Here is a 57671-nt window from a genome sequence, read left to right as displayed (position 1 = left end):
GGGGCCGTCATCAGCTTCGCGAACGACGCCATGCACGCCGTACAGTGACCCGCCTGCTGGGCGCCGGCCGCGTCCACCGCCTCGACAAGCCGCTGTCCGCACAGGGTCGTTGTGGTCTGCTTGACCATGACGTGCCACACCAGCACGCCGCCGGGCTTCTCGGGGCCCGCACACATCTCATACATGATCGGCTCCTTTGACGGATGCCTCTCCCCTTCCAGGAGACCCCGTCCGAGCCGTCCGCGCGGGACAGAGGGGGCCATTCGGGGGACATGGCCGCACATCCCCCCAGCTCCGAACGGCAGTTGGCGCGACGTCCGGTGCGGCGACGCGTCCCGCCGTCCACGGCCGTGCCCGGCGACGGCACCGGCACGGCCCCGGGGCACGCCGACGGACCGCTCCCGTCGCGGTGAGGCGCGCCGGGCGGGTGCGGTCCGCCGTGATGTGCGTGAGGTCTGGCGGCGGGACGCTCAGTACGTGTGCCGGGAGCCGGTGCGGACTCCCACCATCCGCCAGATCCTGACCTCACGGACCAGTCCGGGCAGTTCCCTGGCGAGCAGCGTCAGCGCAACGGCGCCCACCAGCACACCCTGGGCGATCAGCACGCGTTTGGCCGTCATCCCCAACTCCTCTCGTCTGGGCGGCCGCGCCCCTCCGGGCGCGGCCGTGGAGGCCGAGTCATCCCGGAGGGAGGTTCGGCATGGTCTTCGCGATCGCGTTGTGCGCCCTCCAGTGCACCCCGGTCGAACGCCGCGCGTCGGCGGTCCCGTCCTCGTGGTGACCGGTCTGCCGCTTGTTCGGGCCCTTGTTGCCCTGGTGCAGTCCGGAGACGTGCTGGGGCGTATCAGGATTCACCTGCGCCTTGCCTACTCGGATCCTTCCCATCGTCTGCTCCCTTGCCGGTTACTGCGGTTGTTCGGTCAGCTCCGCGAAGAACTGCCCGACGGCGGGCCACACCCGGCTGCCGCCGGACAGACCCCGCCACTCCCGTCGGACGACGGCCACCATCCGGAAGCAGTCGTCGACCGGAGCGATCCAGTGCTCTCGCGCCCCGTGGGCGGTGTTCACCAGCAGTGCCTCCACGTCCGTCGCCAGGCCGGCGAGCTGCGGGCAGCCGGAGACGACATCGCGCCAGGCCGCCCGGTCCGCCTCCCAGCGGGTGGCGCCCGCCGGGCTCGGCAGATGTGCGGTCACCGTGTCGTCCGCGTGGTGCACGAAGAAGGCCAGCCCCACCGGAACGCCCAGCCCCTGTGTGTCCACCGGGGGGAGACGCACCCTGCGCCGTGGCACCAGCCGGTAGCGCCCTTCGCTCGCCCCCTCCTGGACGAAGAGCACGGAACAGGGCCGGCACGCGCACAGCACCGCCTCCCGGCCCGTCTCGAACAGATGCCGGTGCCCGGAGAACACCTCGGCGCCGCACAGGTCGCACCGCTCCGCGTCCGGCCGCCGGTCGGCGGCGGAGCGGATGACCCGGGCCAGTGCGCCGGAGGTCATGGCCGGCCTCCGGCGGACGCCGGACGCAGGGTGAGCGACTCGACCGGGACGAAGGCGGTCCGCCGCCCGTCGTCCCCCGGTGCCCGTTCGACGGCGGTGAGTTCGGGTGCCAGGGCGAGCACGGCCTCGCGGACCGCGTCCTCCAGGGCGGCGGACGACGTCCCGCACCCCTTGGCCGACACACGCACCTGGGCGACCCCCTCCTCCACGGAGGCCAGTTCGATGTCACCGCCCCGCTCGCGCACCGCGGGCCGCAGCCCGGCGACGGCCCGCTCGGCCCGGCGCTCCGGCGGCTCCGGATGGATGCCGTGGAGCACCAGGAGATGCCCGATCAGCTCGTCCTCGGCCATGCGTTCCACCACCGGCCCGTCGGCACCGTCCAGCACCCGGGCCAGCGCCTCGCCGTAGATCTCGGTGAGGACCTGTACGGCCTCGACCGCCGCGCCGGTCATCGGACCGGGCGCGTCCTGGATCTGCTCCAGCAGCCGGTCGACGCGCGACAGCCGCTCCGCGACCGCCGCCTCGTCGAGCCGTACCGTCTCAGGCATGAGCCGCCCCGTAGGTGGGTGAGTGCAGCTTGGACAGGGTGTTGCCCTTGCCGAGGTACATGTGCACCCCGCAGGGCAGACACGGGTCGAAGCTGCGCACGGTGCGCATGATGTCGACGCCCTTGAAGTCGTCCGGGCCGTTCTCCTCGAAGATCGGCTGGCCCTGGACGGCGTCCTCGTAGGGGCCGGGGGTGCCGTAGACGTCCCGGGGGCTGCCGTTCCACGGGGTCGGCGGGTACGGGTGGTAGTTCGCGATCTTCTTGTCCTTGATCACCACGTGGTGGGAGAGCACACCGCGTACCGCTTCGTGGAAGCCGCACCCGATCGCCTCGTCGGGCACCTCGTAGTTCTCGAAGACCTTGGTCTCACCGGCGCGGACGGCGGCCATCGCCTGCTCCAGGAACTGGAAGGCCATGGCGGCGGCGTAGGCGACGAAGTACGGCCGGGCCCGGTCGCGTTCCAGGGTGTTGCTCCACTTGGGGATCTTCCACTCCAGCGTCGTCTCCGGCAGCTTCTCACTCTTCGGCAGCGAGATCCGCACGCTGTGCCCCGTGGCCTTCACGTACGGCGTGTCCACCAGCCCGTTGAGCGCGGTCGACCACAGCCGCGCCAGCGGGCCGCCGCCGGTGTCCAGGGCGAGGTGGTCGCCGGTGTTGCCGTCGTACCAGCGCGGGCTCATCACCCAGCTGTAGTTGCCGTCGAAGTCGCGCTTCTGCGGCATCGGCACCGTGGTCTGGTTCCACGGGTGGCGCATGTCGACGGGGTTGCCCAGCGGATCGCGGGTGACGTACGGCTCCTCGTTCACCCAGTCGTCGTAGTACGAACTGCCCAGCAGGATCCTGATGCCGAGGTTGATGTCGACGAGGTCGTTGGTGACGAGCTTGCCGTCCACGATGACACCGGGGGTGACATACATCGCCCGGCCCCACTCGCTCATCGTCTCGTAGCGGTAGTCGCACACGTCCGGGTTCTGCCAGGCGCCCCAGCAGCCGAGCATGATCCGGCGGCGGCCCACCTCCTCGTAGCCGGGCAGCGCCTCGTAGAAGAAGTCGAAGACGTCGTCGTTCATCACGACGGCCTTCTTCACGAAGTCGAGGACGCGCAGCAGCCGGGAGAGGTAGTCGGTGAACGTGGTCGGCGTCGGCATCGTGCCGACCCCGCCCGGGTACAGCGTGGAGGGGTGGACGTGGCGTCCCTCCATCAGGCAGAACATCTCGCGGGTGATCCGGCTGACCTTGAGCGCCTCCTTGTACACCTCGCCCTCGAAGGGATTGAAGGCGCGCATGATGTCGGCGATGGTCCGGTAGCCGTGGATGTGGCCGTTGCGTGCCTCGGTGCGCTCCGCCCGGGCCAGGACGCTCGGGTTCGTGGACTTGACCATGGCCTCGCAGAAGTCCACGAACACCAGGTTGTCCTGGAAAATGGTGTGGTCGAAGATGTACTCGGCCGCCTCGCCCAGGTTGACGATGGTGTCGGCGAGCGGCGGCGGCTTGACGCCGTAGGCCATCTGCTGGGCGTAGTTGGAACAGGTGGTGTGGTTGTCGCCGCAGATCCCGCAGATGCGTGAGGTGATGAAGCCCGCGTCGCGCGGGTCCTTGCCCCTCATGAAGACGGAGTAGCCCCGGAACAGCGACGAAGTGCTGTGGCACTCCACCACCTCCCGGTTGGCGAAGTCGATCTTCGTGTAGATGCCGAGATTGCCGACGATCCGGGTGATCGGATCCCACGACATGTCCACGATCTGCGCAGGTTTGCGTGCGGTGCCCCGCGCCTCGGTTGCCGTCATGTCCGAGTCTTCCTCGCTCTCTCGCTCATGCCCTCCGTGGGGCGCCAGTAGGGGTCGTAACCGCTGGTCAACTCGCCCTTGTCATGACGCCACCTGGGCTCGCGGTTGACGGCCATGTTGGTGATGCCGCGCAGCCTGCGGATCACGGCCCCGTAGGGCCGGATGAGGGCCGACGAGATGGTGGCGCCCGTCGGCTCGTCCATGAACGGCATGAACGCGTCCGGGAATCCGGGCATGGTGCAGCCGATGCACACACCCCCGACGTTCGGGCAGCCGCCCACGCCCGACATCCAGCCGCGCTTGGGTACGTTGCAGTTGACGACCGGGCCCCAACAGCCCACCTTCACCTGGCACTTCGGCGAGTTGTAGTCCCTGGCGAAGTCGGCCTGCTCGTAGTACGCGGCGCGGTCGCAGCCCTCGTGCACCGTTCTGCCGAACAGCCACTGCGGGCGCAGCATATGGTCCAGCGGGGGCGGCGGCGCCGAGCCGGCCGCGTGGTACAGCAGCCAGGTCAGCGTCTCCATGAAGTTCTCCGGCTGGATGGGGCAGCCCGGCACATTGATGATCGGCAGCGCACCCCGCGACCTGAACTCCCAGCCCAGATAGTCGGCAAGGCCCATGGAGCCCGTGGGATTGCCCGCCATCGCGTGGATCCCGCCGTAGGTGGCGCAGGTACCCGCGGCGACGACCGCCCAGGCCTTGGGGGCGAGATGGTCGAGCCACCAGTTCAGGGTGAGCGGCTTGCCGGTCTCCGGATCGTTGCCGAACGAGGTCCAGTAGCCGTCGCCCTCGATGATGTTCTGGTTGGGGATGGAACCCTCGATGACCAGCACGAACGGCTCCAGTTCGCCGCGTGCCGCCGCCCGGAAGGGCGCGAGGAAGTCCTCGCCGCCCAGGCTGGGGGAGAGCACCTTGTTGTGCAGGTTCACCTTCGGCAGCCCCGGGACGAGTCCGAGGACGACGTCCTCGATCCCCGGCTGGCCGGCCGCGGTCATCGACACGGTGTCGCCGTCGCAGCTCATGCCCTCGGAGATCCACAGAATGTGAACCTCGTCGAAGCCCTGCCTGTCCTCGGCCCTGGCGGGCTGGTGGCTGACCTTCGTCGTCCCGCTTTCGCTGGTCATGTCCTCGGCCTCCCTTGCAGTCGGTCCCGGAGTCGGTCGTAGGCCGCGGCCACCGGTCCGGCGAGCGACAGCGCGGGGGGCTCGTCCGGTGCGTGTGGATGCGGTCGGGTCGGCGCGGTCTGCCTCGCCTGGGTGAGGAGCTCTCCGAGCCGGTCCAGATCCTGCTCGGACACGGCATCGCGGAGCCGGGGCAGCAACTCGCCCTCCTCCTCGTGCACGTGGTCCTCGATCTCCTGGCGCAACTGCTCGACGAGCTCTTCCTCGCGGTCGTCGTCCACGGACAACTTGTCGAGGGCCAGAAGCGTCTTCTTGGCCGCCATGTGTTCGGAGAGAAGCTCCTCGATCTCCTGCACTCCGTCCGGCAGAACCCTCTTGGCCAGCGGATAGACCATCAGTTCCTCGAGCGCGGTGTGCCGGGACAGCTCCTGGACCAGCGTCTCGACCACGGCCCGGCGCTGCCGGCCGGAGGCGGCGGAGCGGTAGTCGCGGAACAACTGCTCGACCATCCGGTGGTCATGCTTCAGCAACTCGATGGCGTCCATGACACCCTTCCTGGTCCAGGACGGCGGTTGTCCGCCCGCCCGGTCCGAGGACGTGCGGGCACGCTTCGCCGCCGCCTTCGGCCGGAACGCCGGCGGCCGGGGAGCCGTCCGTAGGGGAGAGAGCCGGGGCCGGGCCGGACGCGGTGGCGGGGGCCAGTGAGCGGATGGCTCCGTGCAGCCGGGCCCAGACCTCCGGCGGCATGGTCTCCACCCGGTCGAGGATCCCGGCGGCTCTCGGATCGGTGGCGCGTGCCTCCCGCTTCTCGTCGTCCGTGAGCAACAGCGTCCGCAGGGTGAGGATCTCGTCGATCTCCGCCGCGTCATGCAGATCGCCGGGGCTCTCCGGTGCCACCTGCGGATGGTCGGGCAGGATGATCGGCGACGACAGCACGAGGCCGTCGGATCCTTCCGCGCCCGCGAGCACCGGGAAGGTGTGCACATTGCGGCAGTCGCGTGCGAGCTCCGCGACCTCGTCGGGCGGATCGATGGAGGAGAAGAAGCTCAGCCCGGTGCCGCCGACGAACGTGTGCGCCGCGACCAGGGCATGACCGAGGGCCTCGTCCCGCGGCGCCCCGGCGGGTGTCGACCGGCCGGTGTTCTCCGTGCGCACCCGCAGCCGGTACAGGGGGCCGGGGCCCGGCAGCCGCGCGGCGCTCAGCGTCGTCCGCGCCTCGACGGGACGGCGCCGGCGCACCAGGCGTCCCGCACCCTCGGGCAACTGCTCGGTCTCCTCGCCACCGGGAGCGCCGATGTCGAACTCCCGGGACGCGGCCAGCAGATCCCCGAGCGGAACCATCAGATCCGTCTCCTGCGGCACCGCCTCCTCGAAGGAGAGATGAACCGTGCCTGCGGCCTCCAGGCCGTCGACGGGCACATGGCGGCCGTCCTCGGTCCGGCGCTCGACGCTCCGGTCCTGCGTCTGCAGATAGCGCACCCGTACCCTTACGACGGCATCGGGTTCGGCCCGCAGCAGGCACTCGGTCTGTTGCCACCAGGACTCCACAGACCCCGAGAGGCCGGGGGCCACCGGGCCGTACGCCTCGGCCCAGGCGCGCGGCGCGAGGATGCCGAACTGCCAGCGCACCCGGTTCTTGGGGGAGGACCTGCGGTACGGATAGAGCAGATATCCCTCGTAGAGCACCGCGTCGGCCACCGCGCACGCCTCCTCGAACGCGGGATCCGCATCGCGTGCGCTACCGCGCTTCAGGTCAGGCTCGCTCACCGTCGCTCCTCGCTGACTGAATATCTGCAGGGCATTCGTTTACAACGATCACACCTTTTATTGCGTGAGGCGCGTATTGGATGCATTTGGGTGAGTGACGGGGTGGCCTGGCGGGGTACTGCGGGAGTGGGACCCCGGCCGCGGGCCTCGGCGCCGACGGACCCGGCACCCGGTGCGCAGCGAGACGGAGGCGGAGGCGGCAGCATGCATGTGCAAGGCGGCGAATCGTCGGAGGGCAGGCCCACCGTGGGTGACGCGGCGGCCCGACTGGCCCAGGACACCGCGCAGCTGGTCCGTCACGAGATCCTCGCGGTGCAGAGTGAACTCAGAGCCGCCCTGCGGCGGATCGGCGCGGGCGGCGCGATGCTCGGCGCCGCCGGGGGATTCGGTGTCCTGGCGCTGTGGTCCGCGCATGAGACCGCGCTGCGGGCACTGGAGTCGAAACTGCCCGGTCCACGGGCACCGGCCCTGCTGGGCTGCGCCTATGCCGCGGGGGCCGTGGCCCTCGGGGCGGCCGCGCGGGACCGTGTGCGCACCGGGGTCGAGGTGTCGGCGGAGGCGTTCGACGAGGAGGACCGGTCCGTCGCGGAGGGGCCCGGGATCAGCGGCCGGGACGGCGGGCCCGGGTAGCGGGACGGGGCGGCGCGAACCGTACGTCGTGCACTCCCGGTGAGTAGTGGAACACCGGGGGGCCGGACGGCGCGGGCAGGCCGGCCGCCGCCGTCAGTGTCTGGCGGAGGTCCACCGCATCGGCCCGGCACAACCTCCAGGGCTCGTGGTCGACGGCCGTCTGCCACAGCACACGGCCGGTGCGGGTGAAGGCACGCCACCGGGAGGTCAGCCAGAGGTCCAGGGCGTCGACGGCGACCGGTGCGCCGGGGCGGACCGTCACGCCGTAGGACGGGTAGCCGCCGCGGCGCACCCCGGCGTAACGCACGGCGCCGTCCTCCTTGTGCAAGGTCAGTGCGCCGAGGTGATACGGCGCGCCGATGGCCCAGCCCGCGAGCATGACGGCCGTGCCGACCTCCAGGGACAGGAACCACAGACCGTCCAGGCCGTCGGCGCGGCGTACGAAGGTGCGCAGGTTGGTCTCCGGGAAGGACCACCCCGGGGGCGGCAGACCGCCGGGGCGCAGATCCGACATCACGAAGGGCGTGAACCCGACCCACGCGGTGTCCTCGAACGTGTCGACGGTGAGCCCCGGCGGCAGCAGGGCCTGTACGACCCGGGGCTCATAGGGCCAGTGGACGAAGGTCTGGCTCAGCCATCGTGCCTCGACCAGGGGCAGAGCGACATGGCGCTCGGCGGTCCTCGACACCATGCCTCAAAGCTACGCGCTGGACCCGCATCCGCGGTGGACGGACGAGCGGGCCGTCATCCGGCCTAGCGAGCGCTCGTATGCTGATGCCTGAATCGCTCAAACGAACAGGGATGGGCGGGGAGGCCTCATGCGGGAGCCGGTCGATCTCAGGCGTCGGCGGATCCTGGCCGCGGTGCAGGCGCGCGGCTCGGCTCGGGTACGCGACCTCGCCGCCGAACTCCAGGTCTCGGTGGTGACGGTCCGCAGGGACGTGGAGGAGCTGACCCGCGAGGGCAGGCTGCGCCGCGGCCACGGGGTGGTGCGGTCCACGCTGCCCGCCCAGGAGCTGCCGGAGAGCGGGGCCGCCGACGGGGACACGGTCGCCGTGGTCGTGCCCGAGCGGCACTCCTGTCTCTACGAGACCCTGCACGGCGCCCGCACCGCGCTCGAAGCGGCCGGCCTGCGGATCGCCCTGCACATCGCTCCGCAGGTGCCCGGCGCCGAACGCCCCCAGGTCGAGCGGGCGTTGGCGGACGGGGCGCGCGGTGTGCTGCTGGCGCCCCGTTGGCGCAGCACGGCCGACGAGGAGGCCGACCACGGCTGGCTGGCCGCGCTCGGCGTCCCGCTGGTGCTGATGGAGCGGCGGCCCCCCAGGGGCAGCGCGCTCCATGCGGTGGACTCCGTGTGCTCGGACCACTGGTACGGCGCGCATCTCGCCGTGGACCACCTGGTGCGGCTCGGGCACCGGCGGATCCTGTTCGCCACCCGCGACGACAGTCCCACCGCGCGGACCCTGCGGGCCGCCCTGTGCGAGATCGCCGCCGCGCACCCGCTGGTGGAGGACTGGGCGTGGACGCTGAGTTCACCGTCGGCGGGTGTCGGCACGCCGGATGCCGAGGACGCGTCGCCCGATCCGACAGATCTGTTGCGCAGGCTGGGCGCGACCGCGGCCGTGCTGCACGGGGACGTGGACGCCCTGATGCTCGTGCAACAGCTCGCGGGGGAGGGGGTGCGTGTCCCCGAGGACTGCTCCGTCATCGCGTACGACGACGTGGTGGCCGGACTGGGCACCCCACCGCTCACGGCGGTGTCCCCGCCCAAGGACGAAGTGGGCCGGGTGGCCGCGGAGTTGCTGCTCGGACGACTCGATGGCGGCCGCGCGGGCGCGGCCCGCCCGGCCCAGCGCGTCGAACTGCTGCCCGCGCTCACGGTCCGTGGCTCGACCCGGAAGCGCGTTTCCGAGGCGTGATGAGCGTTTGACCGCTTTATCTTCTTCTGATCGCTCCCTTGACCGTTTGCTTCGGCGCCATGAGGATTCCCGTGCCCGGAACGTTCTGCTGCGGCGCTTCCGGCGCAGTGGACCGACCGCCGTTGCTCTCAAGTAGCCCGGTTCGCCGCACCCGTGAGGAGTTCCCGACCCGAGATGACCGACTCCCCGTCGACCGCCGCCGTGCCGGGCCCCGGCTTTCGCCCCCGTGCCGCCCTCGCCATGTCCCGGGAGGCCGCCGCGGCCGTCCTCGACACCGAGACCCTCGACGCCCTCGCCGCGATCTGCGACCTCGCCCCGCCGCCCGTCCTCGACGACCTCACCACACCACGGGCCGGGGCCGTCCTCGCCGATGTCGACCTGCTGGTCACCGGCTGGGGCTGCCCTCCGCTCGATCGGGACGTGCTCGGGGCGGCGCCCCGGCTGCGCGCGGTCGTGCACACCGCGGGCAGCGTCCGCGGGCACATCACCGAGGCCTGCTGGGAACGCGGCATCGAGGTGTCCTCCGCGGCCTCCGCCAACGCCGTCCCGGTCGCCGAGTACACCCTCGCGATGATCCTGCTCACCGGCAAGGACATCCTGGAACGCGCCCGCGACTACCGCGCCGATCGCAGCCGCGACGACTGGCTGCGCACCCCCCGTACCGTCGGCAACCACCGCCGCACCGTGGGCATCCTGTCCGCGTCGCGCATCGGCCGCCGGGTCGTCGAACTGCTGCGCCCGCACGACATCGACGTGCTGCTGTACGACCCGTACGTCACCGGCCCGGAGGCGGCCGAACTGGGTGTCGAGCAGGTCGAGTTGGGCGAGCTGTTCGCACGCGTCGACACCGTCAGCGTACACACGCCGTTGCTGCCCGCGACCCGCGGTCTGGTCGGCCGGCGCCAGATCGACGCACTGCGTCCGGGGGCCGTACTGATCAACACCTCGCGCGGAGCGGTCGTCGACCAGCACGCGCTGACGGAAGCAGCCCTGGCCGGGCGCCTCCGGGCCGTGCTCGACGTGACCGACCCCGAAGTGCTGCCCCCCGGGCACCCGTTGTGGGACTGCGACAACGTGCTCATCACCCCGCACCTGGCCGGCTCCCAGGGCAACGAGTGGCGCCGGCTGGCCGACCTCGCCCTCGCCGAGACCGCGCGCTGGGCGTCCGGTGCCGGGTTCCTGCACCCCGTACGACGCGAGAGGCTGGCGTTCCAGGCATGAGCATCCCCTTCGAACTGCCCCCGGAGGACCGGGAGTCGAGCCCGTACACGGGATACACCAGGGCCCACTGGGAGGTCGTGGCGGACGGACTGCTGGCGGCCGCCTGGCGCTGGAGCACACCTGGCCGTGCCCTGCTCGGCCTGCCCGGACGGCCCTCACGCTCGGGGGTGCGGTCCGACGGTCTGGAGGGCTACGCCCGCACGTTCCTCGCCGCCGCCTTCCGGGTGGCGGGCGCCGGCGGGAGCGACCCGCACGGCTGGCTGGAGCGGTACGCGGCGGGGCTCGCCGCCGGTACCCGTACTCCCGGCCGGGGCGACGCGGAGTCCTGGCCGCTGGTCCTGGACCACGATGTGCAGGGCCAGCCGATGGTGGAGTCCGCGTCGGTCGCCCTCGGGCTGCGGCTCACCGCTCCCTGGCTGTGGAAGAACCTCGACGCGGGCGTCCAGGACCGGGCGGAGGAGTGGCTGCGCGGGGCGCTGCGCCACACGCCCGCGCCGAACAACTGGTATCTCTTCCCCTTCACGGTCGCCGGGTTCCTGGAGTCGGTGGGCCGCGGGGACGCGGAGACGGCCGCGGCCCGGCGGCGCGCGCTGGACCTGCTGGAGAGCTGGTACCGCGGCGACGGCTGGTACGCGGACGGCGACGGGCGTGCCTTCGACCACTACAACGGCTGGGCCCTGCATCTGTATCCGGTGCTGGACGCCCACCTCGCCGGGGACGGTAAAACCGCCGCCGACCACGGAGCCCGGCTTCGGGAGTATCTGGCGGGCTTCTCGCTGATGTTCGGCGCGGACGGCGCGCCGCTGCACTTCGGCCGCTCGCTGACCTACCGGTTCGCGGCCACGGCGGCCGTCGGCCTGGGCGCCCTGACCGGCCACACCCCGCTGCCCCCCGGCACCTCCCGGCGCCTGGTCAACGGCGGTCTGCGCCACTTCCTGGACCGCGGCGCACTGACCGACGACGGGCTGCTCGCCCTCGGCTGGTACGGCCCCCACGACGCCACCCTCCAGAGCTACTCGGGTCCGGCGTCCCCGTACTGGGCCTCGAAGGCGTTCGTGTCCCTGCTGGCGCCCGAGGACCATCCGCTGTGGACGGCCCGGGAGGAGCCCGCGCCCGCCGAGGGGCCCGACCGGGTGCTCGCCCTGCCGGCGCCGGGGCTGCTCGTGCAGTCGACGGGGGCCGACGGGATCGTACGGCTGCACAACCACGGCAGTGACCATGTACGTCCCCACGAGGGCGAGTCGGCGGCCGAGGACGATCCCCATTACGGTCGCCAGGCCTACTCGACCCGCACCGGCCCCACGGCCCCGGGGAACATCGCGGACAACCATCTGTCGGTCGAGGTGGACGGCCGGGGCAGCGTACGGCGCCGTATCCACCCCCTGGGTGCTGGGCACGGGGACGGCTGGGGGTGGGCGGCGTCCTGGCACCGGCCCGTCTTCGCCGCCGGACCGCCGATGGTGCCGGGCCTGCGGGTGGAGAGCGTGACGGTGGTCCGGGGGCGCTACGAACTGCGGCTCCACCGTGTGGTCGGCGCCCCGGACGGGGCCCGCGTCACCCATACGGGCTGGGCCACCGGGCCGGAGGAGCCCGTGGTGTCGGTGCTGCACGGGCTCCACGGCTGGGACGAGGGTTCCGAACCGGTGCCCGCGCCGCAGGGCACGGCCTACACCCGCTGGGCCCGGGTGCCCCGGCTGCGCGGGCGGGCCGGGGGCACCTCGGTGCATGTGTGCCTGGCTGTGCTCACGGCCGAGCCCCGGCCCGCGCCCCCGGCGGACGCCGTCGCCGCCGTGGTGGCCGACGGCGACGGCGTCGAGGTGACCTGGGCCGGGGACGGCGCACGGTCGCGGGTGGAGTTCCGGCCGCTGACCGTGTCCCTGCTGCGGTAGCGGTTCGAGGTCAGCCGATGTGGTAGCTGTCCCCGTAGACCTTCCAGTCGAGCGGCGGGTCGAGGTTCAGATTGCCCTTGCGCAGGAAGACCCGCTGCTCGGTGTCGACCCGGCTGGTGTCGCTGTGGGCCTCCTCCTGCTTCATGGCCCACACGCGCGCGTCGAGGAAGGCGTTGAGGTACGTCACCTCGCCGCCGCCCTGCGCCGGCGGCTTCGCCGAGCGCAGCGCGCGCTTGCGGATGTTACGGAAGCTCGTCGGGTCGTCCCCGTCGCCGTGCATGACGATGGCGTCGTAGTACGTGAACTGCCCGAGCACCCCGAGCCCGTCGGTCTTGCCCTGCTGCACGGCGGGGTTGAAGTACACCCGGTCGCGCTCGTCGTTCTGCGCCTGCTGGAACGCCGTGTCCTGCGCGGCCTTGCGCCAGTCCTTTGGGAAGTTCGGGTCCAGCCCCTGGTGCGAGTCGCTGCCGTTCACCGCACGCAGGGCGGGCAGGTACTTGGCGAGGACGTTGCCGGGCTTGCGGTCCGTGTAGAGCTGGACCAGGTCGAGCATGTCGCCGGTGCCGGAGCAGAAGCCGATGATGCCGGCGGTGTAGCCGCGGCCGTCGCCGATGTCCTCGATGTACTTGTACTGGGCCTTCCAGTCGAGGGAGGAGTTCTCCGCGCTGGAGACCAGCTTCATGGCGATCTCCTTCTTCGCCGGGTCGTCGAGCCCCACGGCCTTGGCGGCCGTGGGTGCCGCCGAGGCGTAGGGGGAGTTCAGGAGCGGCGCGGCGGCCAGGGAGGCGCCGATGAGGGCGAGCACGGTACGCCGGGACGTGTGCGTCGGGCCTGACGCGTCGGGGGAGCGATGCACCACGGGGACTCCAAGGGTGGGGGGTTGGGGGTGGCTGTACTGATAGGAAGGTTTACTATCAGAAACGGGGGATGATGGGTACCCGTCATGTGAGAGGTTCGTAGAGTCGAACAAGTCCCCCGGGGCCGGGCCCGCCTCAGGGCAGCGGCTGCTCGGCCCAGATGACCTTGCCCGTCGGCGTGTAGCGGGTCCCCCAGCGCTCGGCCAACTGCGCCACGAGGAACAGGCCGCGTCCGCCCTCGTCCGTCATGCCCGCATAGCGCAGATGGGGCGAGGTGCTGCTGCCGTCGAAGACCTCGCAGATCAGGCTGTGTTCGCGCACCACCCGCACATGGAGCGGCGGGCTGCCGTAGCGGATCGCGTTGGTGACCAGCTCGCTCAGGATCAGCTCCGTCGTGAAGTTCAGCTCGTCGAGCCCCCACTCCGCCAGCCGCCGTGTCACCGAGGCCCGCACCTCCCCGACGGCCGCCGGATCCATCGGCACGTCCCATTCGGCGATCTGGTCGGGCACGAGGGCGCGGGTGCGCGCGACGATCAGCGCGATGTCGTCGCTGGACCGGGACGGCGGCCGGGCGTCCAGGACGGCCCGGCAGGTGTCCTCGGGCGACGGTCCCGCATCCGCCAGCCAGGCGCGCAGCAGCTCCAGTCCGTCGTCGATGTCCCGCTCGCGGTCCTCGACGAGCCCGTCCGTGTAGAGCACGAGCCGGCTGCCCTCGGGGAGCTCCAGATCCGCCGTCTCGAACGGCAGCCCGCCGAGCCCGAGCGGCGGACCGGCCGGCACGTCGGGGAAGCCGACCTCGCCGTCGGGCTGGATCAGGGCCGGCGGCGGATGGCCCGCACGGGCGATGGTGCAGCGCCGCGACGCCGGGTCGTAGATCGCGTACAGACATGTCGCGCCCGTGACGGGGGCGCTCGTGTCCTCGGCCGTCTCGTTCTGGTCGATGCGGGCCACCAGTTCGTCCAGCAGACCGAGAAGTTCGTCCGGCGGCAGGTCAAGGGCCGAGAAGTTGTGGACCGCCGTGCGCAGCCGTCCCATGGTGGCCGCCGCGTGCAGGCCGTGGCCCACCACGTCGCCCACCACCAGCGCGACCCGGGCGCCGGACAGCGGCAGCACGTCGAACCAGTCGCCCCCCACCCCGGCCTGCGCCGGAAGGTAGCGGTAGGCGATGTCCAGGGCGCCCTGCTCGGGCAGCCGCTGCGGCAGCAGACTGCGCTGCAGCGTCTCCGCCATGCTGTGTTCGCGCGTGTACCGGCGCGCGTTGTCGATGGAGACCGCGGCACGGGCCACCAGTTCCTCGGCGAGCGCCACGTCCTCCACGTCGTAGGGCTCCGGCTTCTCGGAGCGCCAGAAGTTGACGAGGCCCAGGATCAGCGAACCCGCCCGCACGGGGGCGGTGATCAGCGAGTGGATCCCGTACGCCACGACCGCCGTGGTGCGCTCGATGTCCTGCGCGAGCCAGCCCGGGGCATCTCCCAGCCGGGGCTCCAGGACGGCCCTGCCGCTGTGCAGGCTGTGGGCCTGCGGCGAGGACGCCACGAACTGGATCCGGTGCCCCAGCGGGTACAGGGGGGCGCCCTCGCGGATTCCGGTGGACGCCGTACGGCGCAGATCCGACCCCGCCTCCGGCTCCTCGCCCTCCAGCACGGCTTCATACAGATCGACGGTGACGAAGTCGGCGAACCGGGGGACGGCCAGCTCCGCCAGCTCCTCGGCGGTGCGCCGTACGCTCAGGCTCGTCCCTACGGCGCCCCCGGCGTCGTACAGCAGCGTGAGGCGCTCGCGCGCCACCTCCGCCCTGCCGGACAGGGCACGCAGCTCCGTGGAGTCACGGAGGGTGGCCACGCTCCCGGGCGGGCCCCCTCCCAGGTCCGTGGGCCGCTGGTTGATGGCCAGCAGCCGGCCCCGGACCAGCCGCACCTCGTCGCTGGCGGTCCGCCCGGAGGCCAGCAGCGCGGCGGTGTCGGAGGGCAGGCCGAGGTCGGTCACATGCCGTCGCTCGGCGTCATCCGGCAGATCGAGCAGCCGCCGCGCCTCGTCGTTGCTGAGCAGCAGTCTGCCGTCGTCGCTGAGGATGATCACGCCCTCGCGGACCGAGTGCAGCACCGCGTCGTGGTGTTCGTACATCCGGGTCATCTCGCGCGGCCCGAGGCCGTGCGTCTGGCGCAGCAACCGCCGGCTGACCAGCGCCGTGCCCGCCGTGGCCAGGGCCAGCCCGGAGGCCGCGGCACCCAGCACCAGCGGCAGCTGCCGGGACGCGGCCGCGCCCACGTGTTCCGTCGTGACACCGGCCGACACCAGGCCCACCACCCTGCCGTCCATCGCTTTGACCGGGACGATCGCCTGCACCAGCCGACCGAGGGTGCCGTTGATCTCCTCGATCACGGGCATCCCGGCCAGCGCGGGTTCGAGGTTCCCGACGAACTGCCGGCCGATGCGCTCCCGTACCGGATGGGTGTAGCGGACCCCCTGGTTGTTCATGACGACGATGAAGTCGACCTTCGACGTGATACGGGCGGCTTCGGCGGCCGGTTGCAGCACGGCCGACGGGTCGGGACCGCTCAGCGCCTCACGGGTGCCCGGGGCGTAAGCGAACGCCTCGGCGACGGCGAGGGAACGGTTGCGAGCCTCCTGGGTGGTGTCGCGCCGCACCTGAAGGAACAGCGCCGCCACCGCGGTCAGCACCAGCAGCAGCACGATGATCACGTGCAGCAGGAACACCTGTCCGGCGACACTGCGCCCGGTCAGCGCCGAGCGCAGCGCCGCGAGGGCGCCCGGGCGCCGCTGATCCGTCTCCCGTTCCTTTCCTGAGGGCGGCGGGGACGATGACTGCGCCAGGTGCGCGGTCCCCCTGGCGTCCGATGCGGACACCAGGTCGGCGCGGCTCTGCGCGCCCGGGCGACGCGGACCGCTCGGACGACGGGACGACCGGAGACCGGTTCGACCCAGAAGTCGGACCATGCTGCCATGTCTACACTCCCCGGCGGCGGGAGGCGAGAGATCACTCCCGGTGATCGTGCGTTCCCCGGTGCGCGAGGCGGCCCGGACCGCGGGACCGGGCCCTTGCGCCGGGCCCCTTCCGTCGGACCCGCTCGCCTGATCCGTCGCGCCGGTGGGAGACGGCGGCTCTCACCGCCGAGTGGCGGCGCCACGCCCACTTTCGAGTGACTTGCTAGCCAGTCTGCTGACGCCCGGGACGGCCGTGCCCGACCATCGCAGTCGGCCGGGCAACCCCGCCCGCACCGTCCGCCGGGAGTCCGCCGTGCACATCCTGCTCGTGGCCACCGCGTTCAGCAGCCTCACCCAGCGCGTTCACGCCGAGCTGCGCGACCGGGGCCACACGGTGGCGGTGGAACTCGCCCTGCCGGGCGTCCCCCTGGCGGACGCCGTACGGCGGCACGCGCCGGACCTCGTGCTGGCGCCGATGCTGAAGACGGCGATCCCCCGGGAGGTGTGGAGCGCGTACCCGTGCCTCATCGTCCATCCGGGTCCCCTCGGAGACCGTGGGCCGTCCTCCCTGGACTGGGCGATCACGGAGGGTGCCACACGGTGGGGAGTGACGGTACTTCAGGCGGAGCAGGAGATGGACTCCGGCGCCGTGTGGGCGACCGTGGCGTGTCCCGTACCGCCCGTGTCCAAGAGCGACCTCTACCGGGGCGAGATCGCCGACGCGGCCCTCGCGGCCGTCCTGCTGGCCGTGGAGCGCTTCGCCTCCGGGACCTACGCCCCCCTCGCCCAGAGCGTCGCGCGAAGCCGCCCGTACCTCGACCAGAGCGTCCGCCGGATCGACTGGGCGGCGGATCCGACACCGGTCGTCGTCCGCAAGCTGCGCGCCGCCGACTCCCAGCCCGGGGTGCTCGACGTGCTGCTCGGCGAGGAGTGGTACCTGCACGGCGGCCACCCCGCGGAGGAGCTGCGCGGAACCCCCGGGGAACTGCTCGCCACCCGGGCCGGAGCGATCTGCCGGGCGACCGCGGACGGCGCCGTGTGGATTCCCGAACTGCGCAGGCGGCGCGTGCCGGGACAGCCCCGTCCGATCAAGCTCCCCGCCGTACAGGCCCTCGGCGACCGGCTGCCGCCGCTGCCCGAGCTGCCCGTGGCCCCGGACGCCGCATCGCCCGCCTGGACCGACATCCGCTACCGCGAGGAGGGCGGCGCCGGCTTCCTCTCCTTCGCCTTCCCCGGCGGCGCGATGAGCACCACCCAGTGCCGGCGGCTGCTCGCCGCCTACCGGGACGCATGCGCGCGCCCCACCTCCGTGCTGGTGCTGGGCGGCCAACGGGACTTCTTCTCCAACGGCATCCATCTGGGCGTCATCGAGGCCGCCGCCGACCCCGCGGCCGAGTCCTGGGCGAACATCAACGCCATCGACGACCTGGTCGAGGCGGTCCTGACGACCACGGACCGGCTGGTCGTCGCCGCGCTCGGCGGCAACGCCGCGGCGGGCGGCGTGATGCTCGCCCTCGCGGCCGACGAGGTCTGGTGCCGGGCCGGCTGCGTCCTCAACCCGCACTACCGGCTGATGGGCCTGTACGGCTCCGAGTACTGGACCTACACACTGCCCCGTCGCGTCGGTGCCACGGTTGCCGAGCGGCTGGTGGACGAGGCCCTGCCGATGAGCGCCGCCCGGGCCCGGGGCATCGGACTCGTCGACCGGGTGGTCGAGTGCGGGCCGCAGGACTTCGCGGCGCAGACCGGCCGGCTGGCTGCCCGGCTGGCGGCACTGCCGGGAACACGGTCCCGGATCGCGGCGAAGAAGGCGGAGCTGGAGCTCCAGCAGAGCAAGGAGCCGCCGGCCGCCTTCCGGGCACGGGAGCTGGCCAGGATGCACCGGACCTTCCACGATCCGGGCGCGCCCTACCACGCGCTGCGGCGCGCGTTCGTCCGCAAGGAGACACCGTCGTGCACGCCCCCGCATCTCACCGTCGCCGTACGACGGCGGCCCGACTGATGACAGGACGCCCGGCGGCCCGGAGGGGACCGTCGCGCGCCGGCAACCGCCGCCCCCTCACCGGGGACCGCCGCCCCCGTGCCGCGTTTCGCGGCCCACCCACGCCCGAAAGGACCGCTCCGTGAGCGTGACCGTGTTCGCCCCGGAGACGGAGGCACGCTTCGCCCTCGCCCGGCGGGTGGCCGACGCCGTCCTCTTCGAGGGCTGTGCGCTCCACCCGTACCGCGGCTCCGCCGCCGAGCACCGGCTGCGCCGGCAGTTCGGGGTGCTGGTACCGCCCGCCTGGGGTGCCGACCGCGAGGAGGAGTACGACTTCCAGCACACCGAGTGCCTGATGGAACCGGGCGCGGACGCCACCCTGGCGGTCGAGCTGCGGTTCCTGCGCGCCCGCCGCCGTACGGTCCAGCAGGCCCGGGCCGACGGCACGTTCACCACGGTTGCCGAACTCCGGCTGGGGGAGCGCGTCCTCGCTCCCCTGGACGAGGGAACCGTGGAGCGCGTCGAAGCGGTCGTCACCCTGGCCGAACTCGTCGAGGGCGACGGGGTCACGGTCGCCTTCGCCCGCCCGGTCGAGGAGGAGAGCGAGCCGGCTCTCGACGCGGACGGCCGGGCCGTTGGCCGTCTGGTACGCCGGTACGAGGAGATCCACGGCACCCTGCGGCTGTCGGCACGCCGGCTCGACGGCCCCTTCAGGGTCATGCGGCTGACCGCCGTCGTCGAGAACACCAGCCTCTGGACCCCCGCGGACGGCGAGGCCGCGGACCGGGGTTCGGCGCTGCCCCGTTCCCTGATGGCCACCCATCTCCTGCTGGGACTGAGCGCCGGGTCCTTCCTGTCGATGACGGAACCCCCCGAATGGGCGAAGGACGCCATCGCCTCCTGCCGCAATCTGCATACCTGGCCCGTCCTCGCCGGCGAACCCGGCCGTGCGGACGTGGTGCTGTCCTCGCCGGTCATCCTCGGGGACCATCCTGCCGTCCCCCCGGCACACCCCGACGGCCCCGGCTCGTCGTACGCGCCCGTGGCCGCCGACGGGGCCCTCACCCCGAGCACCGTGCGCGAGGTGACGGGCGCGGCGCCCGCCGAAGGATTCCCCGACGAGTACGGGGTCGTGCAGCCGGACACCCGGCTCGCCCCGGCGGACTTCGCCCCGGCCCCCGGCGAGGTCGTCGTGGACGGCCGCCCGGTGCGCGCCGGCAGCCGGGTGCGACTCCACCCCGGACTGCGGCGCACCGACGCACAGGATCTGTTCCTGCGCGGCCGTACCGCGACCGTCGAGTCCGTGCTGCACGACGTGGACGGCTCGGTGCATCTCGCGGTGACGGTGGCGGGCGACCCGGGCGCCGACATCCGGCGGGCGCAGGGGAGCTTCCTCTACTTCCGGACCGACGAGGTGACCCCCGTGGAGGACGAGACATGAACCCCGGCGGCGACAACGGCAAGGTCCTGGTGGCCGGCATCGGGAACGTCTTCCTCGGGGACGACGGCTTCGGCGTGGAGACCGTCCGCGCGCTCAGCGGCCGTCGGCTGCCCGCGCATGTCGAGGTCCTGGACATCGGGGTGCGCGGAGTGCATCTCGCCTACCAGGTCCTCGACGGCTACGACACGCTGGTGCTGGTGGACGCCACCGCGCGCGGCGGGGATCCCGGCACGCTGTATGTGATCGAGCACGAGGCCGCGGCGGACGGTGCCCCGAGCGTGCCGATGGACGGCCACCGGATGACGCCCGACGCCGTCCTCGCCCTGCTCGGCACGCTCAGCGCCGGCACGGGCGGTCAGCCGCCCCGGCGCACGGTGGTGGTGGGGTGCGAGCCCGCCTGTGTGGAGGAGCGCCTCGGCCTCAGCCCGGCGGTGTCGGACGCCGTACCCCGGGCCGTCCAGCTGATCGAACAACTGCTGCGGTCCGACGCGGCGGGCGATCCCGCGTCCGGGGCCCGGGCGGACGAAGCCCTCGTGCCCGAGACCCTCGTGGACGACACCGCACGCTGAGCCGCGGTGTCCTCGCCCCGGCCGTTGCGGCGAACGGCGGACCCGCCCGGCGGCCCCGGCGCGCCGGGCACCGAGCCGACGGTGCCTCACCTCTAATGGAGTCGGCGGGCCGCGCACGCCCTGTCCCACGGGGCCGTTTCCCGGCCTCCCGCCGGGACGGAGACCCATGCACGAGATGTCCATCGCGCTGGCGGTGATCGGCCAGGTGGAAGAGGCGGCCGAGCGGGCCGGTGACGTCACGGCGGTGCACGAGGTCCGACTCCAGGTGGGTGAGCTGGCCGGTGTCGTCCCCGACGCCCTGTCCTTCTGCTTCGAACTGGCCTGCGCCGGGACCGTGCTCGAAGGCGCCGAACTGGTCACCGACCTCGTGCCCGGCCGCGCCCGCTGCGCACCGTGCGCGCACGAATGGGCCGTCGGCATGCCCCCGCTGCTGAGCTGCCCGCGCTGTGACGCGGGCACCACCGACCTGCTGTCCGGCCGTGAACTGCAGATCGTCGGTGTGCGGTGGGAGGACGGCCGCCCGCCCGAACCCACCCGCGAACCGATCTCCGAGGAGTGCTGAACCATGTGCCGTGTGGTCGACCTGCACCAGGCCGTACTCGCCAAGAACGACCGGGCCGCGGACACCCTGCGCGCCGAACTCACGGCCCGTGGCACCACCGTCGTCAATCTGCTCTCCAGCCCCGGCAGCGGCAAGACCGCCCTCCTGGAACGCGAACTGGTCGAGGCCCGGGACCGCGCGGTGCCGGTCGCGGCGCTCACGGCCGACCTCGCGACCGAGAACGACGCGGCACGGCTGGCGCGTTCGGGGGTCCCGGTCAAGCAGGTCCTCACCGACGGTCTGTGCCATCTCGAGGCCGGGATGCTCGCCGGTCATCTGGAGGGATGGCTGCCCGACCCCGTACGGCTGCTGTTCGTGGAGAACGTCGGCAATCTCGTCTGTCCTGCCTCCTACGACCTGGGGGAGACGCTGCGGGTGGTGCTCGCCTCCGTGACCGAGGGCGAGGACAAGCCGCTCAAGTACCCGACCGCCTTCGGGCTCGCCCATCTGGTCGTGGTCACCAAGACGGACATCGCCGAGGCGGTCGGCTTCGACGAGGAGACGTTCCGCGCGAACGTGGAGCGGGTCAATCCGGGGGTGGAGGTGCTGCTGACCTCGGCCCGCCGCGACGCGGGGGTCGGACTTCTGCTCGACCGCGCCCTGGCGGCCGCGGCTGGCGCCCCCGTCCACACGCCCGTGATGGCCCGTGAGCCGCACCGGCACACCCACGACCACGGCGACAGCGACCACACGACCGCGCACGCCGGCCACACCCACGACCGGACCGTCGACGGAGCCCAGGACCACACGAACGGCACCGCCGCCATGGCGCAGCCCCGCTCGTGACCGGTTCACCCCCCACGACCGCCGCGGTCCGTACACGGCTGCGTCGGAGGGTCACCGTCCAAGGCGTGGTGCAGGGTGTCGGCTTCCGGCCCTACGTCCATGCCCGCGCCACCGCGCTCAAGCTGTCCGGGTACGTGACCAACACCCCCGAGGGCGTGGTCGTGGAGATCGAGGGCGACCCGGAAGCCGTCACCCGGTTCTGCGACCGCATCGCCGAGGACGCGCCCCCGCTGGCCCGGGTGGACCGCGTCCGGCACCAAGAGGTGCCCGTCGCCGGTGAGACCGCCTTCGCCATCCGCGCCTCCCGGACGGACGGCCCCGCGCGGGCGCTGATTCCGGCGGACACGGCGACCTGCGCCGCGTGCCTCGGCGAACTCGCCGACCCGGGCGACCGGCGCCACCGCCACCCCTTCATCACCTGCACCCACTGCGGCCCGCGGTTCACCATCGTCACCGGCCTGCCCTACGACCGGGACCAGACCACCATGGCCGGGTTCCCGATGTGCGCCGACTGCGCCCGCGAGTACTCCGATCCGGGCGACCGCCGCTTCCACGCCCAGCCCATCGCCTGCCCGGTCTGCGGGCCGCGGCTGCGGCTGCTCCTCGGCCGCGCGGACGCGGGCGGCCCACCGGGCCCGGAACCGCAGGGGGACCCGATCGCCGCGGCCCGGCGGCTCCTGGCGCGCGGCGCCGTCCTGGCGGTCAAGGGCCTGGGCGGCTATCACCTCGCCTGCGACGCGACCGATTCCGCGGCCGTCGACCGGTTGCGGTACCGCAAGGCCCGGGGCGACAAGCCGTTCGCGGTCATGGCCGCGAACATCGAGGACATCGAGCCCCTCGTCCGGCTCGCCCCCGAGGAGCGCGCCCTGCTCACCGACGCCACCCGGCCCATCGTGCTGCTGCGCCGCCGTACCCAAGGACCCACCGCGCCCGGAGCCGCCCGCCCGGCCGAGGGCGTCGCGCCCGGCAGCCCCGACCTCGGCGTCATGCTGCCGTACACCCCCGTGCACCATCTGCTCTTCGGTCTGCCCGGCGACCCCGCGGGACCCCGGCTGCTCGTCATGACCAGCGGCAATGTCTCCGGCGAACCCATCGTGACCGACGACGCGGAGGCGCTGGAGCGGCTGGCCTGCCTCGCCGACGCCTGGCTCACCCACGACCGGCCGATCCATGTGCCGTGCGACGACTCTGTGGTGCGCGTGTGCGACGGACAGCCGCTGCTCGTACGCCGCGCCCGGGGATACGCGCCGCTGCCGCTGCCCCTTCCGGTCGAGGTGCGTCCGGCCCTCGCCGTCGGCGGAGACCTCAAGAACACGCTGTGCCTCGGCGCGGGCCGGATGGCGTGGCTGTCCGCCCACATCGGCGACATGGACGACCTCGCCACCCAACAGGCCTTCGAACACGCCGTGGCCCAGCTGGAGTCGATCACCCCGGTGCGGCCGCGGCTGCTGGCCGCCGACCGGCATCCCGCCTACCGCTGCGCCGGCTGGGCCCTGCGCAATGCGGCGGGCCGTCCCGTCGTCCGGGTCCAGCATCATCACGCCCATGTCGCCAGCGCGATGGCCGAGCACGGACTCGACGGCGCCACGCCGGTGCTCGGCGTCGCCTTCGACGGGACCGGCTACGGCGACGACGGGGCGGTGTGGGGCGGGGAGTTCCTGCTCGCCGACTACGACGGGTTCCTCCGGTTCGGGCATCTGGCGTACGCGCCGCTGCCCGGGGGCGACGCCGCGGTGCACCGGCCGTACCGCATGGCCCTCGCGCACCTGCGCCGGGCGGGCATCGACTGGTCGGCCGGACTGCCCTGCGCGGACGTCTGCCCGCCGGGCGAACGCCGGGTGCTGGACCGGCAGCTGGAGCGGAACCTGAACTGCGTGCCCACCTCCAGCATGGGCCGCCTCTTCGACGCCGTGTCGTCCCTCGCGGGGGTCCGTCACCGAGTGCGGTACGAGGCCCAGGCCGCCGTCGAACTGGAGGCTGCCGCACTGCGGGCCCCTGCCGGGGACACCGCGGCCTACGCCTTCGCCATCGGGCCGCCGGGGCCGGACGGCGGCCCGGTCCGGGCGGATCCGGCGCCGGTGATCGCGGCGATCGTCGACGACCTGCGCGCGGGAGTGCCCGCGGAGCTGATCGCGGCCCGCTTCCACCGGGCCGTCGCCGCCCTCGTCCGCGCCATGTGCGTACGGGTACGGGAGCGGCACGGAGTGGACACGGTCGCCCTCACCGGCGGTGTGTTCCTCAACTCCCTGCTCTCCTCGGCCTGCGCGCGGGACCTGAGCGCGGAAGGTTTCACCGTGCTGCGCCACCACCTGGTACCCCCGGGCGACGGTGGTCTGGCCCTCGGCCAGCTCGTGGTGGCCGCCCGCACGGGGAAGCGGACCACGGTCCCCGACTGACCGACCGTCCCGGCAGCGCCGGGCGACGCACCATCCACAGCGAGGAGAGGCCCATGTGCCTTGCGGTACCCGGCAGAGTGCTGGACATCGAGGAACGCGACGGCACCCGGATGGCCACCGTCGACTTCGGCGGTGTCGTGAAGGAGGTGTGCCTGGAGTACCTGCCCGACATCCAGGTCGGCGAGTACGCCATCGTCCACGTCGGCTTCGCCCTGCAGCGCCTCGACGAGGAGTCGGCCAAGCAGACGCTCGAACTGTTCGAAACCCTCGGCATGCTGCAGGAGGAGTTCGGCGACCCCTGGGAAACGGCGGCGGAGGCGGACGGAACGCTCCCGCCCGGGCGCGAGGAGGCACGCCAGTGAAGTACATCGACGAGTTCCAGGACCCGGATCTGGCACGCCGGCTCCTCGACGAGATCCACGCCACGGTGACCAGGCCCTGGGCCCTGATGGAGGTCTGCGGCGGCCAGACCCACTCCATCATCCGCCATGGCATCGACCAACTGCTGCCCGAGGAGGTGGAACTGATCCACGGCCCGGGCTGCCCCGTGTGCGTGACCCCGCTGGAGGTCATCGACAAGGCGCTGGAGATCGCCTCCCGCCCCGGGGTGATCTTCTGTTCCTTCGGCGACATGCTGCGTGTGCCCGGCACCGGCCGTGACCTGTTCCAGGTGAAGGGGGCGGGCGGGGACGTCAGGGTCGTCTACTCCCCGCTCGACGCCCTGCGCATCGCCCAGGAGAACCCGGACCGGGAAGTGGTGTTCTTCGGCATCGGCTTCGAGACCACCGCGCCCCCCAACGCGATGACGGTCCATCAGGCCCGCAGGCTCGGCATCCGGAACTTCAGCATGCTGGTGTCGCACGTACGGGTGCCCCCGGCGATCGAGGCGATCATGCGGTCGCCGAGCTGCCGCGTCCAGGGCTTTCTGGCCGCGGGGCATGTGTGCAGCGTGATGGGCGTCGACGAGTACCCGGACCTGGCGGAGCGCTTCCGGGTCCCGATCGTGGTCACCGGGTTCGAGCCCCTGGACATCCTCGAAGGGGTACGCCGCACCGTGGCCCAGCTCGAACGGGGCGAGCACCGTGTCGACAACGCCTACCCCCGTGCCGTCCGGGCCGAGGGCAACCCGGCCGCCAAGGCCATGCTGGAGGACGTCTTCGAGGTCGCCGACCGTGCCTGGCGCGGCATCGGCGTGATCCCCGGCAGCGGCTGGCGGCTGTCCCCGAAGTACCGCGACCACGACGCCGAGCACCGCTTCTCGGTGGAGGGCATCCGCACCCGCGAACCCGCCGAGTGCCGCAGCGGAGAGGTCCTGCAAGGCCTGCTCAAACCGCACGAGTGCGAGGCGTTCGGCACCCTGTGCACCCCGCGCACCCCGCTCGGAGCCACGATGGTCTCCAGCGAGGGCGCCTGCGCCGCGTACTACCTCTACCGGCGCCTGGACCTGACCCCCGCGTCCCGGGAGGCGACCCCCGTTGTCTGACACCACCGATCTGCGCATGCCGTCCGTGGACCCGGCGGCCTGGACCTGCCCGGCCCCGCTGCGCGACCAGTCCCGCGTCGTCATGGGCCACGGCGGCGGCGGGGCGCTCTCCGCGGAGCTGATGCGGGACGTCTTCGCGCCCGCCTACGGAGGAGACACGCTGGCGCAGCTCGGCGATGCCGCCGCGCTGTCGCTGGGGGGAGTGCGACTGGCGTTCTCCACCGACTCCTTCGTGGTGCGGCCGCTGTTCTTCCCCGGCGGCAGCATCGGCGACCTCGCGGTCAACGGCACCGTCAACGACCTCGCCATGAGCGGCGCCCGGGCGTCGTACCTCTCCTGCGGATTCATCCTGGAGGAGGGCGTCGAACTGGAGACGGTCGCCCGGGTCGCCGACGCGCTGGGCGCGGCGGCGCGGGCCGCCGGGGTCGAGGTGGCGACGGGCGACACCAAGGTGGTGGAGGCCGGCCACGGCGACGGCGTCTTCATCAACACGGCCGGTATCGGGCTGATCCCGGCGGGCGTCGATCTGCGGCCGCAGCGGGTCGTCCCCGGCGACGTCGTGATCGTCAGCGGCCCGATCGGGGCCCACGGTGTGGCGATCATGAGTGTCCGTGAGGGCCTGGAGTTCGGCGTGGAGATCGAGAGCGACTGCGCGGCGCTGGGCGGACTCGTGGACGCCATGCTGGCCGTCACCCCGGATCTGCATGTGCTGCGGGATCCGACCCGGGGAGGTCTGGGGGCCGCACTGAACGAGATCGCGCTCGCCTCGGGGACCGGCGTCGTCGTCACCGAGCGCGAGGTCCCGGTCCCGCCCGCCGTCGCCAACGCCTGCGCCGTGCTGGGCCTCGACCCGATGTACGTGGCCAACGAGGGCAAGCTCGTGGCGTTCGTGCCGCGGCAGCACGCCGACTCCGTCCTGGACGCGATGCGGGCGCATCCGCTGGGCGCCGAGGCCCGGATCGTCGGCGAGACGGTGGTGGAGCACCCGGGCATGGTCGTGGCCCGCACCGGCCTCGGCGGCACCCGGGTGATCGACCTGCCGATCGGGGAGCAACTGCCCAGGATCTGCTGACCCGTTCGGCACCGGCGCCGCGCGGCGGCGGCCCGCCGGGAGCGGCGGGCCGCCGCCTCGGTGTGTCCGGGGCTTTGAACATGATCCGCCGTCGCTGCGTACTCGTCGATGTGACCTCAGGGAGCCCGTTACCGCCGCCGACGCTCATCGGGTGGTGCCGGGCCGTGAGGCGGACTTCCACTCGGGGAGCGGGCCCTGCCGCGGACGACCGCGCGGCGGCCCCGGGCAGGCCCGAGTCCGACACGAGGGAGGTGGGCGGGTGAAGACCCTGCTCATCGACAACTACGACTCCTACACGTACAACCTGTTCCAGCTGATCGCCGAGGTCAATGGCGAGGAGCCGGTGGTCGTGCTCAACGACGTCCCCGTCGAGGACCTGCCGGATCTGGCGGCCTTCGACAACGTGGTGGTGTCGCCCGGACCCGGACACCCGGCCGAGCCACGGGACTTCGGCATCGGAGCGAGAGTGATCGCACGGGCCGGCATACCCGTGCTCGGGGTGTGTCTCGGCCATCAGGGCATCGCGGTGGGGGAGCGGGGCACTGTCGCTCCGGCGCCGCGGCCCCGGCACGGCCATCTGTCCACGGTCCGGCACGACGGCCGCGACCTGTTCCAGGGCCTGCCCCAGAACTTCACCGCGGTCCGCTACCACTCGCTGTCCGTGGCCGAGCCGCTGCCCGTGACCCTGGAGGCCACCGCCTGGGCCGAGGACGGGGTCGTGATGGGCCTCCGGCACCGCACCCGGCCGCTGTGGGGCGTGCAGTTCCACCCCGAGTCGGTGCTCACCGACTACGGCCACCGCATGCTCGTCAACTTCCGCAATCTGACCGCCGAGCGTGCCCGCAGGACCCGTACGAAGAACACCACGATCCCGCAGTCCGCGACCGCCGTCCCCCGCCCGCGCCGCACCGTGCGGCCCGCCCACCGGCTCCACTACCGCCGGCTCGCCACGGCCGTCGACTCCGAGGCGGCGTTCGCCCGGATGTGCGCCGACGCCCCCCGGGCCTTCTGGCTGGACAGCGCACGCGTCGAGCCCGGGCTCGCCCGCTTCTCCTTCTTCGGGGACGGCACCGGCCCGCTCGCCGAGTTCGTGCGCTATGACGTCGACAGCGGCGTCTGCGAGATCGAGCGGCCCGGACGGCCGGTGCGCCGGGTCCGGGCGAGCGTCTTCGACTACCTCAAGCGGCAGTTGGCGACCCGTCATGTCGATGCCACCGGCCTCCCCTTCGACTTCACCGGCGGCTATGTCGGCTACTTCGGCTACGAGACGAAGGCCGACTGCGGCTCGCCCAACACGCACCGGGCCGAAACCCCCGACGCCTGCTGGCTGTTCGCGGACCGGCTGATCGCGGTGGACCACGAGGAGGGCGCCACCTACGCGGTGTGCGTCGCGGAGGACAACCCGGCGGCCACCCAGGAGGCCGCCGACTGGCTCGACAGCGCGATGGCCCAGCTCACCTTCGTCTCCGTCGGAGAGCCCCCCGCCGTCCCCGACCCCGTGGAACCGGAGCCGGCCGCCGCCGCGGAGCCGTGGCTGGTGCGCGACCGTACGGCCTATCTCGCGGACATCGAGGCCTGCCGACGTGAACTGGAGGCCGGCACCAGCTACGAGATCTGCCTGACCAACGCCGCGCGGCTGCCCGCGCCCGAGGACGCCCAGGGCTTCTACCGGGTGCTGCGCCGTGTCGACCCGGCGCCGTACGGGGCCTTCCTCAGGTTCGGCGACCTCGACGTGGCGTCCTCCTCGCCCGAGCGCTTCCTGCGGATCACCCGGGACGGAATCGCGCAGGCCAGGCCCGTCAAGGGCACCGCGCCCCGCGGCACGAACCCGGCGGAGGACGCCCGGCTGCGGCACTCGCTGGCCGTCGACGACAAGACCCGCGCCGAGAACCTGATGATCGTCGACCTGCTCCGCAACGACCTGGGCCGGGTCTGCGCGACCGGCACGGTACGGGTCGCCCGGCTCATGGCCACCGAGACCTGTGCGGCCGTGCACCAGCTGGTCTCCACCGTCGAGGGCCGGCTGCGCGAGGACACGGACGCCGTGGACTGCGTACGCGCCTGCTTCCCCGGCGGCTCGGTCACCGGTGCGCCGAAGCTGCGGTCCATGGAGATCATCGGCACGCTGGAGACCGAGGCCCGGGGCGTCTACACCGGGGCCCTCGGCTACTTCGGCTGCAGCGGCGCCGCCGACCTCGGTCTCGTCGTCCGCACCGCCGTACTGGCCGACGGCCTGATGGGCCTCGGCGCCGGCGGCGCGATCGTCCTCGACTCCGATCCGGCCGCCGAGTACGAGGAGATGCTGCTCAAGACGGCCGCCGTGATGCGCGCCCACCGCGAGCACACCGCCGCCCCGGCCACGGAGGAGGCGGCCCGATGACCATGACCACCCCTCGGCCCGCCCTGCCGCCGGCCGAGGCGGAGGCCCCCGGCAATCTCGCGGCCCAGCTCGCCGCGCTCGCCGAACGCCGTGGCTGGAGCGGCCGGCCCGCCTTCCACCAGGGCCACCGCTGCTGGACCCATGGCGAGGTGCACGATCTCGCGGCCCGGGCGGCCACCGTGCTCGCCGAGCACGGGGTCGGGCCCGGCGACCGGGTGCTCCTGGCCCTCCCCGACTCCGTCGCCTGGGTCACCGCCTTCCTCGCCACCGCCCGCCTCGGCGCGGTCGCGGTCCTGGCCAATCCCGGGCTCACCCCGCCCGAACTGGAGTTCCTGGCCGAGGACAGCGAGCCCGTGCTGTGTGTGACCGGTCCCGGCCTCGGTGACCGGTTCCCGCGCCGCGCCCGCCTCGCCGCCGACCGGCCGGCCGCCCTCGCCGGGGCCGCCCGGCCCACGGCCACGGCGCACCAGGTCGACGCCCACGCCCCGCTCTTCGTCCAGTACACCTCCGGAACCACCGGCCGCCCCAAGGGCGTCGTCCACACCCACGGCGACCCGAAGGCGTATCACGACCTCATCGCCCGGCGGCTGCTGCGCATCACCCCCGACGACGTCACGCTGTCGCTGTCCCATCTGTTCTCCGCCTATGGCTTCGGCAACGCCTTCGTCTTCCCGCTGTTCTCGGGCTCCTCCGCGGTCCTTCCCGACCGGCGCCCGGACCCCGCCGCCGTGGACGAACTCGTCGTGCGGCACCGGGTGACCCTGCTGTACGCGGTGCCCGGCCGGTACGCGGCCCTCGTCGCGGAGCGGGCGGACGGGCACGAGGCGTGCTTCGTGTCCGTACGGGCCGCCGTCTCGTCCGGCGAGGCGCTGCCCACCGGGCTGGCCCGCCGTATCACCGGCCTGCTCGGCGCACCCGTACTGGAACAGCTCGGCTCCACCGAGACCGGACACGCCTTCTGCGCCAACAGCTTCGAGCACAACCACCCGGGCACCGTCGGCCGCCCCGTACCCGGCTTCGAGGTCGAGGTGCGCGACCCGGCCGGAGCACCGGTGCCGGACGGCGGGGACGGGGAACTGTGGGTCCGCGGACCCACGGTGACGGCCGGATATGTGAACCGGCCCGAGGAGAGCGGGCGCGCCCTTGCCGGGGGCTGGCTGGCCACCCGGGACCGGGCGCGCCGTGAACCCGACGGCACCTTCACGCATCTGAGCCGCGTGGACGACATGGAGACGGTCGGGGGCGTCGCCGTCTCCCCGCTGGAGGCCGAGGAACTGCTGCGAACGCATCCGGGGGTGCGGGAGGTGGCGGTGGTCGCCGTCACCGACCATGCCGGAGCGCACCGGCTGCGCGCCTTCGTCGTGCCCGTCACCCCGATCCCGGTGGGCCTGGAGGCCGACCTGATCTGTCTGGCCCGGGAGAACCTCACCGCGTTCATGGTCCCCCGGGGCGTCAGCTTCGTGCCGTCGCTGCCCCGTACCCCCTCCGGAAGGCTCCGCCGCCATCTGGTCCGACGGGGAGCGTGGTGACCTGCCCCCGTCGGCCCCGTCCCCGACGGCCCGTCAGCCGCCCGCCCGGTAGACCTCGTCGACGTTCGGGCGGGGCGCGGGGCGGTGCTGTGCGGCAGGGCCCAGCGCGAAGGCGCGCAGAAGGTTCTCCGTCGTGCGGGTCACGAAGGCGCCGGTACGGGCGTCCATGCCGTGGTCGTGGCCGCCCTCGGGGGTGCCGGCCAGCAGGGCCTCCACCCAGCGCATGGTGCCGGTCGCGAAGACGCCGGCGCCGCTTCGGACGGTGTAGTACGCCGAATCGCTGTGGCTGCGCCGGCCGTCGCACATGAGCGGCGAGTGGGCTGTGATCTCCAGCGGCTCGGGGACGGGCGCGCCCGGGGTGACCCGGTCGTACTCGACGCCGACCAGGTGGTCGAAGCCGTCCCCGGGACGCACGCCCGTTCCCTCGTACAGCCAGTGGTCCGCCGTCTGGACGACGTAGGGCGCGTCCGTCGGGTAGCCCTCGTAGAGCACGCCCGTGAGCGACGACTCGGGGTCGGGCGAGGGCGCCTGGCGGAAGTCCGTCGTCGCCAGGGCGGGACGGGAGGTGTAGCAGGGGTCGGCGCGGACGTCGGTCTTGTAGCAGACCACCGTGCGCTCGGGCCGCGCATCGCCCTGTTCGAGGCGCACCCGGCGGAAGCAGGTGTTGGCGCCGAGGAAGACCACATTGGTGCCGGCGTCGCGGGCCTCGGTGACATGCCGGCGCTGCTCGGGTGTCCAGTACTCGTCGTGCCCGAGGCTGACCACGGCGGCCGCGCCGCTCAGCACGGCCGGGTCGCGGTGCACGTCGGGGCCGGTGGTGTAGGCGAGGGGGATGCCGAGCCGTTCCGCCAGGACCACCGCCGCGCGCTCGTATACCAGGAACTTCTCCGCGCCGTCGACGTCGTAGGGCCGGTCGAAACTGACGGCCAGTGACCGGGTGGCGTACGCGCCGGACTGACCCCCGTAGAGGCTGTAGCCGCCCCACCGGTTGTACGCCTGCCAGGTGGCGGGGGCGTGCATCAGCACGGTGCGGCCCGCGCCCCGGACGGAGCGCACGATCAGCGGGACATAGCGCTGGTGGCCGTTGTCCGCCTCCAGCCGCAGCAGATACGCGCCCTCCGGCCAGTCCTCGGTGCCGAGCGTCAGGATGCGCTGCCAGTCCGCGCGGACGGTGCGGGTGCCGGGCAGCAGACGCGGGCCCGGCTGCGTGCGCCCCGGTATGCGTTCCGAGGCCCAGACGAGCCGGGCGCCGGCCCCGCCGTACCAGCCGACGCGGAAGGCGGAGACACGGAAGGACGACGCGGTCGTCGACACATACAGACCGCACTCCTCGCCCGGGGTCACGCTCACCCGATCGGCGTAACCGGCGACGGCGGGTGCGGGACCCGGCGAGCGGACCCGCCAGTCCGCGGTCCCGGGGCGGTCCCGTTCGGCCTCGGGCAGGCGGGAGGCGGTCCTCTGGGGGCGCCGGTGCGCGGCGGGGGTGGGATCGCAGGCGGCGGCCGTGGCCGAGGCGAGCCCGAGACAGGCGCACACGCCGAGGAAGTGCCTGCGCCTGAGGCGGTCGGTGCCTGTGTCTTCGGGTTCCTGACTTCGGTGCTGGTGCTGGTGCTGTCCCTGTTCCGCCCTGTTCGGCTTCTGGGGGCCCACATCGCCTCCCGCACGGTTCGGCCGACACCCCTCGCCCTCTTCCCGGCCAGCGTGGCACAGCACGGTGGGGACCGCCCGCGCGGCGGATCCCGGGCGCTACGGCGGGGCGGGCCGCAGCGCCTGCACCACCGCCCAGACGACGGAGATGAACGGGACGGCGACGACGGCTCCGATCACTCCCGCGACGATGCTGCCCCCGATGACGGACACGGCGACGACGAGCGGATGCAGACGGACGGCCCAGCTCATCACCAGGGGGTGCAGCACATGTCCCTCGATCTGGCCGATCACGACGATGAGCAGCAGCACGGCGCCCGCCGTGAGCGGGCCGCGGCCGGCCAGCGCGATCACCGTGGCGACGGCGAGCGCGACCGGCGAGCCGACCAGCGGCACGAAGGTGGCGAAGAACTCCAGCAGGGTCAACGGCAGCGCGAGGGGCACCCGCAGCAGGAACAGGGCGACGCCGACGAGCGCGGCGTTGGTGGCGGCGACGATGATGATGCCCCGGGTGTATCCGGCGAACGTGTGCCAGGCCGCGTGCCCCGCCCGGTCCCACGCCTCCCGCCCGGCCCGGGGCACCAGCCGGTCCCGCGTCCAGCGCCACAGCCGCTCGCCGGAGTGGAGGAAGAACACCGAGGAGAAGACCGCGAGCGCGCCTCCGGTGACCAGTTCGACGATCCGGCCGAGGCCGCTGACGGCGCTGTTCAGCAGCATGGCCCGGTGGGAGGACAGATAGGAGACGATCTGCTGCTGAAGATCGGAGAGCTTGTGCGGGCTGAGCCGGAACGGCGGGCGTTCCAGCCATCGTTGGATCTCCCGGATGCCACCGCGGAACTCGTCGGCCAGCTTCGCCGACTCGCCCGCCACCGCGTCGCTCACCAGGGCGAGGACGGAGAGGAGGAGAAGGATGCTGCCGACCAGGCAGACGGCGACGGTCAGGGACCGGGGGAGCCGGCGGCTGACCAGGTCGGCGAGGGGCCGCAGCACCGAGGTGATGACGAGGGCCAGGAACAGGGCCACGGCGATGAGCTGGAAGCGTCCCAGGATGGAGAAGACGCCGTAGACGACGATCCCGACGAGGATCAGACGCCAGGCGTAGGCGGCGGTGACGCGGAGCCAGCGGACCGGGCCCTCCGCCGTCGCGACCGAGGCGGCCGTGGCGCGCCGGGTGACGCGTACGGAGTGCGACGGCCGGCTGCCCAGCACGACGGCAGCCGCCCTGCGCCCTCGCCCCGGCCCGTGTGCCGGGCCGCCCGTATGCGCCACCGCAGCTCCCGTGTCCCGGCCGTGGCGTCCCCACAGCACATGTGGTCATCTCATAGCACATTAGGTGCAAAGCGGTCGGCTGTCGGGTGCAACTCGCCCGCCTGGCGGTGACGGCCCCCGGACGAAAGTCCGTGGCCAGGGTGTCACTTTGGGTGAGTAGCGCTCCTCGGTCAGGGCCCTCAGCCAGTATCGTGAGGACCTAGGGGGCGCTGGCGCTCCGCACCTTGTCTGTGCGATGCGGTCGGAGGACGTGATGAGCGGCAAAGGGCCGGGGCGGTCGGAGCAGCACCTGCCCAAACTGCGGCTGGACGAGCTCCTGGACGAACTGCAGGCCCGTATCGACGCGGCCCGTGGCACCCAGGACCGGGTCCACCGTCTCCTGGAGGCCGTGCTCTCCGTCGGACGGGAACTGGATCTGCCGCAGGTGCTGCGCAGCATCGTCGAGGCGGCCGTGGTCCTTGTCGACGCCGAGTACGGCGCGCTCGGCGTGATCGGTGACGACCGCATGCTCTCGGAGTTCCACACCGTCGGCATCAGCGAGGGCCGGCGGTCCGAGATCGGGGCGCTGCCCAGCGGGCACGGCATCCTCGGCGAGCTGATCCGGCATCCGGAGCCGCTGCGCCTCGCCGAGCTCTCGGAGCACCCGGCCTCCTACGGCTTCCCCGCCCACCACCCCCCGATGCACTCGTTCCTCGGTGCGCCCATCCGGGTCCGCGACCGGGTCTTCGGGAACCTCTATCTGACCGAGAAACGCGGCGCCGCGGAGTTCGACGCCGAGGACGAGGCGGTGCTGTCCACGCTGGCGGTGGCGGCCGGTGTCGCCGTGGAGAACGCCCGGCTGTACGAGGAGACGCGGCTGCGCGAACGCTGGCTCAGGGCGAGTTCCCAGGTCACCAGCGCTCTGCTGTCGGGCGCCCCGGGCCCGGAGGTACTGGAGCTGATCGTCGAGCAGGCCCTCGGGATCGTCTCCGCCGACGTGGGCATGATCGCCGAACGGGTGTCCGGGGAGACCGTGCTGCGGCCGCTGCTCGCGGTCGGTTCGCAGTCCGAGCGCCGCCGGGGTCTCGTGCTGTCAGGACAGGACGGGTTCGTGGACGCCGCGTTGAGCACGGCGGAGCCGGTGGTCAGCGCCGACATCCAGAAGGACGCCCGGATCAACCGGGACTCGGATCTGTGGGCCGGACTCGGGCCCGTGCTCGGGGTGCCGCTGGTGGCCAGCGGCAAGTCCATCGGGGTGCTGCTGCTCGGACGCACGGCGGGCCGTACGCCGTTCACGGACGCCGACGCCGGTCCGCTGCTCGGGTTCGCGGGACAGGCCGCGCTCGCGCTGGAGCTGGCCGAGCGCCGGCGGGACGCCGAGCAGATCGCACTGCTCCAGGACCGCGACCGGATCGCCCGGGACCTGCACGACCTGGCCATCCAGCGGCTGTTCGCGGCCGGGATGACGCTCCAGAGCACCCAGCGCTTTGTCGACCACCCCGAGGCCGCCGAACGGCTGTCGCGGGCCGTCGACGACCTGGACGAGACCATCAAGATCATCCGGTCGACCATCTTCGGGCTGCGCACCCACGGCGGCCAGGCCAAGGAACAGACCGGTCTGCGCGCCCGGGTGTCCGCGACGGTAACGGCCTCGGCCACCTCCCTCGGCTTCACCCCCGCACTGCGGATCGAGGGCCTCGTGGACACCGAGGTCCCCGACGACGCGGGCGACCACGTGATCGCCGTCCTCGGCGAGGCCCTGAGCAACGCGGCCCGGCACTCCGGGGCCCGCTCCGTTGACGTGCACCTGCGGCTGGCGGCGGGCGAGTTGACGCTCACGGTGGCCGACGATGGCTGCGGGGTGCCGCGGGACGCGGACCGCAGCGGGCTGCGGAACCTGGAGGAACGGGCCGCCGCCCTGGGCGGCACGCTCACAGTCGGCGAACGCCACGAGGGCGGCGGGACACGGCTGGTGTGGTGCGTCCCGGTACGGCCGCCGGGGGAGTGACGGCCCGGCGGTCACGTCAGCCGGACGCCGCAGGGGACCGCCGGCTCACCGGGCGTGGCCGTCGCCGGACTCCGGCGGCGTGAGCTGGGAGGCGAGGACCGCGGCCTGGACCCGCCGCTGCACGCCCAGCTTGGCGAGCAGCCGGGAGATGTGGTTCTTGACCGTCTTCTCCGACAGGTACAGCTTCTTGCCGATCTCCCTGTTGGTGAGCCCGTCCCCGATCAGCGCGAGGATGTCCCGCTCGCGCGGCGACAGGCTCGCCAGTTCGGAGGCGACGGGCTGCTGCTCGGCGGGGTCGGAGCGCAGCGAGCGCATCAGCCGTGCCGTGGTCGCGGGGTCCAGCATGGACTGCCCGGAGGCGACGGTGCGCACCGCCGAGACCAGGTCCGATCCCTTGATCTGCTTGAGCACATAGCCCGAGGCACCCGCCATGATCGCGTCGAGGAGCGCGTCCTCGTCGTCGAACGAGGTCAGCATCAGACAGGCCAGCTCCGGCATCCGGCTGCGCAGGTCACGGCACACGCTGATGCCGTCGCCGTCGGGCAGGCGTACGTCGAGGACGGCGACGTGCGGCCGCAGCGCGGGGGCGCGGGAGAGCGCGTGCTCCGCGGTGTCGGCGTCCCCGACCACCGAGATGTCGGGTTCGGAGTCCAGCAGATCGGCCAGGCCGCGGCGGACCACCTCATGGTCGTCCAGCAGAAAGACCCGGATGGGGTCCTTCCCGGTGAAGGTGGGCGCCTCAGCCATCGGAACCTCTCGTTCTCGGTGCGGGGCGGGCTGCGGGACGCCCGCGATCACGATCTTCGCCCACGGGGACCGGAAGCACTAGGGCCGTTCGGCCCACTGCTCGCGGATCACCGTGACGCCTCGTGGCCGTCCGCGGCGGCTGCTCCCGGTGGTCGGCGGGCACCGCGCGGAGGATGCTGGTCGTCGTGGGAGCGCCCGTCACCACCTCGCGGTGGGCGCGCAACCCGGGAACCTTCCGGTGGGTGAAGAGCCCGACGCCGCTCGGCGCGGGCCCGCGGTCCGGCCCCGGCCGGGGGCCGCCCGGCCCCCCGACAGGTCCGAGCGGCCCTTGCGCACACCACGGCACCCGGACGAGGCCCGGCGTGAGGGCACCACGGCTCGCACGCCGCACGCGCTGGAGGTGCGCAGCATGGCTCAGCATGTCACCGCGGGAGTCGACGCATCGGCCGAGAGCCTCGCAGCCGCTCACTGGGCCGCGCGGGAGGCGCTGCGGCGCGGCGCCGGGCTCCGCCTGGTGCACGCCTGGTACCCGAAACCGGAGTCCGGCACCGCCGTGCCCGTCGACACCGGACGGCTCCGCGCCGCCGAGAGTGCCCTGCGGCGGTCGATGGCCAGTGTGCGGGCCGCGCACCCGGGCCTGCGCGTGGAGGAGTCGCTCGTACCCGACGCACCGGTGACGGTGCTGCTCGCGGCCGCCGAGGAGTCGGAGGTACTGGTGCTCGGCTCCCGGGGCCTCGGCCGGATCGCGGGCTTCGTGCTCGGTTCCGTGTCCCAGCGCGTCGTCGCCCGGTCACCGCGGCCGGTGGTGCTCGTCCGTGCCGGCGAGGCCTGCGCCGACGAGCATCTGCCCGCCCTGGACGGCCTCTCGCCCGACGAGATACCGGAGACCCCCTACCGCGACGTCGTCCTCGGACTGGACACCGAGCACCCCTGTGACGAGCTGATCGGGTTCGCCTTCGAGTCGGCCCGCCACCGTGGCGCCGGGCTGCGCGTGATCCACGCCATCGATGCCGCGCCGGGCTGCGGCGCCTGCGGCCGGTCGGACCCGGCACGCCTCGGGGAGAACGCCGTCGAGCGGGAGCACTTCGTGGTGGCGGCGCTGCGCCCCTGGTGCGAGAAGTTCCCGCGGGTCCGGGTCACCGAGACCGTCACGGAGGGGCGGGCCGCCGCCGAACTGGTGCATGCCTCCACATGCGCCTCCCTCCTCGTCGTGGGGCGCCGCCGGCGGGACACCCGTCTCGGTCCGCTCATCGGCGCGGTCACCCATGCGGTGCTGCACCACGCCGACTGCCCGGTCGCCGTCGTCCCCTACCGCTGAAGGAACTCGGGTAGGCCTGAAAGAGCCCGGGGGCCGTACGCGGACAGCCCGGTGACCGATTCGGAAGCGGGCGCGGGGGTACCCGGCCGGCTTCGCCGACCGGCTTCCCAGGGGCCGGTCGGCCCTTGGAGGGGACCTGCGGCCCCTGCACCGTACGGGCCCCGCAAGGCGACGCTGGGAGCGGATCCGGAACGCCCCGCGATCCACGATTCAGGAGGTGGAGATCATGCCCCGCCCCGTCATCGCCGGCCTCGACGGCTCGTCCGAGAGCCGGGCCGCCGCCGAGTGGGCCGCCCGCGAGGCGAGACTGCGCGGCCTGCCGCTCACGCTGGTCCATGTCCGAGAGCCCGCGCCAGGTCCCCTGAGGCAGGCCCCGCTGCTGGGCGGCGAGACGGACCCGCACTGGACCGAGCGGATCCCCCGGGAGGCCGCCGAGGGGCTGCGACTGCGCCACCCCGGCGTCACGGTGACCGCCGAGCACGTCGTGGGACGGCCCGTCGAGGAGTTGGTTCGGGCAGCCGAGGACGCCGAGCTGCTCGTCCTCGGGACACGCGCGCTGAGCGGCATCGGCGGGTTTCTGGTCGGCTCGGTCTCGCTCGCCGTCGTCGCCCACGCCGTACGGCCGGTGGTGCTGGTCCGTGCGGAGGAGCAGGCGGCCGACGAGCACGAGCGGGACCCCGTGGGGATCCCGTCCGCCGCCGCCCCGTTCCGCCCCGTCGTCCTCGGGCTCGACCTCCGCAGCCCGGACGCGTCGCTGCTCGGGTTCGCCTTCGAGGAGGCCGACCGACGCGCCACCGCACTGCACGTCGTGCACGCCTGGGACATGCCGTTCACCTCCGTCGACGCCCTGGCCGCCGGTGTCGACCTGTACGAGGAGTACGCGCAGGAGCGGTCCCTGGCCCTGAACGAGGTGCTGGGCGCGTGGCGGCAGAAGTATCCCGCGGTCGAGGTGGTAGGACGGTCCCGCATGGGCAGCGCCGCCGCCCTGCTGGCCGACGCCTCGCGGGAGGCGTCGCTGGTCGTGGTGGGCCGACGCATCCGCCGAAACCCGCTCGGCACCCGTATCGGCGCCGTCGCCCACGCCGTACTGCACCACTCCACTGCCCCCGTCGCCGTCGTCGCCCACGACTGACCCGGCCCCGGCCCCGCACGCCCTGCCCGCTCGCCGAGCACCCTCTGACGACTTGTGGAGTCACCCATGCCCCAGGCCGACCAGCCGACCCGCACCCCACTCACCGACGGCGAACTGCGCACCCTGGACGCCCACTGGCGGGCCGCCAACTACCTCGCCGCGGGCCAGATCTATCTGACGTCCAACCCGCTGCTGACCGAGCCCCTGCGGCCCGGGCACATCAAACCGCGACTGCTCGGCCACTGGGGCACCTCGCCCGGGCTCAACCTCGTCTACACCCATCTCAACCGGGTCATCAGCGAGCGCGGCCTCGACGCCGTGTGCATCTGGGGGCCGGGGCACGGCGGTCCGTCCGTGCTCGCCAACTCCTGGCTGGAGGGAAGCTACAGCGAGACCTACCCGGACGTGACCCGGGACGCGCAGGGGATGGCGGAGCTGTTCCGCCAGTTCTCCTTCCCCGGCGGCGTCCCCAGCCATGTCGCGCCCGAGGTGCCGGGCTCGATCCACGAGGGCGGCGAGCTGGGTTACTCGCTCGCCCACGCCTACGGCGCCGCTTTCGACCACCCGGAGCTGCTGGTGGCCTGTGTCATCGGCGACGGCGAGGCGGAGACCGGCCCGCTGGCCGCCTCGTGGCACTCCAACAAGTTCCTCGACCCGGTGCACGACGGCGCGGTGCTGCCGATCCTGCATCTCAACGGATACAAGATCGCCAACCCGACGGTGCTGTCCCGGCTCCCGGAACCCGAACTCGACGCGCTGCTGCGGGGATACGGTCACGAGCCGATCCATGTCACCGGCGACGACCCCCACCAGGTCCACCGGGCCCTCGCCGGGGCCTTCGACGAGGCCCTGGACCGTATCGCGCTGCTCCAGCGCACCGCCCGCGAGGAGGCAGTGGCCGAGCGTCCGCACTGGCCGATGATCGTGCTGCGCACCCCCAAGGGCTGGACCGGGCCGGCGGAAGTGGACGGTGTGCCGGTCGAGGGCACCTGGAGGGCCCACCAGGTGCCGCTGGCCGGAGTCCGCGAGAACCCCGAGCACCTCCGGCAGCTGGAGGCGTGGTTGAAGTCGTACCGGCCCGAGGAACTGTTCGACGCCGGCGGCCGCCCGAGCGCCGACGTCCTGGCGTGCGTGCCCCCGGGCCGTCGCCGACTGGGCGCCACCCCCTACGCCAACGGCGGGCTGCTCGTCCGCGATCTGCCGATCCCGGATCTGGACGGCTTCGCGGTGCCCGTCGACAAGCCGGGCGCGACCCTCCACGAGCCCACCCGGGTCCTCGGCGGGCTGCTCGAACAGATCATGAAGGACACCGCCGCCCGGCGGGACTTCCGGCTGGTCGGCCCCGACGAGACCGCCTCCAACCGGCTGGAGGCCGTCTTCGACGCCAGCGGCAAGGCCTGGCAGGCCCGGATTCTCCCGGTGGACGAACACCTGGACCGGCACGGCCGCGTGATGGAGATCCTCTCGGAACACCTCTGCCAGGGCTGGCTGGAGGGCTACCTCCTCACCGGACGGCACGGACTGTTCTCCTGCTACGAGGCCTTCGTGCACATCGTCGACTCCATGGTCAACCAGCACATCAAGTGGCTGAAGACATCCCGGCGGCTGACCTGGCGCGCCCCCGTCGCCTCCCTCAACTATCTGCTCACCTCCCATGTGTGGCGCCAGGACCACAACGGCTTCTCGCACCAGGACCCCGGCTTCGTCGACCACGTCCTCAACAAGAGCCCCGAGGTCGTCCGCGTCTATCTGCCGCCGGACGCCAACACCCTGCTGTCGGTCGCGGACCACGCCCTGCGCAGCCGCGACTACGTCAATGTGATCGTGGCCGGCAAACAGCCCTGTTTCGACTGGCTCTCCATGGACCAGGCCCGTGTCCACTGCGCCCGCGGCGCCGGGATCTGGGAGTGGGCGGGCACCGAGAACGGCGGCGAGCCGGACGTGGTCCTCGCCTGCGCGGGCGATGTGCCCACACAGGAGGTGCTGGCCGCCGCCCAGTTGCTGCGCCGCCATCTGCCGCAGCTCGCGGTGCGGGTGGTCAACGTGGTCGACATGACCCGGCTGCTGCCGCACGAGGAACACCCCCACGGGATGACGGACTTCGAGTACGACGGCCTCTTCACCGCCGACAAGCCGGTCATCTTCGCGTACCACGGCTATCCCTGGCTGATCCACCGGCTCGCCTACCGCCGCGACGGCCACCGCAATCTCCATGTACGCGGCTACAAGGAGTCGGGGACCACGACCACCCCGTTCGACATGGTGGTCCGCAACGACCTCGACCGCTACCGACTCGTCATGGACGTGATCGACCGCGTCCCCGGGCTCGCGGTCCGCGCCGCCGGAGTACGCCAGCAGATGGCCGACGTCCGTACCCGTCACGAGGCCTGGATCCGCGAGCACGGCACCGATCTGCCCGAGGTCGCCGACTGGACCTGGGCGTCCTGACACCGCGGGACCGAGGGGAGGGCGGCCGGCGGCGTCGACGGCCCGCCACCGGCCTCCGCGCTCGAGGCCGGGCCGCCGGCGTCAGACCTTGAGGCTGAACCAGGTCGTCTTCCCTTCGTCCGTGGGCCGGACGCCCCAGCCGTCGGAGACCGTCCGCACCAGCAGCAGGCCCCGTCCGCACTCCTCGTCCTCGGCCGCCAGGCGCGGCTGGGGCAGATGGTGGCTGCGGTCGCTGATCTCGACGGTGAGGTCGGTGTCCGTCCGGCACAGATGCACTCCGATCGGGCCCTGGCCGTGCTGCACCGCGTTGGTGAGGATCTCGGAGAGCAGCAGCCGGGCGTCGTCCGTGCGGTCCGTGCAGTCCCAGGCCGCGAGGGTCTTGTCGAGGAACTCACGGCCCGCCGGGACGGAGCGCGGATCACAGGGCAGGTCCGTCGCCGCCGTGGCCAGGGGAGCCGCGGGCAGCTGGGTCAGCAGCAGCGTCACGTCGTCGTGGCCGTCGGCGTCGGCCAGCAGGGTCGACAGCACATGGTCCGCGACGCCCTCGAGGTCGGGCGACGCGGTCGCCAGCTTGTCCAGGGTGGCGACGAGCTCGACGAGCTGGTCCTCGATGTCGGTGCCAGGCGTCTCGATCAGACCGTCGGTGTAGAGCACCAGGGTGGCGCCGCGCGCGATCGTGCTGCACGACTGCTCGTAGATCACCCCGCCCACCCCGAGCGGCGCGTTCACCGGCGAGGGCAGCGTCCGGGTGTCGTCACCGGGAGCGACCACCAGGACCGGCAGATGCCCGGCGGAGCACAGGGTCACCTCGCCCGTGTCCGCGGCGATGATCAGATAGCAGCAGGTGACCAGCTGGTCGGGGACGTCCAGGTCGGCGACCACGGTGTCCAGGGCCTGCATCAGCTGCCGCGGCTGAAGCCCCGTCTTCGCCAGGGCGTGCGAGGCGGATCGGAGCTGGCCCATGACCGCCGCCGCCTCCAGGCCGCGCCCCATCACGTCGCCGATCAGCACGCCGACGCGGCCGGCGCCCAGCGGTATCAGGTCGAACCAGTCGCCGCCGACGCCCGCGCCCTGGGTCGCGGGACGGTAGCGGCTGGCTGTCGCGAGGCCGGGGATGGCGGGCGGCGTACCCATGAGACTGCGCTGCAGCGTCAGCGCGATGTGTCGCTGCTGCTCGTAGAGCTCCGTGAGCTCGGCCTCGGCGCGCTTGCGGTCGCTGATGTCCCGGACGATCGCGCACGCTCCGACGACCGAGCCGTCGGGGGCCCGCGTGGGCCACAGGGTGACGTCGACGTCGAGCATGTCGCCCGAGCTCGTCACGCGCAGCGTCTCGAAGTGCTCGACCTTCTCGCCCTCGCGTAACCGCTCCAGGAGCGCGGTGATCTCCTCCTGCCGGTCGGACGGTGCCAGCACGGACACGTGCCGCCCGAGGACCTCGGCCGCCGTGAAGCCGTACAACCGCTGTGCCGCGGCGTTCCAGTAGGTGATGTGGCCGTCGAGGGTCTTGGCCAGGATCGCGTCCTGCGAGGACTCGACCAGCGCGGCGAGTTCGTTGATCCGCTCCTCGGCGCGCTTGCGGTCGCTGACGTCGCGTACGGCGGCGGAGATGAGGAGGCCGTCGGCGGTGTCCAGGGGGCTGAGGCTGATCTCGACGGGGAACTCGGTGCCGTCCTTGCGCAGTCCGTAGAGGTCGAGTCCGGCGCCCATGGGGCGGACCTGCTGGTTGTGGGCGTAGGCGTTGCGGTGTTCGGTGTGGGCGCTGCGGAAGCGGCCGGGGACGAGGAGTTCGACCGGGCGGCCGAGGAGTTCTTCGCGGCGGTGGCCGAAGAGGGCTTCGGTCTGGGCGTTGACGAGTCTGATCAGGCCGGTGTCGTCCACGATGACCATCGCGTCCGGTGCCGCCTCCAGCAGCCCCCGGAACCTTTCCTCGGCCGCCTTGCGGTCGCTGACGTCGCGTACGGCGGCGGAGATGAGGAGGCCGTCGGCGGTGTCCAGGGGGCTGAGGCTGATCTCGACGGGGAACTCGGTGCCGTCCTTGCGCAGTCCGTAGAGGTCGAGTCCGGCGCCCATGGGGCGGACCTGCTGGTTGTGGGCGTAGGCGTTGCGGTGTTCGGTGTGGGCGCTGCGGAAGCGGCCGGGGACGAGGAGTTCGACCGGGCGGCCGAGGAGTTCTTCGCGGCGGTGGCCGAAGAGGGCTTCGGTCTGGGCGTTGACGAGTCTGATCAGGCCGGTGTCGTCCACGATGACCATCGCGTCCGGTGCCGCCTCCAGCAGCCCCCGGAACCTTTCCTCGGCCGCCCTGGGGCCCGTGTGGATCCGGCTGCCGCACGTGCACCCCTCCGGCACGACCACATCCACGGCACGTGGCGGCAGTGGTTCGGTCACGTCGCTCATCTCCATCCCGGCCCCGGGCTCCGATTCACCATGAGTCGGGCCATCCCAGCGCATGCCGGGCGGGCCTGGCGGGACATGTCGCTTAGTGGGCCGGCTACGGCCGAACCTGTCCGCGGCCGCCGCCTCGGTGACCGATCCGATGATCGGTCCGGGACCGCGCCCGCCCGCCGTCACGGCAGCAGAGAGGGCAGGGGGGTTCCGCTCCGGGCGCCGGAATCAGGCCGTCCCGCCGGTGATGTCCGGGCCGGAGGCGAGGGAGATGCCCTCCGGGACGCCGGAGCACAGATCGAAGACGCCGGCCAGCCCGGCGCGGCGCAGGACCTGGGAGACACAGGTGCCGTCGACGGGGAGCCGCAGCCGGCCGCCCCGTGCGACGACACGGTTGCGCACATGGCACAGCAGGCCCAGCGCGGCACAGTCGACGAAGGACACCGCGCGCAGATCCAGCACCAGATCCGGGCGGTCCCCGGCGGTCAGCCCGTCCAGCCGGGGACAGACGGCCCGCGCCGCGAGGATGTCGATCTCGCCGCGCAGCCGTACGACGGCCGTCCCGCCGCCTGTGTGTCCGGGTTCCCTCGACGACCACCCGGACTGCACTGCGAACATGCTGAGAGCCAAGCGGAAACAGGCCCGGCCCCGATGGGGCCGTTCGGCCCCCTTCGGCCAGGGCCGAACGGGGAGGGTGCCGTCCCGGCGGAGGAGACGCCCCGAGGTCCGCGGGATCGGGGCCGACAGACCCAAGCGTTTCCTGAGAGAATCGGACAAGCTGGATAAGAAGGGCAGTAGTCGCTAGTCGCATCCTGCCGGATGTCCGGCCCCACGGCTTCCACATGTCCCCCGACCGAGGCCGGCCCGGGGACAGGAGGGAGGATCGCCATGAAGGGCTTCGTCTTCCACGGCACCGGACAGGCCACCTGGGAAGAGGTCCCCGACCCCGCGATCAAGGACCCCACCGACGCGATCGTGCGCGTCGACACCGTCACCATCTGCGGGACGGACCTGCACATCCTCAAGGGCGACGTGCCCGAGACCCGCCCCGGCACCTTGCTGGGCCACGAGGCGGTCGGCGAGGTCGTCGAGACCGCCAACGACGTGCACACCGTGGGGCCCGGCGACCGCGTCCTGGTCTCCTGTATCACCGCCTGCGGCCGGTGCGGCTACTGCTGGGAGAGGACGTACGGCCAGTGCCGCGGCGGTGGGGGCTGGATCCTCGGCCGGCTGATCGACGGCACCCAGGCCGAGTACGTCCGCGTCCCCTACGCCGACCTGTCCCTCCACGCGCTGCCCGGCACCGTGGACAGCAAGGACGCGGTACTCCTCGCGGACATCTTCCCCACGGCCTACGAGGTGGGGGTGCTCAACGGACACGTACGTCCCGGGGACACCGTCGCCGTCGTGGGAACCGGGCCCATCGGGCTCGCGGCGATCGCCACGGCCCGGCTGTTCGCCCCCGAACGCATCGTCGCCGTGGATCGGGCCCCGATCCGGCTGGACGCCGCGAAACACCTGGGTGCGGACGCCCTGGCCGACGCCGGCCAGGCCCCCGAGCAGCTGATCGCGGACCTCACCGACGGGCTGGGCGCCGACGTCGTCATCGAGGCGGTCGGGGCACCGGAGAGCTTCGAGCTGTGCACCCGCATCGTGCGCCCCGGTGGACACGTGGCCAACATCGGCGTCCACGGCAAGCCCGTGACCCTGCACCTCGAGGCACTCTGGAGCAAGGACATCACCCTCACCACCGGTCTGGTCGACACCTACTCCATCCCCACGCTGCTGCGGATGGCGGCCGCCGGCCGGCTGCCCACCTCCTCCCTGGTCACGCACACGTTCCCGCTGGAACAGATGGAGGAGGCCTACGACGTCTTCGGCCGGGGCGCTGACACCGGCGCACTCAAGGTGGTACTGGGCGGGGAGCAGCACGAGGTCGTCGCCGTCCGGGCGGCGTGAGGAGAAGGAGTGACGGGCCATGGCCGTACAGGGATCGTCGAACACGACGGAAGGCCATCCCGCGGGCGCTCTAGGGCGCAGGCTCGCTCTGCGGCGAGAGGAACTCGGTCTGTCCCGGTGCCAGGCGGCCGCCCGGGCGGGGATGGCCTCCAGCTATCTGCAGTACCTGGAGGAGCAGCCCACCGCCGCGCCGGGCGTGAGCACCCTGCTCAGGCTGGCCGGAGCGCTCGAGACCACGGTGCTCGAACTGACCGGCGGCGACGTCGAGCTGCCGCCCGGCCTCGGACAGGCCGCGGGACACCCGAAGTTCACCGAGATGACCGTCCAGGAGTGCCGTGACCTGCTCTCCTCGCACGGGGTGGGACGCCTGGCGGTGCCCACCGTCTCGGGACCGGAGATCGTCCCCGTGAACTACGGCGTCCTCGACGGCGCCGTCGTCTTCAGAACTGCCCCGGGCACCGTGCCGTCCCAGGCGTCCGGCACCCAGGTGGCCTTCGAGGTCGACCGCATCGACGCCGCGTTCAGCCAGGGTTGGAGCGTCCTGGTGCGCGGGCACGCCAGCACGGTCACGGACCCCGACTCCGTGCAACGGTTGGAGGAGCAGGGGTACAGCGAGCCGTGGGCGGGCGGGCAACGGGACCTGTGGATCCGGATCGAGACCCTCAGCATCACCGGGCGGCGCATCACCGTATGACCCGGACACGGCTCGTCACCCCGTCCCCGCCTCGACACCACCGGAGGACACCATGCACGGCACCCCGCGCCTCGTGGGCGACGTCATGACCCGCAAGGTTGTCGCACTGGGCCGCACGGCGACGTTCAAGGACATCGTCAAGGCCATGCGGCAGTGGAACGTCAGCGCCCTGCCCGTGGTGGAGGAGGAGAACAGGGTCGTCGGCGTGGTCTCCGAGGCGGACCTGCTGCGCAAGGAGGAGTACCGCGACAGCGACCAGGACCGGCAGTCCCGCCTGGAGCGGCTGTCCGAGCTGGTCAAGGCCGGTGCGGTGACCGCCGAGGAGCTGATGACCGCCCCGGCGGTCACCGTCTCCGCCAACGCGACCCTCGGCCAGGCCGCCCGGACCATGGCCCGGTCCGGCGTCAAACGGCTTCCCGTCGTCAGCGACGACGGCGCGCTGCTCGGCATCGTCAGCCGCTCCGACCTGCTGAAGGTGTTCCTGCGGGAGGACGCGGACATCGCCGAGGAGGTCCGCGACGAGATCGTCGCCCATCTGTTCCCGGCCCCGCCGGAGCCGGTCCGGGTGGAGGTGCGCGACGGGGTCGTGAGGCTCACCGGGCGGGTCCCGGACACCTCGCTCGTCCCCGTGGTGTCGCGCCTGGTGCGCGGCGTCGAGGGCGTGGTGGACGTGGACTGCGCGCTCGCGGGTCCGCCCCGCCGTCCGGACCTCGATCCCGACCTTCCCGCGGACGACCCCGCGGACGGGGTCGTGCACGGGGCCCGCAGCGCCGGAAGCATCCCGTGATGACACCGGCCCGCGCCGTCCCGACGGCGCCTCACGAGCCCGCCTCACACCCGAGGCGGTGCCACGGCACGAGGAGGACGATCCCACGGCACACGGTGAGACAGCGGTCCTACGGCGCGCGCGAGAAGGTGACGGCCGATGGCAGCGACAGGGCGTATCAGGGGGACGAGATGGCCGGGCGCCTGGCGGTGGCGGCGCAATCCGCTCCGGCGCCGCAGCGACCGGCTGGAGGCGTGGCTGGTCCTCGGCATCTGGGCGTTCGTGCTCCTGGCCGGCGTGTTCGGGGGCCGGGCGGTCGCGGGAGTCGTGGACCAGGCACTCGCCGCGCACCGCGCCCGGTCGCACGCGGCCCGTGCCGTGCTGACCCAGGACGCGGGCCGGACGCCGACGGCGCTGCCCGGATACGGCGAAGGCGGTATGTGGGCGCAGGTGAGCTGGACCGCCTCCGGCTCGCCGCACACGGGCCTGGCCAGGGTCCAGCCGGGCACCAAGTCGGGGACCGCGGTTACCGTGTGGACGGACCGGTCGGGCGCGCTGGTCTCCAGGCCCGCCACCGCGGATCAGGCGCGGACGCAGGCCCAGGTCGTGGGAACGCTGGCCGGTATGGCCGCCGCGGCCGGGGTGCTGGTCTGCGGACGGCTGCTGCGCGGGCGCCTGGACCGCCGGCGCATGGAGGCATGGGACCGGGAATGGGAGTGGGTCGGCCCGCAGTGGCGCAGGACGGCCGGCTGACCCGCCCGAGCGGCCGGCGCGGACCGCGTCACTCCCAGTCGGTGCCGGACAGGTGGCTGTCCACGTCGACCACGCCCTCGACGGCATGGGCCAGCCGCAGCGCCACCGGGATCAGGGCGGTGTCCCCGACCTTCCCGGTGAGGGTCACGACGCCCTCGGTCACCATGACGTGGACGGGCTCGACCGGGGCCGGGAACAGGACGTCGACGATGTCGCGCCGCACCTCGTCGGCGATGTCGTTGTCCGGCCGCAGAAACACCTTGAGCAGGTCCGCCCGGCTGACCACGCCTTCGAGCATGCCCTCGTCGTTGACGACGGGAAGCCGTTTGACCCGGCGCTGGGCCATGATCCGGGCGGCTTGGGCGAGACTGCTCCCGGGATGGACCGTGATCGCCGGCGATGACATCAGCTCGCCCGCCGTCATCGCCTGCGCCCCGGCCGCCTCGGGCAGCCGGCGCGCCTGGGCGTACCGGTCCGGGTCGCTCTCCCGCACCGCCTCCTTGGGCAGCAGATCGGCCTCGGAGACGACACCGACGACACGGCCCTCCCCCTCCAGGACGGGCAGTGCGCTGACCTTCCACCGGTCCATGAGGCCGACGATGTCCTTGAAGGGTGCGTCACGGCCGACGGCGACGACAGCGCGGGTCATCACGTCCTCCACCCGGCGCGGGCTGCCCGTCACGGTGTCCTCCTCAGCGCTCCCCGCTGCCGTAGGGGGCGTACAGATCGAGCAGCCGGGTGCGGGCCGCGTGCAGCCGATGGGCCAGGACGCGGCCCACCCAGACGGCGATGGCACGGCCGAACTCGGGGTCCGCGTCGCACATCGCCCGTACGGTCGTCGCGTCGAACTCGTAGGCCCGCACCGGAGTCATGGCCTCGGCACCCAGCTGCCACACATGCGGGGTGAAGTGCCAGGACCAGCCGACCAGTTCGCCATGGCCGAGCGACTCGATGACCGGGGCCCGGCGACCGGGCACATGAAGATCCAGCGCCACCGTGCCGGTCCTGACGATCCAGAACCGGTCGGCGTGCCGGCCCTCCTCGAACAGACGGGTTCCCTCCGGGAAGGAGACGTGGCGGGCGATCTGCATCAGCCGTTCGCGGTGCTCGACCGGGAGGGCCGCGGTCATGGTGGTGGCAGAGGTCATCGCTCCCTGTCCTTTCGTCACGGTCGCCGGGGGCCGGTCAGCGAGTCCTTCGCGTGGCGCAGCGGCTTCCTCCCGCGCTCTGCGGCAGACCGTGTGATTCCTGTGTTCAGCGTGGCCGCGCGCGGCGTACCGCGCCACGGGCCGCCCGGTCCCGACAGGGGGTCGTTCGGCCCCGTCCCGGGACCGGACGACCCACGAGGGCGTCTCCCGCGCGATCCGGACGGGGGCGTGTGCTCCTCGCGGGGCGCGCGTCCACGCTCGTCGCCCGGCCCGCCCACGGCCGTCCGGGCCGCCCGGCGGCTCCACCGGTCCGCCATGACGAGGCGGGAAGGACCCCATCCGCTTCTCGCGGATCCTGATTGCGCGGTGCGCGGAGGCAAGCCGCTGCTCCGCGTCTTTCCCGGGCCCTTCCCGTCCCCTTCAGGACACCACGCGAGCGGCGGAACCGCCAGGTCTGGGGGCAGGGCCGTGCGTCCCCGAAGTAGACCGCGCGGGCCCTGATGCCGAACCGGCCCATGGTGCGATGGTGAAAGGAGACGCTTGGCGCTGCGCGCCGCCGCAGCCCGGCGGAAGGCGGTGGAAGGATGGAACTGCCCCTGGTCGTGGGCGTCGACGGATCGGAGCCCAGTCTCACCGCGGTCGACTGGGCCGCGGACGAGGCGGCCCGGCACGGACTGCCGCTGCGGCTGGTGTACGCCTCCTTGTGGGAACGCTACGAAGGCGGGGCACCGTCGTGCGATCCCGAGCACCGGTCCGAGGAAGCGAGGCTGAACGACGTCGTCGCGTCGGCGGCCGAGCGTGCCCGTCGACGCGATCCCGCGCTCAGGGTCTGCACGGAAATCCTGCCCGAGGACGCGGTGTCCGCGTTGCTGCAGGAGGGCCAGAGCGCCGCCGTCCTGGTCACCGGATCCCGGGGCCGCGGCGAACTGAAGGGGCTGCTCCTCGGGTCGGTCAGTCTGTCCGTGGCCGCGCGGGCGTACTGTCCCGTGATCGTCGTCCGCGGCGACCGGGCCGGGCTGGCCGGTACCCACGAGCGCATCCTGCTCGGGGTCGGGGATCCCGCCGCGACGACGGAGGCGGTGCGGTTCGCCTTCCGCGAGGCCGAGGCACGCGACTGCGTTCTCGACGTCGTACGGGCCTGGCGGCGCCCGGCATACGTGCCCACCGACCACTGCTCTCCCGCCGGGATCCCGGTACGCCTGCACGAGCAGCGGGCCTCCTTGGTGCTCGACGCACTGCTGCGCGGCCCGGCGGGCGACCACCCGGGCGTCCGGGTGCGGCCCGCCACGGCCGAGGGGCCGGCTCGCACGGTGCTGCTGAAGCGCTCGGCGGCAGCCGATCTCGTGATCATCGGCGCACGGCGCACGAAGGGCCACCTCGGCCTCCAACTCGGCCGCGTGGGCCACACGCTGCTGCACCACGCGGACTGCCCGGTCGCGATCGTGCCGCAGCACCAGTGACCCCACCGGCGTGGGAGGAGTGCCGCAGTGACGGGCTGGACCTGGCAGTACGAGGGCTACGACCCCCGGGACGAGCGGCTGAGGGAGTCCCTGTGCACGCTGGGCAACGGCTGCTTCGCCACCCGCGGGGCGCTCCCCGAGTGCTCCGCGGACCAGGTGCACTACCCGGGCACGTATGCGGCGGGCTGCTACAACCGGCTCACCACGCGCCGGCCGGGGCACGGGGTCGAGAACGAGGACATGGTCAATCTGCCCAACTGGCTGCCGCTGCGTTTCCGCCTCGCCGGACAGCGGTGGCTCACCCCGTACACCGGGACCGTGCTCGACCACCGCCTGATCCTGCATCTGTCCGCCGGTCTGCTGGAGCGCCGCCCCCGCTACGCGCTCGGCGGGCACCGTACGCTGTCGGTGCGCCAGCAGCGGCTGGTGCACATGGCCGACCCCCATCTCGCGGCCCTGCGCACCGAGTTCACGGTCGAGGGCGGTGCCGTCGCACTGGAGGTGGAGGCCGCGCTCGACGGCGGCGTCACCAACGCGGGCGTGGCGCGCTACCGGGACCTGGACGGCCGCCATCTCACCCATGTCCACACCGGGACCCACGCCCCGGACACGGTCTGGCTGCGCTGCCGCACCCGTACCTCCGACATCCGGATCGGCCTGGCGGCCCGGCTGACCGCGGGCGTCCCCGCCACCACCCACCACATCTTCCCCCCGCGCCGTCCAGCGCGTACTGCTCGACCTGGAGCCGGGCCGGACCGTGACCGTGGACAAGACGGTGGCCCTGCACACCTCCCGCGCCCCCGCGATCACCGACCCGCTGGGCACCGCGGTCGACCGGGTGGGCGCGGCACCCGGCTTCGACGCCCTGCTCGAAGGGCACCGCACCGCCTGGCGGCAGCTCTGGCGCCGGGCCGCGCTGCACGTCCCCGGCGAGGCGGGCCGCGTACTGCGGCTGCACCTTTTCCACGTCCTGCAGACGCTCTCGCCGCACACCGCCGACCTCCCTGGGACGAACTGTTCGTGCTGCCCTATCTCAACGTGCACTTCCCCGAGGTGTCCCGGGGCCTGCTGCACTACCGCCACCGGCGGCTCGACCGCGCCCGCGCGGCGGCGCGCGCGAACGGCCCGGCGGGGGCCCAGTACCCGTGGCAGAGTGGCAGCGACGGGCGCGAGGAGACCCAGGAACTGCACCTCAACCCGCTCTCCGGACGCTGGCTGCCCGACCACAGCCGACTCCAGCGGCATGTCGGCTCGACGGTCGCGTACAACGTGTGGCAGTCCTGCGAGGCCGGCGGAGACGCCGAGTTCCTGCACACCAAGGGTGCCGAGATGCTGCTGGAGATCGCACGCTTCTGGGCGGACTCGGCCACGCACGACGAACGTCTCGGCCGGCACCGGATCCGCGGTGTGGTCGGCCCCGACGAGTACCACGACGCCTACCCCCGCGCCCGGGAGCCGGGCCTCGACGCCAACGCGTACACCAACGTCACCGCCGCCTGGGTGCTGGAGCGCGCCCTGGAGGTGCTGCGTGTCCTGCCCGAACCCCGGCGGCGCGAACTGGTCGAGCGCACCGGCCTGGACCACGGCGAACTCGACCGCTGGGAGGACGTCTCCTGCACCCTCCATCTGCCGTTCCATGACGGCGTCATCAGCCAGTTCGACGGCTACGGCGAACTCGCCGAACTCGACTGGGACGGCTACCGCGAGCGCTACGGAGACATCCGGCGCCTCGACCGGATCCTGGAGACGGAGGGCGACACCGTCAACCGCTACCGGGCGTCCAAACAGGCCGACGTGCTGATGCTCGGCTATCTCTTCTCACCGTCCGGACTCCGGCGCCTCTTCGGCCGTCTGGGCCACCGGCTGGACGAGGACCTCTGGCGCCGCACGGTCGACTACTACCTCTCCCGGACCAGCCACGGTTCGACGCTCAGCGGCCTGGTGCACGGATGGGTGCTGGCCCGGGCCCGGCGCGCCGGCGCGTGGGCCTTCTGCCAGGAGACCCTGCGGGGTGACATCGCCGATCTCCAGGGCGGGACCACGGGCGAGGGCATCCACCTGGGCGCCATGGCGGGCAGCCTCGACCTCGTCCAGCGCGGACTGACCGGCCTGGAGACCCGAGGCGGCGCGCTTCTGCTCGACCCCGCGCCGCTGCCGGAACTGTCGTCGTACGAGTTCGCCGTGCGCTATCGAGGGCACTGGGGCGTACGACTGCGGCTGGAGCGGGGGCGGCTGGAGATCACCGTGCCCCCGTCCGACCGCGACCCCATCGCCGTCCGTCTGCCGCACCGCGAGGTCCGCGTGGAGCCGGGGGAGACCTGCGAACTGCTGCTTCCGGACTGACCGACGCCCGCCCCGGATGTGATGCGCACCATTTTCACCCATTCGCCCGATGGGTAAGGTGGCGCCGATGTCAGCCGACCTGTCCCCCGTCATAGCCGCCACCACACAGTGGCTGCTGCGCTCCTACCCGGGCACCGGTGGAGCCCTGGACGCCGCCCTCGCCGAGGCCCAGGCCTCCCAGGCCGTGATGGTCGCCGCCTGGCTGCGCTATCCCACCGTCGCCGACGCCGGCCTCGTCGCCCTCGTCGGACCGGGCGGCTCCGCCCGCCTGGACTGGCTCGCCGGCTCCGATGCGGCGGTCGCCGACGAGACGGACGCGGGCTGGCGCACCTGGGTGGACGAAGTGGTCGCCAGCTGGGCGGCCACGTTGCTGACCACCCCGTCCCTCGCCCGGGACGCGGTCGTCGCGCTCGGCACCAGTGACCACACGGCGGGTCTGGCCTTCGACTTCCGCAGGCTCACCGATCCCGGTGAGCGGGACCGCCGCGCGGCTGCGCTGCTGCGCCACCCGGACCTGCTGGACGCGCTAGCGGCACTGCACCGGGACTCCCTCGTGCGTCTGCTGCACGACGAACCCGTGGACGAGGAAGCCCGCTCGGGCACCCGCTGACCGGTTGACCTGGTCGATCAGGCCGCTCAGATGCCCTGAGCCGGGCCGTCACTCGAACCGCGAGACATCGCCCGCCCCCTCACGCACGATCTCCGGCTCGCCGCCGGAGAAGTCGATGACCGTCGTCGGTTCCGTACCGCAGTCGCCGGAGTCGACCACGGCGTCCACCATGTGGTCGAGCCGCTCCTTGATCTCCCAGCCCTGAGTCATCGGCTCCTCCTCGCCCGGCAGCAGCAGGGTGCTGGACAGGATCGGCTCCCCGAGCTCGGCCAGCAGCGCCTGAGCCACCACATGGTCGGGGATCCGCACGCCGACCGTCTTCTTCTTGGGATGCAGCAGCTTGCGCGGCACCTCGCGGGTCGCGGGGAGGATGAAGGTGTAGCTGCCGGGCGTCGACGCCTTGATCGCACGGAACACGTCCTTGTCGACGTGCACGAACTGACCCAGCTGCGCGAAGTCCTGACACACGAGCGTGAAGTGATGGCGGTCGTCGAGATGGCGGATGGCGCGAATACGGTCGATGCCGTCGCGGCTGCCCAGCCGGCACCCCAGCGCGAAGCAGGAGTCCGTGGGATAGACCACGAGCGCACCCTCGCGGATGCTGTCTGCGACCTGACCGATCGTGCGCGGCTGGGGGTTGTCTGGGTGAACGTCGTAGTACCTGGCCACCCGCCGAGTCTCGATCACACAGGGCCGTGCTGTCCATGCGGGCCACGCAATGGCCGCCGCACAGGTCATCCGCGCGGCCCAACGGGGCCCGGCTCACTCCGTCGTCAGCGCCTGAGTCATCAGTCCTTGAGCCGTCACTCCTTGAGTCGTCAGTCCTCGAGTGGTCAGTCCTTGAGCCGGTCGATCTGCCGGATCTTGTTGGTCGCGTCGAGCGCCGCGACCTTGTAGGACTCCGCGAGCGTCGGATAGTTGAAGACCGCGTTGACCAGGTAGTCGACGGTGCCGCCGCACCCCATCACCGACTGGCCTATATGGATCAGCTCGGTGGCCCCGGTACCGAAGCAGTGCACCCCGAGCAGGGTGCGGTCCTCCGGGGAGACCAGCAGCTTCAGCATGCCGTGCGCATCACCGATGATCTGACCGCGGGCCAGCTCCCGGTAGCGGGAGATGCCGACCTCGAACGGCACGCAGTCCTCGGTGAGCTGATCCTCCGTCCGCCCTATGAAGCTGATCTCCGGGATGGTGTAGATGCCGATCGGCTGCACGCCGGTCATCTCGTCCACGGGCTCGCCGCAGGCGTGGTACGCCGCCAGACGGCCCTGTTCCATCGAGGTCGCGGCGAGCGCCGGGAAACCGATCACATCACCGACGGCGTAGATGTGCCCCACCTCGGTGCGGTAGTGCGCGTCGACCTTGATCCGGCCACGCGGGTCTGCGGCCAGGCCCGCCTTGTCGAGGTCGAGTTCGTCGGTCAGGCCCTGGCGTCCGGCCGAGTACATCACGGCGTCGGCGGGGATCTTCTTGCCGCTCTCCAGGACGGTCAGGGTGCCCTTGGGGTGCCGTTCGACCGCCGCGACGGTCTCCCCGAAGCGGAAGGTGACGGCCAGGTCCCTCAGGTGGTACTTCAGCGACTCGATCACCTCGACGTCGCAGAAGTCGAGCATCGCGTGCCGCTTCTCGACCACCGTGACCTTGCTGCCCAGGGCGGCGAACATGGAGGCGTACTCCATGCCGATCACACCCGCTCCCACGATGACCATCGACCGGGGCACCCGCTCCAGGTCCAGCACGTTGTCCGAGTCCATGATCGATCGGCCGTCGAACTCGACGCTCGCGGGCCGGGCGGGCCGGGTACCGGTGGCGATGATGACGTGCTCGGCGGTCAACCGCCGTTCGTCGCCTGACACTTCGCGTATCGCGACGGTGTGGGGGTCCGTGAACCGCCCCGTCCCGGTGAAGAGGGAGACATGGTTGCGGGAGAGCTGACTGCGGATGACGTCGACCTCGCGGCCGACCACGTGCCGGGTGCGCGCGGTCAGGTCGGTGACGGTGATCTCCTCCTTGAGCCGGTAGCTCTGCCCGTACAGATCCCGCTGGGTGAGCCCGGTGAGATAGAGGACGGCCTCGCGCAGGGTCTTGGAGGGGATGGTGCCGGTGTGGATGGAGACCCCGCCGACCATGTCGGGGTGGTCGACGACGGCGACCCGGCGGCCGAGCTTGGCGGCGGCGATGGCGGCCTTCTGGCCACCCGGTCCGGATCCGATGACGAGTATGTCGAAGTCGGGCACGTGCGGAGTCTGACAGCACCGACCCCTTGGCCGAAAGACCGAAGGTGACGACAGGCCGCCCTGGCCGCGCAGGGAAGTGGCTTTGCGGGGCGGCAGTTGGTCCGACGTACTGAGACGGGCTCGCGGGCTGTTCGCGGGGCTGGAGTTCAACCGGGCAGGCGGGTGGCAGTTGCGTGGTCAGTCGCCGACGTTCAACGCCTTGCACGCCTCGATGCCGAGCTCGGCCGGCACGGCCTCCGATGTCTCATCCGCGCCGGCGGAGGTACGCCTCCAACTCCGCGGCCGCAGTCAGCATCGCGCGGCCGCGGGCGGACAGCCGGCCGTGCCAGTCGTGCAGTGCGGCCTCCAGCGGTTCCAGGCCGCCGGCCGCCCTCACCTGGGCGATCAGCGGGGCGATCTGCTCCAGCAGGTAGCCGCCCCGCCTGAGCTGGTGGGCCAGTCGGGCGTCCCGTACGTCGGCCTCGTCGTAGACGCGGTACCCGGTCCGCGGGTCGCGGTGCGGGCGCACCAGCCCGGCGCTCTCCCATTTGCGCAGTGTCGCGGGCCGGATGCCGAGCTTCCCCGCCAGCGGCCCGATGAACGTGCCGCCGGGCTCGAGCGCCGGGACGGGCTCCAGGTCGCGGAGGGCGCTCTCCACGGCCTGGAGGGTCCGCCGGTCGTCGAGGAGTTCGGCGTGGCTCTCGTCGATGAGACGGAACGCCTCCTCGACCGCACCCTGGTTCACGGCCCGCATGATCGCCGTCGCCGTCCGGTGGCCGTGGCCGGGCACCAGGGCGAGGAACGCGCGCAGGGCCCCCGCGTGCAGCGAGGTGTAGGTGCGGTAGCCGTGGGGCGTGCGACCGGCGGCCGGAAGGATGCCGGCCTCCTCGTAGTTCCTGACCGCCTGCGTGGACAGACCGTGCCCGCGCGCCAGATCAACCGGCCTGAGCCGCTCATCGTTTTGAAGGTTTCGTCCCATGAGCCCGTCGATATCGCGGAAAAGTTTCAACCGAAGGTTCAACGATACCGTTGAAGGCATGGCGACTGGCATCAAGGACACCGCACATGCCGTGGAGGCCGCCGCCGTCATGAGGCTGCTCCCGGCCCGGCCTCGGCTGCTGGCCCTGGGCGAGCCCACCCACGGCGAGGACACTCTGCTCGACCTGCGCAACGAGCTCTTCCGGCAGCTCGTCGAGCAGGAGGGCTACCGGACGATCGCGATCGAGAGCGACTGCATGGCGGGCCTGGTCGTGGACGACTACGTCACCGCGGGCACGGGCACTCTCGACGAGGTCATGGAGCACGGATTCAGCCACGGCTGGGGCACCTCCGCGGCCAACCGCGAACTCGTGCGCTGGATGCGCGACTACAACGACGGCCGGCCCGCATCCGACCGGCTCCATTTCGCCGGTTTCGACGGCCCGTTGGAGATCACCGGCGCCGCGAGCCCCCGGCGGGCCCTCACCGCACTCCACGGCTACCTCTCGGACCAGGTCGACGCGGACCTGCTCCCCTGCACCGGGGAGACGCTGGAGCGCCTGCTCGGCGCCGACGACCGGTGGACCGATCCCGCCGTGATGACGGACCCCGCTCAGTCCGTGGGGCGGTCGGCCGAGGCCGGTCAATTGCGCCTGCTCGCCGACGATCTGGTGGCGCTGCTCGACGAGCAGACGCCACACCTGATCACGGCGACCTCGCGGGACGACTGGCACCGAGCGCGCCTGTACGGGCGTACCGCGACCGGCCTGCTGCGCTACCACCACTGGATGGCCGACACCTCACCGGCCCGTATGACCCGGCTGGTGGGCGTGCGGGATTCGATGATGGCCGCCAACCTGCTCGCCATCGCCGAGCAGGTCCCGGCGCTGGTGCACGCCCACAACGGGCATCTCCAGCGGGAGAAGAGCACGATGCGGATGGGCGGGATGCCGCTGGAGTGGTGGAGCGCCGGTGCGCTGGTGAGCGCCCGACTCGGCGAGGAGTACGCCTTCGTGGCCACGGCCCTGGGCACGATCCGGCACCAGGGAGTGGACACGCCGCCGCCGGACACCGTCGAAGGACTGCTGTACGCGCTCCCGGAGGACCGCTACGTCATCGACGCCGGGCGGCTGGCCGGCACCTTCGGTGACACGTTGCCGGCGCCCCGGGTGTCCCCCTGGTTCGGGTACGCCCCGTTCGACCCGGCCCACCTGGCGAACAGCGACGGCATCGTGTTCGTCAAGGACGTTCCGGGAGAGCGCCCGTAGCGGCGCCTGCGACGGGAGGACCGTGGGGGGGGGGGGCCCGGGCGGGCGGGGGCCGCCCCCCCCCGGGGCGGGGGGGGCCCCCGGCGGGGGGCGCGCCGCGCGCCCCCGGCCGGGCGCGCCCCCCCCCCCC

At 72.7% G+C, this 57671-nt stretch carries 48 protein-coding genes and 1 pseudogene (1 of these 49 running past the window's edge); 27 read left to right on the top strand and 22 right to left on the bottom strand.

Annotation, left to right across the window (positions count from 1 at the left end; genetic code table 11):
- The 9 genes from ACFYX0_RS03950 to ACFYX0_RS03910 form a co-directional block, all read right to left on the bottom strand.
- On the bottom strand, positions 1–185 hold the 5' portion of the coding sequence (locus ACFYX0_RS03950) for a hypothetical protein (protein ID WP_355905340.1). It extends 46 nt beyond the left edge of the window; the window shows 185 of its 231 coding nt (coding positions 1–185); the start codon lies at positions 183–185; its stop codon lies beyond the left edge, outside the window.
- 285 nt (positions 186–470) lie between these two features.
- Positions 471–620 (bottom strand): hypothetical protein, encoded by a 150-nt coding sequence (locus tag ACFYX0_RS03945; RefSeq protein WP_311697689.1) that lies wholly within the window; start codon positions 618–620, stop codon positions 471–473.
- Between the two features lie 58 nt (positions 621–678).
- Entirely contained in the window at positions 679–885 is a 207-nt protein-coding gene (locus tag ACFYX0_RS03940) for a hypothetical protein (RefSeq protein WP_388966021.1), read from the bottom strand.
- 18 nt (positions 886–903) lie between these two features.
- Positions 904–1494 (bottom strand): DUF5947 family protein, encoded by a 591-nt coding sequence (locus ACFYX0_RS03935; protein WP_355905335.1) that lies wholly within the window; start codon positions 1492–1494, stop codon positions 904–906.
- On the bottom strand, positions 1491–2042 hold the full coding sequence (locus tag ACFYX0_RS03930) for a NifU family protein (RefSeq protein WP_355905332.1): 552 nt from the start codon (positions 2040–2042) through the stop codon (positions 1491–1493). Before ACFYX0_RS03930 ends, ACFYX0_RS03935 begins: the two co-directional genes overlap by 4 nt.
- Positions 2035–3828: a nickel-dependent hydrogenase large subunit gene (locus ACFYX0_RS03925; protein WP_355905329.1), complete on the bottom strand. Its 1794-nt coding sequence runs from the start codon at positions 3826–3828 to the stop codon at positions 2035–2037. Before ACFYX0_RS03925 ends, ACFYX0_RS03930 begins: the two co-directional genes overlap by 8 nt.
- Entirely contained in the window at positions 3825–4952 is a 1128-nt protein-coding gene (locus ACFYX0_RS03920; protein ID WP_388966019.1) for a hydrogenase expression protein HypE, read from the bottom strand. Before ACFYX0_RS03920 ends, ACFYX0_RS03925 begins: the two co-directional genes overlap by 4 nt.
- Entirely contained in the window at positions 4949–5494 is a 546-nt protein-coding gene (locus ACFYX0_RS03915; protein WP_311697695.1) for a hemerythrin domain-containing protein, read from the bottom strand. Before ACFYX0_RS03915 ends, ACFYX0_RS03920 begins: the two co-directional genes overlap by 4 nt.
- Positions 5466–6716, bottom strand: a complete 1251-nt coding sequence (locus tag ACFYX0_RS03910; protein WP_388966016.1) for a hypothetical protein — start codon at positions 6714–6716, stop codon at positions 5466–5468. The genes ACFYX0_RS03915 and ACFYX0_RS03910 overlap by 29 nt, the downstream gene beginning before the upstream one ends.
- A 204-nt stretch (positions 6717–6920) precedes the next feature.
- Between ACFYX0_RS03910 and ACFYX0_RS03905 the strand changes: the two genes are divergently transcribed.
- Positions 6921–7346 carry a phage holin family protein gene (locus ACFYX0_RS03905; protein WP_388966014.1) on the top strand — a complete coding sequence of 142 codons (426 nt, stop codon included), beginning with the start codon at positions 6921–6923 and terminating at the stop codon, positions 7344–7346.
- On the opposite strand, the gene ACFYX0_RS03900 is transcribed toward ACFYX0_RS03905, so the two are convergent.
- Complete coding sequence (locus ACFYX0_RS03900) at positions 7318–8037, bottom strand: YqjF family protein (protein ID WP_388966012.1); 720 nt, start codon at positions 8035–8037, stop codon at positions 7318–7320. The two genes, ACFYX0_RS03905 and ACFYX0_RS03900, sit on opposite strands and share 29 nt — an antisense overlap.
- Positions 8038–8164: 127 nt before the next feature.
- Between ACFYX0_RS03900 and ACFYX0_RS03895 the strand changes: the two genes are divergently transcribed.
- The 3 genes from ACFYX0_RS03895 to ACFYX0_RS03885 all read left to right on the top strand — a co-directional run bounded on the left by ACFYX0_RS03895 (position 8165) and on the right by ACFYX0_RS03885 (position 12375).
- Positions 8165–9265 (top strand): substrate-binding domain-containing protein, encoded by a 1101-nt coding sequence (locus ACFYX0_RS03895; protein WP_388966009.1) that lies wholly within the window; start codon positions 8165–8167, stop codon positions 9263–9265.
- A 174-nt stretch (positions 9266–9439) separates the two neighbouring features.
- Positions 9440–10486, top strand: a complete 1047-nt coding sequence (locus ACFYX0_RS03890; protein ID WP_388966006.1) for a hydroxyacid dehydrogenase — start codon at positions 9440–9442, stop codon at positions 10484–10486.
- Positions 10483–12375, top strand: coding sequence for a DUF2264 domain-containing protein (locus ACFYX0_RS03885; protein ID WP_388966004.1), 1893 nt, complete (start codon positions 10483–10485; stop codon positions 12373–12375). The genes ACFYX0_RS03890 and ACFYX0_RS03885 overlap by 4 nt, the downstream gene beginning before the upstream one ends.
- Before the next feature lie 10 nt (positions 12376–12385).
- Here ACFYX0_RS03885 and ACFYX0_RS03880 read toward each other — a convergent pair whose 3' ends face one another.
- Complete coding sequence (locus tag ACFYX0_RS03880) at positions 12386–13234, bottom strand: chitosanase (protein ID WP_388966001.1); 849 nt, start codon at positions 13232–13234, stop codon at positions 12386–12388.
- Between the two features lie 133 nt (positions 13235–13367).
- Positions 13368–16190 (bottom strand): SpoIIE family protein phosphatase, encoded by a 2823-nt coding sequence (locus ACFYX0_RS03875; RefSeq protein ID WP_388965998.1) that lies wholly within the window; start codon positions 16188–16190, stop codon positions 13368–13370.
- A gap of 301 nt (positions 16191–16491) precedes the next feature.
- On the opposite strand from ACFYX0_RS03875, the gene ACFYX0_RS03870 reads away from it, so the two are divergent.
- The 11 genes from ACFYX0_RS03870 (at position 16492) to ACFYX0_RS03820 (ending at position 30416) form a co-directional block, all read left to right on the top strand.
- Positions 16492–18180, top strand: coding sequence for an enoyl-CoA hydratase-related protein (locus ACFYX0_RS03870; RefSeq protein WP_388966494.1), 1689 nt, complete (start codon positions 16492–16494; stop codon positions 18178–18180).
- Positions 18181–18301: 121 nt separating this feature from the next.
- Positions 18302–19600, top strand: coding sequence for a hypothetical protein (locus ACFYX0_RS03865; RefSeq protein ID WP_388965995.1), 1299 nt, complete (start codon positions 18302–18304; stop codon positions 19598–19600).
- Positions 19597–20169, top strand: a complete 573-nt coding sequence (locus ACFYX0_RS03860; protein WP_388965992.1) for a hydrogenase maturation protease — start codon at positions 19597–19599, stop codon at positions 20167–20169. The genes ACFYX0_RS03865 and ACFYX0_RS03860 overlap by 4 nt, the downstream gene beginning before the upstream one ends.
- Before the next feature lie 166 nt (positions 20170–20335).
- The gene (locus tag ACFYX0_RS03855; protein WP_355905299.1) at positions 20336–20731 is read left to right on the top strand and encodes a hydrogenase maturation nickel metallochaperone HypA; all 396 of its coding nucleotides are present in this window, start codon (positions 20336–20338) and stop codon (positions 20729–20731) included.
- Positions 20732–20734: 3 nt separating this feature from the next.
- The gene (gene hypB / locus ACFYX0_RS03850; protein ID WP_355905297.1) at positions 20735–21556 is read left to right on the top strand and encodes a hydrogenase nickel incorporation protein HypB; all 822 of its coding nucleotides are present in this window, start codon (positions 20735–20737) and stop codon (positions 21554–21556) included.
- Positions 21553–23952 (top strand): carbamoyltransferase HypF, encoded by a 2400-nt coding sequence (gene hypF / locus ACFYX0_RS03845; RefSeq protein ID WP_388965989.1) that lies wholly within the window; start codon positions 21553–21555, stop codon positions 23950–23952. The genes hypB and hypF overlap by 4 nt, the downstream gene beginning before the upstream one ends.
- Before the next feature lie 53 nt (positions 23953–24005).
- On the top strand, positions 24006–24314 hold the full coding sequence (locus ACFYX0_RS03840; protein WP_311697709.1) for a HypC/HybG/HupF family hydrogenase formation chaperone: 309 nt from the start codon (positions 24006–24008) through the stop codon (positions 24312–24314).
- Positions 24311–25435, top strand: a complete 1125-nt coding sequence (hypD, locus tag ACFYX0_RS03835) for a hydrogenase formation protein HypD (RefSeq protein WP_388965986.1) — start codon at positions 24311–24313, stop codon at positions 25433–25435. The genes ACFYX0_RS03840 and hypD overlap by 4 nt, the downstream gene beginning before the upstream one ends.
- Positions 25428–26507: a hydrogenase expression/formation protein HypE gene (gene hypE, locus ACFYX0_RS03830; protein WP_388965985.1), complete on the top strand. Its 1080-nt coding sequence runs from the start codon at positions 25428–25430 to the stop codon at positions 26505–26507. The genes hypD and hypE overlap by 8 nt, the downstream gene beginning before the upstream one ends.
- Positions 26508–26766: 259 nt before the next feature.
- The gene (locus ACFYX0_RS03825) at positions 26767–28887 is read left to right on the top strand and encodes a chorismate-binding protein (RefSeq protein WP_388965982.1); all 2121 of its coding nucleotides are present in this window, start codon (positions 26767–26769) and stop codon (positions 28885–28887) included.
- 2 nt (positions 28888–28889) lie between these two features.
- The gene (locus tag ACFYX0_RS03820) at positions 28890–30416 is read left to right on the top strand and encodes an AMP-binding protein (protein WP_388966491.1); all 1527 of its coding nucleotides are present in this window, start codon (positions 28890–28892) and stop codon (positions 30414–30416) included.
- Between the two features lie 33 nt (positions 30417–30449).
- On the opposite strand, the gene ACFYX0_RS03815 is transcribed toward ACFYX0_RS03820, so the two are convergent.
- Together ACFYX0_RS03815 and ACFYX0_RS03810 are read right to left on the bottom strand one after the other, a co-directional pair.
- Positions 30450–31859 (bottom strand): N,N-dimethylformamidase beta subunit family domain-containing protein, encoded by a 1410-nt coding sequence (locus ACFYX0_RS03815; RefSeq protein WP_388966488.1) that lies wholly within the window; start codon positions 31857–31859, stop codon positions 30450–30452.
- A gap of 303 nt (positions 31860–32162) precedes the next feature.
- Entirely contained in the window at positions 32163–33272 is a 1110-nt protein-coding gene (locus tag ACFYX0_RS03810; RefSeq protein ID WP_388965979.1) for an AI-2E family transporter, read from the bottom strand.
- A 313-nt stretch (positions 33273–33585) separates the two neighbouring features.
- On the opposite strand from ACFYX0_RS03810, the gene ACFYX0_RS03805 reads away from it, so the two are divergent.
- Positions 33586–35319, top strand: a complete 1734-nt coding sequence (locus ACFYX0_RS03805) for a GAF domain-containing protein (RefSeq protein ID WP_388965976.1) — start codon at positions 33586–33588, stop codon at positions 35317–35319.
- Between the two features lie 45 nt (positions 35320–35364).
- Here the strand turns inward: ACFYX0_RS03805 and ACFYX0_RS03800 are convergent, their stop codons facing one another.
- Positions 35365–36066: a response regulator transcription factor gene (locus tag ACFYX0_RS03800; RefSeq protein WP_355905273.1), complete on the bottom strand. Its 702-nt coding sequence runs from the start codon at positions 36064–36066 to the stop codon at positions 35365–35367.
- A gap of 409 nt (positions 36067–36475) precedes the next feature.
- Here ACFYX0_RS03800 and ACFYX0_RS03795 point away from each other — a divergent pair, with 409 nt between their 5' ends.
- From ACFYX0_RS03795 to ACFYX0_RS03785, 3 genes are all read left to right on the top strand, one after another.
- On the top strand, positions 36476–37384 hold the full coding sequence (locus tag ACFYX0_RS03795) for a universal stress protein (RefSeq protein ID WP_355905792.1): 909 nt from the start codon (positions 36476–36478) through the stop codon (positions 37382–37384).
- Between the two features lie 226 nt (positions 37385–37610).
- Complete coding sequence (locus ACFYX0_RS03790) at positions 37611–38516, top strand: universal stress protein (protein ID WP_388965974.1); 906 nt, start codon at positions 37611–37613, stop codon at positions 38514–38516.
- Positions 38517–38582: 66 nt separating this feature from the next.
- Positions 38583–40964, top strand: coding sequence for a phosphoketolase (locus tag ACFYX0_RS03785; RefSeq protein WP_388965971.1), 2382 nt, complete (start codon positions 38583–38585; stop codon positions 40962–40964).
- Between the two features lie 81 nt (positions 40965–41045).
- On the opposite strand, the gene ACFYX0_RS03780 is transcribed toward ACFYX0_RS03785, so the two are convergent.
- On the bottom strand, positions 41046–43316 hold the full coding sequence (locus ACFYX0_RS03780) for a PAS domain S-box protein (RefSeq protein WP_388966485.1): 2271 nt from the start codon (positions 43314–43316) through the stop codon (positions 41046–41048).
- 258 nt (positions 43317–43574) lie between these two features.
- The gene (locus ACFYX0_RS03775; RefSeq protein WP_388965968.1) at positions 43575–43964 is read right to left on the bottom strand and encodes an STAS domain-containing protein; all 390 of its coding nucleotides are present in this window, start codon (positions 43962–43964) and stop codon (positions 43575–43577) included.
- 270 nt (positions 43965–44234) lie between these two features.
- Here ACFYX0_RS03775 and ACFYX0_RS03770 point away from each other — a divergent pair, with 270 nt between their 5' ends.
- The 4 genes from ACFYX0_RS03770 (at position 44235) to ACFYX0_RS03755 (ending at position 47518) form a co-directional block, all read left to right on the top strand.
- On the top strand, positions 44235–45305 hold the full coding sequence (locus ACFYX0_RS03770) for an alcohol dehydrogenase catalytic domain-containing protein (protein ID WP_388965966.1): 1071 nt from the start codon (positions 44235–44237) through the stop codon (positions 45303–45305).
- 19 nt (positions 45306–45324) lie between these two features.
- Positions 45325–45999, top strand: a complete 675-nt coding sequence (locus ACFYX0_RS03765; protein WP_355905258.1) for a pyridoxamine 5'-phosphate oxidase family protein — start codon at positions 45325–45327, stop codon at positions 45997–45999.
- Between the two features lie 52 nt (positions 46000–46051).
- Positions 46052–46786, top strand: a complete 735-nt coding sequence (locus ACFYX0_RS03760; RefSeq protein ID WP_311697724.1) for a CBS domain-containing protein — start codon at positions 46052–46054, stop codon at positions 46784–46786.
- Positions 46787–46924: 138 nt separating this feature from the next.
- Positions 46925–47518, top strand: coding sequence for a hypothetical protein (locus ACFYX0_RS03755; protein WP_388965964.1), 594 nt, complete (start codon positions 46925–46927; stop codon positions 47516–47518).
- 28 nt (positions 47519–47546) lie between these two features.
- Here the strand turns inward: ACFYX0_RS03755 and ACFYX0_RS03750 are convergent, their stop codons facing one another.
- Positions 47547–48200, bottom strand: coding sequence for a CBS domain-containing protein (locus tag ACFYX0_RS03750; protein WP_388965961.1), 654 nt, complete (start codon positions 48198–48200; stop codon positions 47547–47549).
- 10 nt (positions 48201–48210) lie between these two features.
- Positions 48211–48666, bottom strand: coding sequence for a cyclic nucleotide-binding domain-containing protein (locus ACFYX0_RS03745; protein WP_311697727.1), 456 nt, complete (start codon positions 48664–48666; stop codon positions 48211–48213).
- Between the two features lie 584 nt (positions 48667–49250).
- Here ACFYX0_RS03745 and ACFYX0_RS03740 point away from each other — a divergent pair.
- The 3 genes and pseudogenes from ACFYX0_RS03740 (at position 49251) to ACFYX0_RS03730 (ending at position 53079) form a co-directional block, all read left to right on the top strand.
- Positions 49251–50126: a universal stress protein gene (locus ACFYX0_RS03740; RefSeq protein ID WP_388965958.1), complete on the top strand. Its 876-nt coding sequence runs from the start codon at positions 49251–49253 to the stop codon at positions 50124–50126.
- Positions 50127–50153: 27 nt separating this feature from the next.
- Positions 50154–52469, top strand: a pseudogene (locus ACFYX0_RS03735) (glycoside hydrolase family 65 protein).
- A gap of 67 nt (positions 52470–52536) precedes the next feature.
- Complete coding sequence (locus ACFYX0_RS03730; protein ID WP_388965955.1) at positions 52537–53079, top strand: hypothetical protein; 543 nt, start codon at positions 52537–52539, stop codon at positions 53077–53079.
- Positions 53080–53127: 48 nt separating this feature from the next.
- Here ACFYX0_RS03730 and ACFYX0_RS03725 read toward each other — a convergent pair whose 3' ends face one another.
- The 3 genes from ACFYX0_RS03725 to ACFYX0_RS03715 all read right to left on the bottom strand — a co-directional run bounded on the left by ACFYX0_RS03725 (position 53128) and on the right by ACFYX0_RS03715 (position 56274).
- Positions 53128–53748, bottom strand: a complete 621-nt coding sequence (locus tag ACFYX0_RS03725) for an L-threonylcarbamoyladenylate synthase (protein ID WP_388965952.1) — start codon at positions 53746–53748, stop codon at positions 53128–53130.
- A 164-nt stretch (positions 53749–53912) separates the two neighbouring features.
- Entirely contained in the window at positions 53913–55316 is a 1404-nt protein-coding gene (sthA, locus tag ACFYX0_RS03720) for a Si-specific NAD(P)(+) transhydrogenase (protein ID WP_388965949.1), read from the bottom strand.
- A 244-nt stretch (positions 55317–55560) separates the two neighbouring features.
- On the bottom strand, positions 55561–56274 hold the full coding sequence (locus ACFYX0_RS03715; RefSeq protein WP_388965946.1) for a TioE family transcriptional regulator: 714 nt from the start codon (positions 56272–56274) through the stop codon (positions 55561–55563).
- Positions 56275–56332: 58 nt separating this feature from the next.
- Here ACFYX0_RS03715 and ACFYX0_RS03710 point away from each other — a divergent pair, with 58 nt between their 5' ends.
- Positions 56333–57541 carry an erythromycin esterase family protein gene (locus ACFYX0_RS03710; RefSeq protein ID WP_388965944.1) on the top strand — a complete coding sequence of 403 codons (1209 nt, stop codon included), beginning with the start codon at positions 56333–56335 and terminating at the stop codon, positions 57539–57541.
- Positions 57542–57671: the final 130 nt, after the last annotated feature.

The organism is Streptomyces sp. NPDC002573 (assembly GCF_042889625.1).
Taxonomy (GTDB): domain Bacteria; phylum Actinomycetota; class Actinomycetes; order Streptomycetales; family Streptomycetaceae; genus Streptomyces; species Streptomyces gibsoniae.
This window is presented reverse-complemented; position numbering and strand designations above follow the sequence as displayed.

Bases quoted from the DNA above. Each gene is read 5' to 3' on its own strand.
- ACFYX0_RS03905 (WP_388966014.1), top strand. From the start codon at position 6,921: ATGCATGTGCAAGGCGGCGAATCGTCGGAGGGCAGGCCCACCGTGGGT.
- ACFYX0_RS03900 (WP_388966012.1), bottom strand. From the start codon at position 8,037: ATGGTGTCGAGGACCGCCGAGCGCCATGTCGCTCTGCCCCTGGTCGAG.
- ACFYX0_RS03765 (WP_355905258.1), top strand. From the start codon at position 45,325: ATGGCCGTACAGGGATCGTCGAACACGACGGAAGGCCATCCCGCGGGC.
- ACFYX0_RS03930 (WP_355905332.1), bottom strand. From the start codon at position 2,042: ATGCCTGAGACGGTACGGCTCGACGAGGCGGCGGTCGCGGAGCGGCTG.
- ACFYX0_RS03740 (WP_388965958.1), top strand. From the start codon at position 49,251: ATGGAACTGCCCCTGGTCGTGGGCGTCGACGGATCGGAGCCCAGTCTC.
- ACFYX0_RS03820 (WP_388966491.1), top strand. From the start codon at position 28,890: ATGACCACCCCTCGGCCCGCCCTGCCGCCGGCCGAGGCGGAGGCCCCC.
- ACFYX0_RS03945 (WP_311697689.1), bottom strand. From the start codon at position 620: ATGACGGCCAAACGCGTGCTGATCGCCCAGGGTGTGCTGGTGGGCGCC.
- ACFYX0_RS03755 (WP_388965964.1), top strand. From the start codon at position 46,925: ATGGCAGCGACAGGGCGTATCAGGGGGACGAGATGGCCGGGCGCCTGG.
- ACFYX0_RS03920 (WP_388966019.1), bottom strand. From the start codon at position 4,952: ATGACCAGCGAAAGCGGGACGACGAAGGTCAGCCACCAGCCCGCCAGG.
- ACFYX0_RS03785 (WP_388965971.1), top strand. From the start codon at position 38,583: ATGCCCCAGGCCGACCAGCCGACCCGCACCCCACTCACCGACGGCGAA.
- ACFYX0_RS03800 (WP_355905273.1), bottom strand. From the start codon at position 36,066: ATGGCTGAGGCGCCCACCTTCACCGGGAAGGACCCCATCCGGGTCTTT.
- ACFYX0_RS03895 (WP_388966009.1), top strand. From the start codon at position 8,165: ATGCGGGAGCCGGTCGATCTCAGGCGTCGGCGGATCCTGGCCGCGGTG.
- ACFYX0_RS03775 (WP_388965968.1), bottom strand. From the start codon at position 43,964: ATGTTCGCAGTGCAGTCCGGGTGGTCGTCGAGGGAACCCGGACACACA.
- ACFYX0_RS03860 (WP_388965992.1), top strand. From the start codon at position 19,597: ATGAACCCCGGCGGCGACAACGGCAAGGTCCTGGTGGCCGGCATCGGG.
- ACFYX0_RS03770 (WP_388965966.1), top strand. From the start codon at position 44,235: ATGAAGGGCTTCGTCTTCCACGGCACCGGACAGGCCACCTGGGAAGAG.
- ACFYX0_RS03760 (WP_311697724.1), top strand. From the start codon at position 46,052: ATGCACGGCACCCCGCGCCTCGTGGGCGACGTCATGACCCGCAAGGTT.
- ACFYX0_RS03730 (WP_388965955.1), top strand. From the start codon at position 52,537: ATGTCAGCCGACCTGTCCCCCGTCATAGCCGCCACCACACAGTGGCTG.
- ACFYX0_RS03715 (WP_388965946.1), bottom strand. From the start codon at position 56,274: ATGGGACGAAACCTTCAAAACGATGAGCGGCTCAGGCCGGTTGATCTG.
- ACFYX0_RS03795 (WP_355905792.1), top strand. From the start codon at position 36,476: ATGGCTCAGCATGTCACCGCGGGAGTCGACGCATCGGCCGAGAGCCTC.
- ACFYX0_RS03940 (WP_388966021.1), bottom strand. From the start codon at position 885: ATGGGAAGGATCCGAGTAGGCAAGGCGCAGGTGAATCCTGATACGCCC.
- ACFYX0_RS03745 (WP_311697727.1), bottom strand. From the start codon at position 48,666: ATGACCTCTGCCACCACCATGACCGCGGCCCTCCCGGTCGAGCACCGC.
- ACFYX0_RS03855 (WP_355905299.1), top strand. From the start codon at position 20,336: ATGCACGAGATGTCCATCGCGCTGGCGGTGATCGGCCAGGTGGAAGAG.
- ACFYX0_RS03840 (WP_311697709.1), top strand. From the start codon at position 24,006: ATGTGCCTTGCGGTACCCGGCAGAGTGCTGGACATCGAGGAACGCGAC.
- ACFYX0_RS03890 (WP_388966006.1), top strand. From the start codon at position 9,440: ATGACCGACTCCCCGTCGACCGCCGCCGTGCCGGGCCCCGGCTTTCGC.
- ACFYX0_RS03915 (WP_311697695.1), bottom strand. From the start codon at position 5,494: ATGGACGCCATCGAGTTGCTGAAGCATGACCACCGGATGGTCGAGCAG.
- ACFYX0_RS03790 (WP_388965974.1), top strand. From the start codon at position 37,611: ATGCCCCGCCCCGTCATCGCCGGCCTCGACGGCTCGTCCGAGAGCCGG.
- ACFYX0_RS03925 (WP_355905329.1), bottom strand. From the start codon at position 3,828: ATGACGGCAACCGAGGCGCGGGGCACCGCACGCAAACCTGCGCAGATC.
- ACFYX0_RS03710 (WP_388965944.1), top strand. From the start codon at position 56,333: ATGGCGACTGGCATCAAGGACACCGCACATGCCGTGGAGGCCGCCGCC.
- hypB (WP_355905297.1), top strand. From the start codon at position 20,735: ATGTGCCGTGTGGTCGACCTGCACCAGGCCGTACTCGCCAAGAACGAC.
- ACFYX0_RS03875 (WP_388965998.1), bottom strand. From the start codon at position 16,190: ATGGTCCGACTTCTGGGTCGAACCGGTCTCCGGTCGTCCCGTCGTCCG.
- ACFYX0_RS03885 (WP_388966004.1), top strand. From the start codon at position 10,483: ATGAGCATCCCCTTCGAACTGCCCCCGGAGGACCGGGAGTCGAGCCCG.
- ACFYX0_RS03935 (WP_355905335.1), bottom strand. From the start codon at position 1,494: ATGACCTCCGGCGCACTGGCCCGGGTCATCCGCTCCGCCGCCGACCGG.
- ACFYX0_RS03805 (WP_388965976.1), top strand. From the start codon at position 33,586: ATGAGCGGCAAAGGGCCGGGGCGGTCGGAGCAGCACCTGCCCAAACTG.